A 57,577-nucleotide genomic window follows, 5' to 3' on the forward strand; every position below is an offset into this window, starting at 1 on the left:
CTTTTTATAAAAAATTAAAAGAAGATAAAAAAGTCTAAAAATTTCAAAAAAATCCTCTCTTTTTTAGGGAGGATTTTTATTTAAAATCTAAAAATTTCAAAAAATTTCAAAATTTATCAAAATTAAACTACTTATAAGATTATTGACAAAAAAATCACTCTTTTTTTTACTATAACTTTTTAATGTGCAAAAATGGCATATTTTTAAAATTATGATAGCTTGGGAATAGTAAAAAATCATAAAAAAAAGTAAATAAAAAGTAACCAAAAATATGTCAGGAAAGTTACACTTTTAAAGTGTTTCTTTTATTAACACTTCTACTTTCATAACCCGATAAAGCTTATGTTTGACAATGCTAAACTAAGTTATCTTTAAAGAATCTATACTTACAATTAGGTAAATAAAAATTTACCAAAAGAAAAAAGATAATTTAAAAAATGGTAAAAAATATGACTAATATTGTCCTATTTAAAAGTCATGAAAAATTTACTTTTTTATTTTGGCAAGGAAAAAAGATGAAAGAACAAGAAGTTAATAAAGCAAGAGCAGTTTACTACAAAATATTTAGTAGCTTTTTTGTTTATCTTACAGATCAAAGTAAATATTTTCAATTATTGAGTTTACTTGATATTGTAAAAAATAATCCTTTAGATAGTTCATCTGCACAAGCTTTTTTAAATCTTAGTAATAAGCTTCAAAAAGATTCAAATGTGGCTTTATTACAAGAGTATGATGATATTTTTCATAATCCAGAAACAAAACAAGTAAGAACTACGGCATCTTATTATGATGAGCAAGTAGAAAGTGGTAAAAAAAGAGTTCAAATGATTGACTTTTTAGCAAAAACAAAAATTAGAAGAGATGAAAAAAAATATTCAGAATATGAAGATAATATTGGTTTTATTTTTGCTGTTTTATCAGAATTAGCTCATTTAGTAAGTGAAGGTCAAGAGAAGTACAAAACAGTTCAACACTGTATGTTTGCTGATATTTTAAATGAGTTTGTAGATGAGTTTTCAAAAGAAGTATATGAGCATGAAAAAGCGGATATATTTAAAGATGTGATTGTTGCATTACTATCTTTTATGGAGTTTGAAAGATTATATTTACAAGTTTCAAGAGCAAAACCAAAACAGATTGTAAAAGAGCAAGCTTCTTGTGAAGAACCTATTTCTAAAGAAGAGATGGAAAGAAGAGCAAGAAATAAAGCTGCAAAAGCGGCAGGAGCAAAAAAACAAGATAATGATGTTTTTGTTACTTATGATGTAGAAAGTGACATTTAATTAAAAATTTTAAGAGGCCAAGAAAGAGTAATAAATTTACTTTTTCTTGGTCTCTTAGAGACTGAAAAAACAATAAGGATCAACTATGCAAGACGATAGAAGACAGTTTGTCAAAAAAAGTGCAATGGTTGTTGGTGCAAGTGTAGCTGTTGGTGCTACTACACTAGCTGCAAGTGGAAAAAGCTATGAAGCGGATTCTAATGGTGTTACTGTAGGAAAATCTCCTAAAAAAGAGATTTTATACAAAAAATCAAAAGCTTGGGAAGAGTATTACAAACAAGCTAAATAAATAAAAAGGTGTTAGTATGTCAAATAGTACATATGATGCATTAAAAGCTAAAGTAGGTAGAAGATCATTTATTAAAATGGCTGCTGTTGCTACGGCTTCTAGTGCTGTAAGCGCTTTTGCAAGCAATGATGGTGTTACTAGAGAAGCTACTGCTGAAGAGGTAAAAAATCCTTTTCCAGGTTCTAAAAAAGTAAAAACTATCTGTACTGCATGTTCTGTTGGATGTGGTGTTATTGCAGAAGTTCAAAATGGCGTTTGGGTAAGACAAGAAGTTGCACAAGATCACCCTGTATCATTAGGTGGTCATTGTTGTAAAGGTGCTGATATGATTGATATGGTTAGGTCTGAAGTTAGACTTAAACATCCAATGGTAAAAGAAAAAGGACAATGGAAAAGACTTTCTTGGGATGAAGCATATGATAGAATCGCTAAGAAAATGAAGGACTTAAGAGAAAAAGAAAGCCCTGATTCAACAATGTTCTTAGGATCAGCAAAAATGAGTACGGAGCAAGCTTATTATTTTAGAAAGTTTGCAGCAATGTATGGGACTAATAATATAGATCACCAAGCTAGAATCTGACATAGTGCAACAGTTGCCGGTGTGGCAAATACATGGGGTTATGGCGCTATGACTAACTCTTTAGGTGATATACAAAATGCTAAAGCTATAATTATTTTTGGTGCTAATCCAGCGGTTAATCACCCAGTAGGATTTGGACACTTTCTTAAAGCAAAAGAGAGAAATAATGCACAAATGATTGTAGTGGATCCTGTATACACTAAAACTGCAGCAAAAGCTGATTATTTCTGTCAAATTAGACCAGGTACTGATATTCCTTTTATGTATGGAATGTTGAATATTATTTTTAAAAATGGTTGGGCTAATGAAAGTTTCATAAAAGATAGAGTTTATGGAATGGAATTAATTAAAGAAGAAGCTAAAAAATGGACTCCTGAAAAAGTTGCTGATGTAACTGGTGTTCCTGCTGATAAATTAATTCAAATTACAACTGTTTATGCAAAAAATTCTCCAGGTACATTAATCTGGGCTATGGGTCTAACTCAACACACAATTGGTTCTTCTAATACAAGAATGGCTCCAATTTTACAACTTGCTCTTGGAAACATGGGTAAAGCTGGTGGAGGAACAAACATTTTAAGAGGGCACGATAATGTTCAAGGTGCTACTGATATGTGTTGTTTATCACATACACTTCCAGGTTATTATGGATTAGGTGATGGTTCATGGAAATATTTTGCACAACAATGGAAAGTTGACTATGGTTGGTTAACTAGACAATTTCAATCTCCTGAATGGATGAATAAAAATGGATTTACACTTGCTAGATGGTGGGCTGGTGTATTAGATGGTAAAAATGGAAATGATAAATCACATAATGGTAAAACAAGTTTAAAAGCTCTTTTTGTAATGGGTAATGGTATTACATCTGTTGCTCAACAAGCAAAAATTAAAGAAGGTTTAGACAATTTAGAACTATTAGTTTTAGCTGATCCATTTGTAAATGAAGCAGCAGTATTAACTGATAAACAAGATGATGTTTTCTTATTACCAGCAGCAACACAGTTTGAAACAAGTGGTTCTGTTACTGCAACTAATAGATCTGTACAATGGAGAACTCAAGTTGTTGAGCCATTATTTGAGTCAAAACCTGACCAAGAAATTCTATTTGAATTTGCAAAAAGATTAGGTTTTTACGATGAATATACAGCTGCTATGAAAGATAGTAGTGGTAAATTTACTTGGCCAGAAGATGCAACAAGAGAGATTGCAAGAACATTAAAAACTATTGGTTTAACAGGTTGGACTCCTGAAAGAATCAAAAAGCATACAAAAAATTGGCATATGTTTGACCAAGTATCGCTTAGAGGTTATGGAGAAATGAAAGGTGAATATTATGGTTTACCTTGGCCTTGTTGGACAGAGAATCATGGTGGAAGTCCACTACTGTATAACACTAATTTAAGTGTAAAAGACGGTGGTATGGGATTTAGAAATAGATTTGGACTTGAACATGATGGTGTTTCTCAATTAGCAGGAAAAGGAAGTGCTCCTAAAAACTCAAAAGTTGATGGTGGATATCCTGAAATTACAAGAGATAACATTGAAGAAGTGTTAAATATCAAATTGACTGCTGATGAAAAGAAAAGAATTGGTAAAAACTGGAAAGTTGATACATCTAATATTATTGCAGAAAAATGTATGGAAGCAGGAATTGCACCATACGGAAATGCAAGAGCAAGAGCTAGAGTATGGACATTCCCAGATGAAATACCAATGCATAGAGAGCCTTTACACTCTCCAAGACAAGATTTAGTTAAAAAATATCCAGCATATGCGGATAAAGCTAATCATTATAGAGTTGATACACAATACATCTCTAAACAGTCAGAACAAAATTGGTCTAAAGACTTCCCTATTAACTTAGTAACAGGAAGACTTGTAAATATGAATGGTGCTGGTATGGAAAATAGAGCATCTAAATATCTTGCTGCGTTAAGTCCAGAAATGTTCTGTGATATTAACCCAGAGTTAGCAGGTCAACTAGGTATTAGAGATGGAGATATGATCTGGATTCATGCTCCTGAAGGAACGAAGATTAAAGTTAAAGCTAAATACTCTTTTGCTGTTAGTCCAGATAGAGTATTTTTACCTTTCCACTTCGCAGGACACTTCCAAGGTGAAGACATTAGTCATAAGTATCCACAAGGAACAAAACCTTATGCTATTGGTGAAAGTGCAAATACTGTTACTAACTATGGTTATGACATTATTACACAAATTCCAGAGACAAAAGGCGGATTATGCCGAATAGAAAGAGCGTAGGAGTTTAGGTTATGAGTGAAATGTCAAGATTAAAATTCTATTGCGATGAGGGTAGATGTATTGAGTGTGACGGTTGTTCAATTGCTTGTGCCGAAGCTCATGAGTTACCAGCAGGAATCAATAGAAGAAAAGTAATAACATTAAATGAAGGTAAAGAGGGATTAGAATACTCTTTATCAATAGCTTGTATGCATTGTACAGATGCACCTTGTGAGCAAGTATGTCCAGTTGATTGTTTCTATATCAGAGAAGATGGAATAGTTCTTCATGATAAAGAGAAATGTATAGGTTGTGCTTATTGTTTATATGCTTGCCCATTTGGTGCTCCACAATTTCCAAGAGATGGAGCATTTGGTACAAAAGGTGCTATGGATAAATGTACAATGTGTGCTGGTGGTCCATTAGAGACAAATAGTGAAGAAGAGAGACACATCTATGGTCAAAATAGAATCTCTGAAGGAAAAGTTCCTGTATGTGCAGCTATGTGTTCTACAAAAGCACTATTAGTTGGTGATGCACAAGAAGTTAGTGCAATTTACAGAGAAAGAGTTCTAGCAAGAGGTCATGGTGTTCAAACTGCACCTATGACTTGGAGTAGAGCATACGGAGCAAAATAAGGCATATGATGAAACGAAATATATTAATCATCTTTTTAGCTTTAACTACAGCAGCATTTGCTGCTGATAGTGCTATTTATGGTGAAGAGTTAGTTACAAATATTTTAGGTTATGATAAAGAGGGCTCTTTACACTTAGGTCAGTGGTTTACAATACTTCAAGGTAAATATTTTTCAATTGCATTTTTAGCTATATTATTTGGAGTACCTGCTGTATTTGCACTACACTATTTTATAATAGGACCAAAAGTATTTTCTCATGATAGAAAAAAAATTCATGTATTTAATTTATTTCATAGATTTATTCACTGGTTAGCGGGATTCTCATTTTTAGTATTGATTCCAACTGGATTTATTATGATTTTTGGTTCATTTTTTGGTGGAGGAACTTTTGTAGAGGTTAGTAAAGAGTTACATGCAATCTCAACAGTATTTTTTGCAATAGCAGTAGTTCCAATGACATTAATGTGGATTAAAGAGATGCTTCCTACAATGGATGATGTAAAATGGATGATGATTCTTGGTGGATATTTAAGTAAAGTAAAAAGACCAATTCCAGCAGGAAAATTTAATGCTGGACAAAAAATGTGGTTTTGGGTTTGTACTTTTGGTGGAATTGTTATGATTCTAACAGGTGCAGCTATGTATTTCCAAGATTTTGAATTGGCAATTATTAAGTCAATGGGACTATCTCAAATTGACTTTTTAAGATTAAGTGCCATTGTACATAATATATTAGGTATGGCAGTTGCAGCACTATTCTTTACACATGTTTATATGTCAATGTTTGCCATTAAAGGTGCAATACATTCGATGATTACAGGAGATAAAGAAGAAGAAGAAGTTGAAATTCTTCACAGCTCTTATTATAAAGAATTAAAAGAAAATAATAAAATATAAAGAAAAAACTGGTAAGATTAGACTCTTACTAGTTTTTTAAAAATTTTGAAATATGCCCTTTAACCATATTTAAAAAGAGTGGAAAAGAATGGATAATAACCAGAAGTATTTAAAGAGTGTAATAATAGATAAAGTTTCGGGAAATGAGGCCGTAGAATTTGATGATGTAACAATTGAAGAGTCAAGATTGAATCTTTACTTAAATGGTGAAAAAGCAATCTCTATGATGTGCATACCTATTGATCAAGATGCACATGCAGTAGGCTTTTTAATGAGTGAAAATGTTATATCAAGTATTGATGATGTTGAAGAGTTAACTGTAAGTGAGGATGGGTTAACTGTTGACATTAAAGCAAAAATCAATGAAGGTTCATTGGAAAATTTATATACAGAAAAAACTCTTGTAAGTGGCTGTGGTGGAGGAGTGACTGGAAATGTTGAAGGAAGTGTAGAAATACCTTTTAATCAAATTTCTTTTCAAGTGAAACCAGAAGTTATCTCAAGAGAAGTTAAAAAATTTTACGAAGAGAGCGAACTTTATAAATTAACAGGATGTGTACATAAAGCGATGATATATCTGCTTGATGGAACAACAGTAACTTCTGAAGATATTGGAAGACACAATGCAATTGATAAAGTTGTAGGTAAGTGTAAACTTAAAGGTTTAGATACAACAAAATCAGTTCTATTTGTAAGTGGAAGATTATCTTCTGAGATGGTTACAAAAGCAGTAATGCATAAAGTCCCTATTGTAGTTTCAAGAACAGCACCAACTTATCTTGGCGTACAAACTGCACATAAACATGGGGTTACATTAATTGGATTTGCTAGAGGCAAAAGAATGAATTTATACACACATCAAGGAAGAATAGATGTCTAGTATTGACGATAATATGGACATAAAACTTGATAATATACAAAAAGAGTTAATCTTAACAAATTTAGATGAAGACGGGAAACTGTCTTGTCTAAAAGCATTTAAAGTTGCTAGACTAATAGGTAAAAAACCTAAAGAAATGTCTGCAATTACTAAAAGTTTAGGCATCAAAATCACAAATTGTGAATTAGGTGTTTTTGGAAAACTAAAGTTTCATGATCCCCATATAGAAGTTTATAATAGATTAAAAAAGAATTATATGGGACATAAAGAGTTAGAGTGCAAAGTTTTATGGGATGAAGCTCAAAAATCTACATTAAGAACAGTTGGTTCAACTGTTAAAAACTCTGATATTGAAGTAACTCATTGCCAATTAGGCTGTTTTAGAGAGAAAAAGGGTCGTAAAAAATGAAAGTAAAAGTAAAAGTTTGGATAGAAGATGATGAAGAGAATCTAATTTTTGGAAGTGGTAAGACAGAAGTTTTAGAAAATATAGATACTACTGGTTCAATTGCAGAAGCAGCAAAAAAAGTAGGTATGAACTATAAAAAGGCTTGGACACATATCAAAATTTTAGAAAAACATATTGAAGAAGATTTGGTTCTTAGATTCAAAGGTAGAGGTGAAAATAGTGGCACAACACTTACTCCAAAAGCAAGAGAAGTTATTCAAACATATAAAATACTAGAACACGATATAAAGAAATATTCAGAGCAAAGATTTCAAGAACTATTCCATAAAGATGGGAAAGAAATACTTAGTCCAAAGGAGGATAAATAGTGTATAAATTAAATTTTTTATTGTATCCAAATGTGCAAAATTATCATATTACAAAAGATGACTCCCTTAATGTTTTAAGCAATAATGACACCTTTTATAGTTTAAAAAAAGAGTTTTTATTAAAATATAATTTTAATGATTTAAAAACAATAGATTTTTCAAAAGCAGGAGTTTTAGGCTTGTTTTTGGATTTGAAAGGAAAAATTGCTGTAAGTAAAGGAGAATCAGAAGCGATTATACAAGCAGCACAAGAGTATGAAAAGTTAGGTTTAGAAATAACTTGGCTTGAATTAAAAAAAGATGGAAGTGTTGATTTAAGTATTTTAGAACATAGAAAGCTTGATTATATATTTATCTCTTCTTATGTTATGGATACTTTTGTTAAAACAGAATTAAAAAATATAAAAAAGTTAAATAGTGCAAAAATTATTTCAAATTGTAGTGCTAATTTTGATGAAGTTTGTGATATTGCAATTTTTGATTGTTATAAACTTTGTGGATATACAAGTAGTGCTATAGTTTTATATAATGATGAGTTTGAAGAACAAAATATAGCAAATATAGACTCAATTGCAGTAAAACTCACATTACAAGCTTTAAAAGAGCAAAAATTTAATACAACTAATAAAGAGATTTTTATAAAAGAGTTACAAGAAGTTTTTAAAGATGATTTATATTTTTTTGTAGATTATAAAACAACTTTAGATTACTCTTTACACTTTGGATTAAAAGGTATTAAAGCAAGAGAACTTATAAGAACACTATCTTTATCAAATGTACTTATTACAAATGGTGAGGGCTGTTCTTTAGGTCTTTCTAAACCTTCAAGAATTATTCAAAGTATGGGTTATGATGAATTAACTAGTAGAAATGCAATCTCTTTATCATTTATTGAAGAGTATTCAAAAGAGGATATTCAAAAACTATCAAAACTTTTTTATAAGAAATATCGACAAATAAAGGTTTTAAATGAGCAATAAATTAACATATTTAGATTTTAATGAAGCAGTAAATAAAAGCTTGGAACTTGTTACTTCAACTACATTAACACAAATGGTTCCTTTATTAGAATCTTTAGGAAAAGTTGTTGCACAAGATATTATCTGTCAGAAAAATTTACCTTCATTTAACAATTCAGCAATGGATGGCTTTGCTTTTAAGTATGAAGATGCTGGAAAAACATTAAATATTAAAAGAGTAATTTATGCTGGAGATAAAGATGAAAAAGTTCAAGCAGATTTAAAAGAGGGTGAATGTTATAAGATTATGACAGGAGCACAAGTTCCAAGTGATGTTGATACAATTGTTCCAATTGAGAATTGTAAAGATGTTACAAAAGATTTAGTAACTTTACCAACTCAGATAAAAAAAGGAAGCAATTTACGATTAAAAGGTGAAGAACAAACAAAAGGTAATATTTTATTTAAAAAAGGTGAAGTAATTGACTCTTCACATATTACTTTGTTAGCTTCTCAAGGGATTGTAATGGTTGAAGTTTTTAAAGATATTTCAATTGCTGTTTTATCAACAGGAGATGAATTAAAAGAGCCATGGCAAACATCTAGTGAAGACGAGATTTATAATTGTAACTCATATGCGTTGATTTCACTTCTAAAAGAAAAAGGTTTTACTGCTACATATAGTGGTGTAATTCCAGATAACCTACAAAGTTCAAAAGAGTTTATTTCTAATTTAAAAAGTTATGATGTTGTTATAACAACAGGAGGTATCTCTATGGGAGATGCTGATTTTGTTGCTCAAGCTTTTTTAGAAAATGGATTACAAACAGCATTTCATGGAGTGAATGTAAAACCAGGAAGACCAATAATGATGGGGAAAATGGGTAAAACTACTGTAATGTCACTTCCTGGGAATCCCTTGACTGCAATGGTAAATATGCATCTTTTTGCAATACCTGTATTAAAAAAGCTTCAGGGGTGTCAAAACTTTTATCATGACATAATAAAAGCAACAAATAAAAAAGAGTTCAAAACTAAGCAAGGAAGAGTAAATGTAGTACTTGGACTTTGTGAAAATGGAGGTTTTAAGGTAACAAGAGATAATAAATATGGTTCGGGGATGATTACAGCTTTATATGAAAGTAATGCATTATTAGTAACAAATAAACAGACTGATTGTATAAAATGTAATCAAGAGGTTGGTGTTATTAAATTTAATAACAAACTATTAAATAAACAAATAGATATTTTTAATTAAACAATTTAATTTTTTATAAAAAGGGAAAACAATGAAATTCAATAAATTAACAATGCTTTTAGCATCAGTTTCAATGGTTGTATCAACAAACTTAATGGCAAAAGATTTAATGATGGCTACAACAACAAGTACAGATAATACTGGATTATTAGACTATTTAGCACCAAAGTTTCAAAAAGAGACTGGTACTACTTTAAAATGGGTTGCAACAGGAACTGGTAAAGCTTTAAAAATGGGGAAAAATTGTGATGTAGATATTCTTTTTGTTCATGCACCAGCAAGTGAAAAAAAATTCGTAAATAGTGGATATGGAGTTAATAGAAAACAAGTTATGTATAATGACTTTGTAATTATTGGTCCAAAATCTGACCCTGCACATGTTGATGGTATGACTCCAAGTAAAGCTTTAGCAAAAATTAAAGAAGCGAATGCAAACTTCTTTAGTAGAGGGGATAATTCAGGAACTAATAAAAAAGAGATTAGTTTATGGAAAAAAGCTTTATCAAAGGCTCCTGAAAAAGCATCATGGTATGTTCAAACAGGTCAAGGTATGTTAAGAACTATTAACATGGCTGCTGAAAAAGATGGATATACAATGACAGATAGAGGAACTTGGATTAAATACCAATCTCAAAAAGCTGATAAAAATAGTATGAAAATTGTTGTTGAAGGTGATAAATCGTTATTTAATCAATATAGTGTAATTACAATTAATAAACAAAAATGCTCTAATGTAAAACCTGAATTAGCAAAACAGTTTACAAACTGGATTATTAAAGATGAAACACAAAAATTTATTGCAGATTTTAGATTATTAGGAAAATCTTTATTTATTCCTAATGCAGATAAATAGTAAGTTTTTACAAGGTAAGAGTATAGGATGAATCTTTTTACTGATGGCTTTAATGAAGCTTTGAAGTTACTTGCATCAGGAAATGATAGTGTATATTCTGCAATTGCAGTAACAGTTACAGTATCTTCTTGGTCACTACTTATAAGCTTAATTATTGGCCTTCCTTTAGGGTTTTTGCTAGGGTATTATAATTTCCCTGGCAAACCAGCTGTAAGAACAGTTGTAGATACACTTTTAGCACTTCCCACAGTTGTTATAGGATTAATAGCTTATACAATGCTTTCAAGAAGTGGTGTGTTTGGTGAATTTGGCTTATTGTTTAGTCAAAAAGCGATTATAATTGGTCAAATTGTCTTAGGTCTTCCTATAATCATTGCCTTAACGGCAACTCAAGTAGAAGCAATTGATAAAAGATTATATACCTCTTTAAAAGGTTTAGGTGCAAATTCAAAACAGATTTTAATAGCAACATTAATAGAAGCAAGATTTGGTCTTATGACAGCTGCTATGACAGCTTATGGAAGAATTGTAACTGAAATTGGTATTTCTATGATGGTTGGTGGTAATATTAAATATCATACAAGAACTATTACAACTGCTATTGCACTTGAAACTGGAAAAGGTGAGTTTATTACAGGTATTGCTCTTGGATTAGTTCTTTTTTGTGTTGCACTAATGGTTAATATTGCTTTATCTATGCTAAAAAGGAAATGGACACAGTGAATCCTTTATATGAATTAAGAAATATAGAACACTTTCATGATGAAAAAAAAGTGTTGGACATAGATAAATTAATATTAGAACAGAGTCAAATCACAGGTGTGTTTGGACCAAATGGTAGTGGTAAATCTACTCTTTTTTCTCTTTTGTCTTTTGTCAATAAAGCTACTATTGGAACAATTTTATTTAATGGAATAGATAGTAAAAAACTTGAACAAAAAATAAAAAGAGATATTGTAATTCTTCCTCAAAATCCATATCTTTTAAAACGTAGTGTTTTTGAAAATATAGCATATGGATTAAGATTAAGAAATGATACAAAAGATTTAAGACAAAGAGTTGAAACTACATTAAAACAAGTTGGTCTTGAAAGCTCTTTTAAAAATAGGAAATGGAGTCAATTATCAGGTGGAGAAGCTCAAAGAGTAGCATTAGCTGCAAGATTAATATTAAAGCCAAAAGTTTTAATATTAGATGAACCTACTTCAGGAGTTGATACAAACTCTGCTCAATTAATAAAAGAGGCTATATTTTTAGCAAAACAAAAATGGGATACAACTTTATTTATTTCAAGTCATGACCATAATTGGTTAAATCATACTTGTGATAAAAAAGTTGCACTTTTTCAAGGTAAGTTAGTTGAAAATGGAAGTATAAATTTACTTTTTGCTCCTTGGAAAAAAGATATAAATGGAAACTTAGTAAAAGAGTTTTTATGTGGACAAAAATTAGTATTTGAAGATAGTTTATATAAAAAAAGAGACTCTATTGTAATGTTAAACTCAGAAGATATTTATTTGAATAAAAAGAGTCAAAATAGTATTAAAGCTGTAATTACTTCAATACACAAACCAACTTGTGATGAGCAAATGCAAGTTGAGTTTATAATAGGCGGTATTACTTTAAATAGTAAACTTCCAAAAGAAGAAATAGAAAAGAAAAATTTACTTCCAGGAAGTGAAGTAGATGTAACAATTGATACAAGTAAAGCTTGTTGGATTTAAAAATAAAAGGAAAAATATGAAGAAAATTTTATTATCAGCAGTACTAGCTACTGCAATGGCAGCAACATCAGCAATGGCAAAAGAGAAAATTATAGTATTTCATGCAGGAAGCTTATCAGTTCCTTTTTCTCAAATTGAAAAAGCATTTGAAACAAAATATCCACAATATGACGTTCAAAGAGAAGCTAGTGGAAGTAGAGCAGCAGCTAGAAAAATATCAGAAATTGGTAGAGCAGCTGATGTTATGGCAAGTGCTGATTATAAAGTAATTGATAATTTATTGATTCCAAATCACGCAAAATTTAATGCACAATTTGCAACAAATGAGATGGCAATTGCATATACTGCAAACTCAAAATACGCAAATGAAATTAATTCAAAAAATTGGCCAGAGATTTTTTTAAGAGATGGTGTAAAAGTAGGTCACTCAAATCCAAATATGGACCCTTGTGGATATAGAAGTATTTTAGTTACTAAATTAGCTGAAGATTTTTATAAAATTCCTGATTTTTATAATAAATTATTAGGTTATGGAAAATCATATAAAGTTGGGGAAGAGAATAAGAAAAAAGTAATTGTTAGACCAAAAGAGACTGACCTTTTAGGTTTAATTGAAGCTAATGCATATGATTATTTATATATTTATAAATCAGTTGCTAAGCAACATGGATTAAAATATATTACTTTACCTAAAGAGGTTTCTTTAAAAGATAATGAAAATGCAGATTTTTATAAAACTGCAAAATTTGATATTGATGGTAAAAAACCAGGAACATTTATTACTAAAACTGGTGCATCAATGGTATATGGAATTACAGTAGCACAAAATAAAAAATCTCCTGCAAATAAAGAAGGTGCTATTAAATTTGTAAATTTTGTTCTATCAAGTAAAGGACAAGAGATTATGAAGAAAAATGGTCAAGGTGTAATAAACCCACCAAAAATAACTGGCGATGCTTCTATTTTAGGGAACTAATGAGCTATTTGAAATTAGAAAATTTATCAAGTACAATAGATAATTTTGTACTTGATAATGTAAATTTAGAGATTGAAAAAAATGAGTATTTTGTACTTTTAGGGCAAAGTGGAAGTGGTAAAACAAGACTTTTAGAAACAATTGCTGGTTTAAATAGTAGTAGTGGAAAAATAGTATATAAAAATGAAGATATTTCACAACTTCATCCAGAGCAAAGAGATATAGGATTTGTATATCAAGAGTTTGCATTATTTCCTAATTTAAATGTAGAAGAAAATATTAAATTTGCAGCAAAATATAAAAAAATTGATAACCAAAAAGAGTTATTTGATGATTTAGTAGAATTTTTAAAACTTGGTAAACTATTAAAAAGAGAAATTGAAAACTTAAGTGGTGGTGAAAAACAAAGAGTCGCAATTGCAAGAGCACTTTTTTCAAGACCTAAGATTTTACTTTTAGATGAACCTTTAAGTGCAATTGACCCAACTTTTAGAAACTCTATTATGAAAAGTTTAAAAGATATACATAAAAGATATGATTTAACAACTATTCATGTAACACATAACTTTAGAGAGGCTTCATATTTAGCAAATAAAATAGCAATTATTATGAATGGGAAAATTCAGCAAGTAGGTAATAGTGAAACAGTATTGAATCATCCTGAGAATATTGAAGTTGCAAAGTTTTTAGGTTTTAAAAATATCTTTCCTTCTTCTTTACTTGGATTCTCTTCTTCTTCAAAGTTTTTTTCTGTTGACCCAAATGTTATACATGTATCAAATAAAAAAAGACCAAATTGTGATTATACTTTTGAAGCAATATTAGAAGATTGTATGGGAGTAGTTGACCATTATAAACTTTTTGTAAATGTTAAAAATCATCAATTTTTTATAAAAATACTTAAAAGAGAGTACGAAGGATGCTATGCAAATGGTGGTAATAGAGTTTTTATTGGCTTTGATAAAAAAGATATAGGATTTATTTAATGCAAAAAAAATCATTTACAATTTTACTTATTGCACTTGCATTTATAATAGTTTTCTTTTTAAGTGTTCCTATTTTAAAAATGTTTGTGGGTGTTGGAAGTGATAAATTAATTGAAACAATAAAAGATGGAGAAGTTTTAGCTTCTATTTGGCTTACTATGAAAGTTTCAGCTTGGGCAATGATATTTGTTTTAATTACAGGATTGCCACTTGCCTATATTATTGCAAGATATAACTTTCCTGGAAGAAGTTTTATTGAATCTATTATTGATATTCCAGTTATGATTCCTCACACAGCTGCTGGTATTGCTCTTCTTACAACATTTGGGGATACTTTTTTAGGTGATTTTTTTAAATTTTTTGGAATAGAGTTTGTAGGAACTGAGTATGGAATAATGATTGCAATGATGTTTTTATCTGCTCCTTTTTTAATCAATAGTGCAAAAGATGGCTTTAGAAAAGTAGATGTAAAACTTGAAAAAGTAGCAAGAACTTTAGGTGCTAGTCCTATTTCTGTATTTTTTAGAATCACTATTCCAAATGCTAAAAAGGATATTATTAATGGTGCCTTAATGATGTGGAGTAGAGGGCTTGGAGAGTTTGGTGCAGTAGTGATTTTAGTTTATCATCCAATGACAACACCAGTTTTAATTTTTGATAGATTTAATAGTTATGGATTAAGTTTTTCTGCTCCTGTTGCAGCAGTTATTATAGCTTTTTCAGTTGTGGTATTTTTAGCTGTAAGATTTGTTACTTCAAAATTAAAGTAGTTTTAATGTCTAAGATTTTTTCTTTTTGTTTAATTTTTTTAACTGTTTTTTTAACTCATGTTTTTATTATTAGTTATGAGTTTAATAAAGATACAAAAGTAAAAATAAAAAATTTAAGTAAAGACGTTACAAATATAGATTTTGTAAAACTTGAAAAAAAACAAGAGTTTGTATCAAATAAAATTAAACCAATAAAAGAAGAAAAGACACAAAATAGAGTTTTAAAAAAAACAGTTATACCTAAAAAAAATTTAGTCAAAAAAGAGGATATAAAAAAAGAGTTAAAAAAAGAAGAAGTAGTTAAAAATAGTAAAAAATATATAAAAAAACAAGAAGTAAATAGAAGTAAAGATAAACTTCAACAAAAAAGCTTGGTTAAAAAACAAAAAGAGAATAGTTTAGAAAAAAAGCATATAAAACTTTATATCTCTTATGTAAGAAGTGTTGTAGAAAAAAATAAATTTTATCCAAGAATTGCAAAAGCTATGAAGCTAGAAGGTAATTGTTTAATTAAATTGAAAGTTTTAAATAGTGGAAAGATTGAAACAGTTGAGTTTGAAAAACCTACACATTATAAAGTTTTAAATAAATCAACTTTAAAGATTTTTAAGAGTATTGAAAACTTTAAAGCTTTTCCAAAAGAGATTTCAAAAAAGTATTTAACATTAAGAGTACCTATAAGCTATAAGATAAAAGGTTAAAGATGCAGTCAATCTATTTTAAATTATTTTTAATACTTTTATTTACTATTTTTGTATCATTAGCTCTTGGAAAATATCCAATTAGTTTTGAGCAGATGTTAAACTATTTGTATTCACTTCTAATTTCAAATAGTTTAGATGAAAGTTTACAAATGATAGATAATATTATCATGGAAATAAGACTACCTAGAGTTATCGCTGCTATTTTAATTGGAGCATCTTATGCTGTATCTGGAGCTTCCTTTCAAGCTATGTTTATAAATCCTTTAGTCTCTCCTGGAATATTAGGTGTTTTATCTGGTTCTGCTTTTGGAGCAGCTTTAGCAATTGCATTTTTTGATAGTTGGTTTCTTACTCAACTTTTTTCTTTTTCTTTTGGTATTTTAGCTGTGATTTTTGCAATTTTTGTAACTATGATTTATCAAAATAGGGCAAATAATAGTTTAATTTTAATACTTGGTGGAATAATTAGTGGCTCTGCCTTTTCTACTTTATTATCAATTGTAAAGTTTACAGCTGACCCTTATGAAAAACTTCCTTCAATAGTTTATTGGTTGATGGGTAGTCTTTCATATATTGAATTAAATCAAATTATTGTTGTTTTTTTTCCTATGCTTTTTGGGATTTTAACTCTTATTATGGTTTCAAAATATTTAAACATTTTAAGTTTTTCAGAAGAAGAAGCTAAAAGCATGGGGGTAAATACAAAACTAATTAGAACTATTGTTATTATAGTTGCAACATTTATTAGTGCAATAAGTGTTTGTTTAGCTGGTATGATAGGGTGGATTGGTCTTATTATTCCTCATTTTGCAAGACTTCTAGTAGGAGCAAATAATCAAGTATTATTACCTACTTGTGCATTTTTAGGAGCAATTTTTCTACTTATTGTAGATAATTTTTCAAGAATGATTTTAGAATTTGAAGTTCCTATTGGAATATTAACTTCTGTAATTGGAATACCAATATTTATTTTTGTTTTAAAAAGTTCTAAAAAGGCTTTACAATGATTGAAGTTAAGAACTTAAGTTTTAAATATACAGATAAATTGATTTTAGAAAATATTAATTTCAATATAAAAAAAGGTGATATTGTTGCTATTTTAGGAGAAAATGGAAGTGGTAAAAGTACTCTTTTGAAGCTTATTTTATCTTTTTTAAAACCTTTAAAAGGTGAAGTTTTAATTGAAAATAAAAATGTTAATTCATATGATAAAAAAGCCTTAGCAAAAAAAATAGCATATGTACCTCAAAGTAGTAGTTTACCTTTTTCTTATACTGTTTTAGAAGTTGTTTTAATGGCAAGAATCTCTTATCAATCAATATTTTCTACATATTCAGCTAAAGATAAAGAAATAGCTATTGAATCTTTAAAGCAACTAGAAATACAAAACTTAAAACATAGATTTTTTAGTGATTTAAGTGGAGGACAAAAACAGTTAGTTTTAATAGCTAGAGCTTTAGCACAAGAAGCGCAAGTTTTAATAATGGATGAACCAAGTTCTAGTTTAGACTACTCAAATGAATTAATGCTTTTAAATCAAATAAAAAAGCTTGCTAAAAGTGGATTTACTGTTATTCAAACAACACACAATCCAAATCATGCTTTTTTTGTTTCTTCTAAAACTTTACTTCTTAAAGATAAAAAGGTTTTTGCTTTTGGAAATAGTGAAGATATTTTGACTTCAAAAAGTATAAATAGTTTATATAATGTAGAAGTTGAACTTTATGAGAGTAGTGAAAAAATAAAATTTTGTATTCCAAAAATCCATAGGACATAAAATGAAAATATTTTTACTTTTAGTTATTTTTTATTTTTATAGTTTTGCTAATGTTATAAATTGTAGTGATTATAAATTAAAAGTAAAAAATATAATAGGACAATCTCCTCCTGTTAATATATTTTTACACTCTTTATATGAAACAAAATTTCCTAAAAAAATAGATAAAAAGGATAAAAGATTTTCAAAAATTCCAAGTGTTGAAGTTTTAGCTAAAAATGGTGTTGAGCTTGTAGTATTATATAATTCTCAAAATAGTTTTGAAAGTCTAGCAAAAAAATTGAAAAAAATAGATATTGATACTTGCTATTTAAAACTTCACTCTATATATGATTATATAAATGCATATAAAAGTATAGGAAAGATTATAAATAAAGAACAAAGAGCACAAGAGATTTCTACATATATAAAAAAAGAGTTAAATTTTTTAGAAAATATTACAAAAAATATAAAAGATGAAGTAACAATTTATTATGCCAAAACAGATACAGGTTTAGTAAGTAGTTGTAATAAATCAGCACATACAGAAGTATTTGATTTAATTAAAGCAAAAAATGTAGTCAAATGTGGTGATTTAGAGAAAAAAAGAGTTACTTTAAGTTTAGAGAATTTATTACTTTTAAATCCAGAAGTTATAGTAACAGATAATAAGAGATTTTATAAAGATATTTTTATAAATAAAAAATATAGGTTTTTGCAAGCAGTAAAAAATAAAAAAGTCTATCTTGTTCCAAAAAAACCATTAAACTATATAGATAATCCTCCTAGTTTTTTTAAGATTTTAGGAAGTTATTGGCTTGGAAAAAGAGTTTATAAACAAGAGTTTGAAAAAGTAGACTTTAAAAACAAAAAAAAAGCATTTGAAAAAATATTATTAAATAAGGAATAGATTATGAATAGTTTTAAAACATATATTTGTATTGATGATACAGATGAAATAGGTTATGAAAAATCAACTGGTGAAATTGCAGAAGAGATAAAACAGTATATTGAAGATGAGTTTGATATTGCTTGTTCATTAGTGACTAGACATCAGCTTTTTTTACATGAAGATATTCCTTATACTTCCCATAATAGCTCAATGTGTTTTACATGTAATTTAACACAAAATCAAAAAGAGCAAATTAAACAGTATATTATTTCATATTTAAATAAATATAGTGCTCCTACTTCTCAGCCTGGACTTTGTATTGGCTTTGAAAAAGATATTGCAAATAAAGAGGAGCTTATAAATTTTGGTTTAGATGCAAAACAAAAAGTATTAACTAAACAATATGCTTATGAAATGGCACAAAAACAAGGTTTAGATTTAAGTGAGCACAAAAATAAAGGACAAGGTGTAGTTGGAGCTTTAGCTGGTGTTGCTCTTAGAGTTTCAGGCTTTGATGGAAGAGTTAAAGGAAAGTTTGAAACAAATAAAGAGTTTATGAGTGTTGAAGAGTTATTACAATTTGATTTTATTGATGAAGTTAGATTTAAAAATGAAAAATTAGCTTCAAATGATATTATTGTAAAAACTACTCAAGCTTTAAAAACTGTTTTTTTAGAACATAAATCAGTTTTATTAATTCAAAAGTGTGAAGAGGGATATGAAGTTGTTAAAAAAGAGGATTTAAAAAGTTACTAAAGGTTTAAAATGTTTGAAAACATAGATAATAAAAAGATGTTTAAATATGGGAAAGAAGCATATACTAAGGCTATTTTGCAAGCAAAAGATTGTAAAAATTTTATTTTAGATAAAGATGAAGATGAACTTGTTACTTCTACAAATAAAAACTCTTGTTATAACTGTTTATATAGAAGATGGACACAAAAAAGTTTTATGTGTATGGCTAAATAAATAGGAGATTACTCCTATTTATTTTAAAAAGTATATTTTAAAGAAGCATAAAACTCTCTACCTTTTTCTGGATAACCTAAATCATATACATAATTTTTGTCAAATAGATTTTCAACTCCAACTTTAAAGCTTAATGCTTTAGAGTAGATATATTTTGCATTTAGATTTGTTAATGAAATATTTGATGCTTTTACATAATCTTTACTTACTTCATTTTCTAAATAGAAATCTTTTTTATAAGTATAGTTTGCTTCAAGAATAATATTTTTTAGTGGCTTATAATTTGCATAAATATAAAACTGGTGTTTAGGAAGTTTTTCAACTTCATCTTCTGAATCTTTTTTTATATTTGTGTATGTATAGTTTATCCCTGTACTAAACATTGATGTTTGATAATTAATAGATGCTTCAATTCCTTTATATCTTTCATCTGCACTATTTTGTTCTTGTCTTTTCCCATTGTCTAATGTTTTATTTATAATGGCATCTTTAACTTTTGTATAAAACAAAGCGTTATTAAATGTAAAATTATCTATTTCTATTTTATGAGATATTTCATAGTGTGTTGCAATTTCTGGGTCTAACTCAGGATTTGGTATAGCCTTACCTTTTTTGTCAGAATATCTTTCTTTCATAGTAGGTAAATGACTTTTTCTAGCAGCCGTTAAACTAACTTGTTGATTCTTTGTAATATCATAGAAAAAACCAATTTGAGGATTAAATGCACTATTTGATTTTTTTTCAACAGCAGTTGCTGTTGTATCAACTTTTGAAGCTTTTGTATAATCATAGCTAGCTGATGTAATTATTTTTAAGTTTTCAGTTGCAAAGTAAATATCTTCAAAAGCAATAGAGTAAACATGGTCTGCTAAGTCTTCTTGTGTTGTTGTAAGCTTTCCTTTTTTATTGATATTTGTTTCTGTTCCAACATGAGAGTCTTTTTTATAAGAAATTGCAGTTTTTAATATATGATTATCTAAAAGTCCAAAGTTTGTATATTCTAATGATGTTCCTTTTGTATTATCATCTGAATCATAAAAACCTTTTGAAGTGCTATATGTTTTATCTTTATAATAGTCTGTTTTATATTCATAATCATTTCTATAAAGTTTAAATTTAACAGAACTATCAGTGTAATTTTTATTTGCAATAAAATACATTGTTCTAGTGTCCCAAACAGGCCATTTCCAATATTTTTCATTGCTAATTGTTGCATCAAGTGTAGGAGGTTGACCTTTTTGTGAATCCATATATGAGTAACCAAATACATATTCACTTGTATCATCAGGTGTGAATCCTACTTTTGCACTTACAGCTTTTTGTTTAGAATCACTATTTTGTCTTTCAAAATTGTTTACATTTGCATCATTTGATAATGTCCAGTGTTCTCTATCTTCTATTGTTCCATTAATTTGATAATAGTATTTGTCTTTTTTTGAACCAAGATAGATATTATACATATGACTTGATTTTTCCCAATCACTATCTGCATTTATTTGAGTAGTAAAGCTACCTTCAAACTCTTTTGTTGGTTTTTTAGAAACTAAGTTTATTACTCCACCTAAAGTATTAGAACCATATAAAGATGAACTAAAACCTTTTGCAACATCAATTGAGTCTAATTGAGTAGTTAAGATTCTTGAATAGTCAAACTGTCCATCATATGGAACATAAATTGGAATACCATCTAAGAACATTCCTATTCTATTTGAATCAAAGCCTCTAATATTTACAGATTTTTCAACTCTTCCACCTCTATTTACTAAAGTAATACCTGTGGTCTTATCTAATACCTCAGTAATATCTTTAGAAGCACTATTTTCTAAAGTTTGTGAATTGATTTTATTTGTGTCATATTTTACACCATTGTTATCTTGTATTGAGATTTCTCCAAGTGTAAAGCTACTTTGAGCAAGTAATACACTTGAGGCAATACATGATAATACAAATAATTTTTTCATGTTTTTCCTTTGTAGATTTAAATAAAAATTGTTTCTTAAAATATGCTTTTTTTGCATATTTTTAATAGAAAAAGTATATATAATATAGATTTTTATATATTAAGAAACTATTTTAAGTAAAAGGAATTTTACTTTTATAATTTTTTAATGGTGCTTAATAGTTTTAAAATTAAGTTATATTTTAGTTTGTAGATATTTTTGATACAATTTTTTATGCAAAAAAGTAAAATATACCTATTACCTGGACTAATGTGTGATAAAAGAGTTTTTAAAAATATTTATAAATCTTTAAAAGATGAGTATGAGTTGGTTTATTTAGATATTCCTTTAAAAAGTAGTTTTAAAAAGATGTGTGAATCTTTATACTTTAAAGAAGATAAAATAAATCTTTTAGGATTTTCTATGGGAGGATATTTAGCTACTTATTATGCATTACAAAATCCAAAGAGAATAGATAATATACTTATTGTTTCTTCTTCATGTTGTAGTTTATCAATTAATGAAATTGAATTTAGACAAAAAGCAATATCTTTTGTAAAAGAGTTTGGATTTAAGCCATTAAGTTCAAAAAAAGCAAAATCTTTGATTGAAAATAGTGATGATGAAGAGTTAATTAAACTGATTCAAAATATGTATAATAGTATGAATGAAAAATATTTTTTAACCCAAATGCAAGCTAGTCTATACAGAAATGATTTAAGCAATGAGATTATAAATTCAAACTTACACTTTAATTTTTCATATAGTAAAAATGATAAATTGTTAAACCATGATTGGTTTGAAAAATTAAAAAGTGTAAGTAATTGTAGTTTTAATACTTTAAACAGCTCGTCTCATATGTTAACTTTAGAGAAAAGTAAATTTATAGTTGATGAGATTAGAAGAGTTTTTTAAGCTATTCGAAGTTTTCTAATTCATATAATTTATGAATTATATATTTATTTTTATCAATTTTTTCAATGATTTTTTTCTTTTTTAAATCATTTATTATTGTAGATACTGTTTGTCTTTTTGAACCAATAAAACTAGAAAGAGTTTTAATAGATAGATTTAAATCTAAAACATATTTTCCATCTCTTTTTTGGTCTTGTGTTGTAGCAATTTCAATTAAAAATGAAGATATTTTTTTCTTACAACTTTTAAAAACAAGATTTTTTATAATATTTCTTTCTAATTCTGCTCTATGCTTTAATGAACGAATCACAGAAGTAGAAAACTCTTTATTTGCAAATAGATTTGCAAACTTATCTGCATCAATTAAATAAACTTCACTATCTTCTAAAAATTCAATTGCGCATGATGTTTCAGGTATTATAATATTATTTGCTTTTAAAAAATAAAGAACAAACTCTTCCCCATCTTCATAAATCATTGCTTTTGCTTTTCCACTTTTAAATACATAAAGTGTTAAAGAACCATCTTCATATTCAAGATTACCTTTTTTGAACTTTTTTATCTTCAAAGATGAAAAATCTTCTTTTGATAAAATCTTAGATAAGTCAATCGAGTCAATTCTTAATCTATTAGATTCCACTTTTTTCCCTTCCCTTTATAGAATTAAAAACTAAATTTAAGCTCTAATAGCAAAATATTAACGATTTTATACTTTTATTATACTAAATGAAAAGAATTAATAAAAAAATATTCAAAAAATTAAATTATTTTTCAATAATAAAAAAATAAATAAAATTATAAAAATAGCAAAAAAAAAGATATTTTTGTCACATTGCTGACATATAATAATGTGCCTATTTAGAATATTATCTATTTGCAGAGCTCTTTGGAAGAAAATAATTTACGGCTTTTTTTGTGAAAAAACTTTTTTGTCATATCTATGACAGTTAAAACATTATTTTTTTATTATGATTCTCTTGTTTATTAATTTTTTATTAATAAAATTAATTAGTTAATAATTTAAAGTATACAAAGGGGAAAGTTATGAAAAAAGTTCAAAATACTTGTCCTTATTGTGGAACTGGTTGTAATCTTGATTTACATGTAAAAGGTAATAAAATCAAAAAAGCAACACCTACAAAAGGACATCATGTTAATGATGGGGAACTTTGTCTAAAAGGTCTTTATGGTTGGGAGTATGTACACTCACCTAGAAGACTTACAAGACCATTGATTAGAAAAAAAGATGGTGTATTTTCAAAAGAGGGGAAACTAGAAGAAGTAAGTTTTAAAGAAGCATATGAATTTGTTGCTTCAAGAATGAAATCAGCTATTGAAAAATATGGTCCAGATAGTATGATGGGATTTTCATCTGCTAGATGCTCAAATGAAGATAACTACACTTTTCAAAAACTATTTAGAATCTTAGGAACAAACAACATAGATCATTGTGCTAGACTTTGACATGGTCCAACAGTAGTCGGTCTGACTAAAACACTTGGAAATGGAACAATGACAAATGACTTAGTAGAATTCTCTACACATAGTGACGTATTAGTTTTAATAGGAACAAATACAAGTGAGTGCCACCCAATTATTGCAATGCAAATGTTAAGAGGGATTGAAAGAGGCGCAAAAATGATTGTAATTGACCCTAAAAAAACAGATATGGCAAAAAAAGCTGACATATTTATTCAAACTCCAGTGGGATATAATATTCCATTCTTAAATGCTATGATTAATTGTATTATTGAAGAAGAACTATATGATAAAGAGTTTGTTAAAAACCATTCTCATGGTTTTGAATATGTAAAAGAAGCAGTTAAAGAGTTTACTGCAAAAAGAGTTGAAGAAGAGACTGGAATCTCTGAAGAACTAGTAAAACAAGCAGCTAGAACATATGCAAAAGCTAATGCAGCAGCAATTTGCTACACAATGGGAATGACTCAGTTTATTGATGGAACATCAAATATATTCTCACTTTCAAATCTTGCAATCTTAACAGGAAATCTTGGTAAAAAAGGCGCGGGTGTTAATCCTTTAAGAGGACAAAATAATGTTCAAGGTTCGTGTGATATGGGGGCTCTTCCAAATGTAGTTCCAAATGGACCTGTAACAAGTAAAGAAGTAAGAGATCATATTAAAGATGTTTGGGGATATGAAATAAGCGATAAAGTTGGTTATCCATTGACAGTTGCACCTGAAAAAATAGAAGAAGAGAAATTAAAATTATTATATGTTTTTGGGGAAAATCCTGTAATGAGTGACCCATGGACAGAACACTTTATTCATGCTGTTGAGCATTTAGAAACTTTTATTGTTCAAGATATCTTTTTAACTGAAACTGCTCAAAAAGCAGATGTTGTTTTACCTGCTGCTTCATGGGCTGAAAAAGATGGAACTTTTTTAAATACTTCAAGAAGAGTACAGTTAATTAGAAAAGCAGTTGATGCACCTAATAATTTGGAGCCAGATTGGAAAGTTGTTGCAAATATTGCAAAAGAGCTTAATCTTAAAGGTTTTGATTATACAAGTGCTGAAGATATTTGGAATGAAGTAAGAGAAGTAAATCCAAGATTCTTTGGTGGAATCAGTTATGAAAGAATAGATAAAAACGATGGAATTAGCTGGCCTTGTCCTAACTTAGAACATCCTGGTACACCTGTATTATATGAAGGAAATAAATCAATGCTTCCTGATGGTAAATTTAAATTAGTACCAGTAATTTATGCACAAGATAAAGAGAAAAGAGCAGAGTTAGAAAAAGAGTTTATAGAAAAAACTAATATGCCAGAAGACTATCCAATTGGTTCTGGAGCATTAAGCGAAAAAGTAAATGAGTTATATCCTTGTTTATTTACAACAGGAAGAAAAGTATTCCATTATCATACAGGAACTATGACAAGAGAGTGTAAACCTTTAGAGCTTGGTTCAGATATTATGGGAGCAACTATTGAGGTAAGCGAAGATATTGCAAGAGAAAGAGATTTGGATGAAGGTTGTTATGCCGTAGTTGAGAATAAAAGAGGAAAAATTGCTGCAAGAGTAAATATAAATAGAGATTTACGACATGGAACAATTTTTACAACATTTCACTACGCAGAAGCAGATGGAAATGTACTTGCAAATGCAGAGGAAAAAGACCCATTATCTGGAATGAATCCTTTAAAAATGACAATTGCAAATATTAAAAAAATATCAGAAAAAGAGTTTATAGAAGTACGTAATCAAACAGATATACAAATGCACCCTTCAGAATTATATCGTGCAGTAAGGAGACAATAATGAGCTTACCACTTAAAAATAAATATGTAATAGCAGATCCAAACGTATGTATTGGTTGTGCAACTTGTATGGCAGCATGTTATGAGTCTGCTTATGATAGAGGTAAATTAGCGGTTCCAAGACTAATTGTAACAAGAACAAAAAGTGGAACAATGCCAAATCAGTGTAGACAGTGTGATGATGCTCCTTGTGCAAATGTTTGTCCTGTTGGTGCTTTAGAGTTTGAAAAAGATTGTATTGCTTTACATGAAGAGATTTGTATCGGTTGTAAAATGTGTACCGTTGCTTGTCCTTTTGGAGCAATTAGACCAGAAGCAGAGTTAATGCCTTCAGTTGATTATACAATGGAGCCTAAATATAACTTAACAATACAATCTGAGATAGGTGTAAAATCAATAGCAGTTAAGTGTGACTTATGTGCAGGAAGAGAAGATGGACCTTCTTGTGTAGAAGTTTGTCCTACAAATGCCTTGTCTTTTCAAAATAGTTTACATAATAACTTTATAGAAGAGAAAGCGCAAAAAACTGTTGAGTCTTTTACTAAAGAAAAATTGAAATATATATAAAGGATACCTAATGACACAAGTATATTTTTTGTATCTTATAGGTTGTATCATATCTTTACTATTATATAAACAAAACAAACTTGCAGCAAAAGTAGGGTTTACAATCTCTGCTATTGCTTCAGCTTATGCAGTGTTTTATTTTTTAGTAAATTTAGAACAAACAGTTAGTATTAATATGTTTGAAAGCTTACTTTACAGTCCTAAATTGGTTTTAAATCCATTAGGAAACTTTTTCTCATTTGTTGTAAGTTTAGTATCACTTGCTTCATCTATTTATGCTATTCAATACTCTTTAGAGTATGAGAAAAAAGGAAGTTTAGCTGTAATGGCAGGATTATTTAATGCATTTGTATTATCAATGTTATTACTTGTTGCCTCTTCAGATGTATTTTGGTTCATTATCTTCTGGGAGTGTATGACAGTAATTTCAGCTTATTTAATCTGTTTTAATGATTCAAAAAGTTCATTAAAAGCAATTATGATTTATTTAGGAATTGCACACTTAGGAGCTATGTGTATTACAGCAGCATTTTTATTAATGTCTGCACAAACAGGTTCATTAGAGTTTAGTTCTTATGCAAATATTAAACTTTCACCTGTAATGGCAAGTATTATTTTCTTATTAGCTTTTATAGGTTTTGGTTCAAAAGCTGGAATGTTTCCTATGCATGTTTGGTTACCAAAAGCGCACCCAGCAGCACCAACAAATGTATCTGCACTAATGAGTGGAGTTATGATTAAAGTTGCACTTTTTGGGATAATAAAATTTTGTTTATGGTTACCTGTAATGCAATGGTGGGGATTACTAATTATTATTGTTGGTGCATTATCTGCACTACTTGGAGTACTTTATGCACTTGTTCAACATGATTATAAAGCACTATTAGCATATCACTCAGTTGAAAATATTGGGATTATTCTTTTAGGTTTAGGAACTGGTGTTTATGCAATTGCAGCGGATATGCCAACACTTGCAGCTATTGGTTTTCTTGCTGGATTATTCCATATTTTAAATCACGCGACATTTAAAGGATTACTATTCTTAGGTGCAGGTAGCGTTTTATATACAACACATACTAAAGAGATGGATAATTTAGGTGGATTAGCAAGAAAAATGCCTTTAACTGCCTTTGCTTTTTTAATTGGTTCTTTAGCAATTACTGCAATTCCTCCTTTAAATGGATTTGTTAGTGAATGGGTTACTTATCAAGGAATGTTCCAAGGTGCACTTTCAGAGTTTGCAAGTAGTAGAGTTGTTTTTTGTATAGCAATTGTTGCCTTAGCTTTAACAGGTGCTTTAGCAGTTATGTGTTTTGTAAAAGCATATAGTGTTATTTTTGGAGGAACGCCAAGGGATGAAAAACTATTTAATAATGCAAGAGAAGTTCCTTTAACTATGGTAATTGGGATGTTTATTCTTGTAGCAGGATGTATAGCATTTGGACTTGGTGCAAATGTTGTAGTTAAAGATATTATGCTTGTTGTTTCATCTTTTTCAGGTAATTATGATGCTGTAAATTCAACAGTAATTAATTCACCTATTGGTTCAACAGTATCTCCTTTATTAATAGCAGCTGTTTTAGTTGTAACTGTATTAATTCCAGTTGTGATTTTAAAAGTAGCAAAAGCTAATAGAAAAGAACCAAGACAGACTGATCCATGGGCTTGTGGTTTTAAATATAGTAGTAGAATGCAAATGACAGCTTCTCCTTTTACAGGAGATTTAAGAAGACTAGTTAATTGGTTATATAGAAGTGAAACAAAAGTTAAAGACCAAGGATATTTTGCACCAGTTGTTTATGAAACACATGCTAAAGATGTATGGTGGAGTATCTTATATGAACCAGTTATCAAGCTTACAGTTAATACTGCAAAAGTAGTATCAAAAATGCAAAATGGAAATGTAAATATGTATTCATTATATATATTAATCGCATTATGTCTTTTTGTTGGAATTAGTTACTTAATTTAAAGGAGTAGATTATGGACAGTATATTATTTATGATTTTACAAGTTGTTTCAATTGTTCTTATAGCTCCTTTATTTGACGGAATGGCAAGAAAGCTAAGAGCTAAATTACAATCAAGAGAAGGTGCACCTGATGTGTTTCAAACTTATAGAGATATTAAAAAACTTTTAAAAAGAAGTAGAACAGCACCATCATGCGCACACTGGGTTTTTAAAGTAGGGCCTTTTGCTCTTTTTGCAGCAGGAGCAGCACTACTTGCAACAATACCTGTTACATATAGTACAAATAGTTTTGCTGGAGCCTATTCAGATATATTAGTATTTATCTATTTAGGAGCACTTTTAAGATTTGCATTTGGTGCAACATCAATTGATTCTGGAAATCCATTTGCAGGTGTAGGTGGAGGAAGAGAACAAATTTTAGGGATTTTTGTTGAACCTGTGATGATGATAAGTTTATTAGTAGTGATTTTATTAGCAGGAACTACAAATTTAGTTGAAATTCAACACTTAGTAAGAAGTGGAGAAGTTGGTTACCACACACCAGCTTTTGCAATTGCTTCAATATCATTTTTATGGGTAGTTTATGTGGAAACTGGAAGAAAACCATATGATGTTGCAGAAGCAGAGCAAGAGTTACAAGAGGGTGTTTTAGGAGAGTATTCAGGCTCAGATTTTTCAATAGCACATGCTGCTTTAATATTAAAACAAGTTGCAATTATTGGATTGTTTTTAAGTATATTCGAACCATGGAATTTTGAAAATCCATTTTTAGCATTAATTGTTTTTATCTTAAAAGTTGGAATTTTTTATGTTGCTGCTGTATTTATTGATAACTTTGGACCTAGATTTAAAGTATTAACAAGTCTTAAAAATAGTGCAATACCTCCATTAGTTATCTCTATTGTAGCACTTATTTTATATGTAGTAGGAGTATAAAATGATTGATTTATTAAGTATATTATCAATATTTTTAATTATTAGTTCACTTAGTGTTTTTGGGATAAGAAACTATAAACTTGCTACATATGCGTACTCATTTCAGACGTTTATTCTAGTAATGATATTTCTTTTTCTTTATAAAACGTATTCAGCAGATGAGTTAGGTGGTTGGGCGATTATTGCCTTTTTTACAAAAGTTCTTTTTGTTCCAGCTATCTTATTAAGACTTATTAAAAAATTAAATGTTGAACATGAAGATGAACCCGTACTTGGATTTTATGTAAGTCCAATAGTTGCTATTGCATTCTCTTTAGCTATTGCAATGGCTTTATATCCAATATATTTAAAATTTTCATTAATTAAAGAGCATATTCCTTTAATTGCATCAATTACAATCTTTATGATTGGAATTTTTGGATTTGTTTTAAGAAACTCAGCAATTAAACAAATACTTGCTTATTGTACTTTTGAAAATGGAATTCACTTATCTTTAGCATTGATGGCTTATAACTCGCCTGAAATTGTTGAGTTAGGTATTTTAACTGATGCTTTATTTGCTGTAATAATTACATCTATTTTTGCGACTAGATTTTTTAAATATTTTGGCTCTTTAGATGTATCAAAAGCAACAGAGTTGAAAGGATAAGAGATGGACATTCAACAATTATTATATTTATTAATGGTTCTTCCAGTTATTGCATCAGTAATAATTTGGTTTTTACCAACAAATTATAAAGCATTAAGTAGCTTTCATATACTTGGCTCTATTGTAACTAGTATCGTAGGTTTATTAGCCGTATCAAAAGTAATTGATGGACAAACATATTTTATATTTGATGAGATGTTTTTCTTAGACTCTTTAGGGGCAGTTTTTGTTTCATTAATCTCTGTTACTGGACTTTTAGTAAATCTTTATTCTGTTAAGTATATGCAATGGGAAGTTCAAAAAGGTGAATTAACTGTAAAAGATACAAAACTATTTTTTAGTCTATTTCATTTATTTGTTTTTACAATGACTTTTTCAGTTTTAGCAAATAATATTGCTTTAATGTGGGTAGGTATTGAAGCTACTACATTATCTTCTGTGTTTATGGTTGCAATTCATAAGAGTAAAAAATCAACTGAAACAGGATGGAAATATATCATTATTTGTAGTATTGGTTTAGCATTTGCTTTATATGCAACAGTATTACTTTATAGTGCAGGTTTTAATATTATAAATGATAGTCATAGTTCAATGTTATGGACTACACTAATGGCTCATTCAAAAGAGATTGACCCAGATGCATTAAAACTTATTTTTGTATTTGCCTTAATTGGTTTTGGAACAAAAGCAGGTCTTGCTCCAACACATACATGGTTACCTGATGTTCACTCAGAAGGTCCAGCTCCTTCTTCAGCGATGCTTTCAGGAATACTTTTAAAATGTGCGATTTTAGGTCTTATTAGATATTACGCAGTAGTAGGAAACTCTTTAGCAGGTTTTGAATATGTACAATCACTTATGATTATAAGTGGATTAGTAACAATTTTTATTGCATCATTTTTCTTACTTATGCAACATGATGTTAAAAGAATGTTTGCATATCACTCAATTGCACATATGGGAGTTATTGCTTTTGGATTAGGAATTGGTGGAGCAGTAGGATTATTTGCTGCATTATTCCATGCCTTAGCTCACTCAGTTACTAAAGCATTAGCATTTTGTGTTACAGGAAATATGATTCAAATTTATGGAACAAGAGATATGACAAAAATGGGTGGATTGATAAAAATAGCACCAATTACTGCAATTTTATTTGGTATAGCTGTTTGTTCTTTAGTAGGTGTGCCAGGTTTTGCTATTTTTGTAAGTGAATTTTTGATGATTAAACAATCAATTGTAAATGGACTAAACTTAGAAGTTACACTATTTATTATAGGTCTAATTATAATTTTTATTGCTGACTTTTCACACTTTAATCTTGCGACATTTGGAAAAAGTAACTCAAAAGTTTTAACAAATGAGTTACCTTTAAGCGCAAACCTACCACTAATTGGACTTGCTTCATTGATTATAATTTTTGGGGTATTTACTATAAAACCTTGGTTTGCACTATTACACAATGCAGTAAATATTATTATGGGAATATAAGGAGATAGTTATGAAAGTAGGTCAAGAATTAATTGATAAAGTAAAAGAAAAAATTGCAATACAAGAGGTTTATAGACAGCCAGAAGATCAAATAACAATTACAGTAGATAGAAATGATCTTCCTGAAGCAGTAAGAATTTTATATTATGATTTAGGTGGTTGGTTATCAACAATGATTCCAAATGATGAAAGACAAATAAATGGTAATTATGCTTTATATTATGTACTTTCTATGGAAGGTAATAAGATGTTTGAAGGGGATGAGTTACCACAAGAACAAAAGTGTTGGATTACTGTAAAAACTTATCTTCCTGCATCTGATTTAACTTTTCCTTCTGTTACATTAAAAGTTCCAGCTGCTGTTTGGTATGAAAGAGAAGCTTATGATATGTTTGGTTTAACAGCAGTTGGTTTACCAGATCCAAGAAGATTAATGGTATCAGATGATTGGCCAGAAGGATTATTTCCATTAAGAAAAGATTCAATGGATTATAGACATAGACCAGACCCAGTTGATCATAAAGATGAGCCAGATTATGAGTTTATGAAACCTCAAGGTGCAGGGGTTTTAGATGTACCTTTAGGGCCTTTACATATTACTAGTGATGAACCAGGACACTTTAGATTATATTGTGATGGTGATACTATTATTGATGCAGATTATAGACTTTTTTACCAACACAGAGGTATGGAAAAACTTGCAGAAAATAGAATGAACTATGACCAAATGGGATATTTAGCAGAAAGAGTTTGTGGAATTTGTGGATATGCCCACGCCATTGCTTGTATAGAGTCTGCTGAAAAAGCAATAGGACTTGAAATACCTTTAAGAGCTCAAGCTATGAGAGTTATTTGTTTAGAGATTGAAAGACTTCACTCTCATTTATTAAATATCGGTCTTGCTTGTGAAGTAACTGGAAATATGAATGCTTTTATGCATATTTTTAGAATTAGAGAATTTTCTATGGAGTTAGCCCAATTAGTAACAGGTGGAAGAAAAACATACGGAAATGTTGTTATGGGTGGACTTAGAAGAGATATGACTGGTGATGAGATTAAAAAAAGTTTAGAACTTTTAAAAACTATCGAAAAACAGCTTCAAGAAGTTTGGGATGCTGTAATGGATGATAAACATCAAGTTGCTAGATGGAAAGGTGTAGGTATTTTAGATAAACAAGTAGCAAGAGATTTCTCTCCTGTTGGTCCAAATGTAAGAGGAAGTGGATTTAAAAGAGATTCAAGATATGACCATCCATATGACTTCTTAGATAAATTAGATTTTAATATTCCAACAGAAGATGGTTGTGATGTATTTGCAAGGGAAACTGTAAGATATAAAGAGCTATTAGAATCAATCTCTATTATTAGACAATGTTTTGAGATGATGCCAGGAGGACAAACTATTATTACTCCTCAAACAATGATTAAACCAGAAGCTTATGCTTTAGGAAATGATGAAGCACCAAGAGGTGAAAATATTCACTGGATAATGCATGGTAATGCTCAAAAAGTTTATAGATGGAGATGTAGAGCAGCTACTTATAATAACTGGCCATCTTTAAGATTTCAGTTTAGAGGAAATACTATTGCAGATGCAGCCTTGATTGTTTGTTCATTAGACCCTTGTTTCTCTTGTACAGAAAGAGTAACAGTTGTTGATGTTAATAGTAAAAAAACAAAAATATTAACACATAAAGACTTGAAAAGATATTCACAATCTTTAAAAAGTCATCCATTGAAAAATATGTAGGAGTAAGAGATGAAACTACTAGATATGACAAAAAAGTATGGAAGTGCAACACATAAATACCCTTTAGAACCTTATGAAGTAAATGAAGGTTTTAGAGGGAAACCTTCTTATACATATGAAAATTGTATAGGTTGTACAGCTTGTGGAGTTGCTTGTCCATCAAATGCAATAAATGTGAAATTAAATGAAGAAAATACAAAACTTGTTTGGGAGTTTAATGCTGCAAGATGTATCTTTTGTGGAAGATGCGATGAGGTATGCCCAACAAGTGCTATTGTACTTTCAAAAGAGTTTGAATTAGCAGTTAAGTTTGATAAAAAGAATCTTTTAGAAAGAGGGGAACTTGATGTTCAATATTGTGAAGTTTGCAATAAACCTTTTACAACAAAGAAACTAATTGCTTATAACATAAATAGATTGCAAAAAGCTGGATGGGATAAAAAAAGTTTAGATAAAAAAGTTAAATATATAAGAACTTGCACTGATTGTAAAAGAAATCATGAAGTTGAAAATTTAACAAGTAATTTTAAAAGGGGTACAAAATGAATAAAACATATGTAGTACCAGAAGATATAAAAGAGGCTAATAATCTTGAGGCAAAATTAGAACACTTAAAAAATATTAAACAAAGTTTTAATGTTTATAGAGTCGATTGTGGTTCTTGTAACGGTTGTGAAATTGAGATTTTTGCAGCTATTACACCTATGTGGGATCCAGAAAGATTAGGTTTTAAGCTTGTTGCAAGTCCAAGACATGCAGATATTTTAATATGTTCAGGTCCAGTTACTAGACAGATGTATTATCCTTTATTAAGAGCATATGAAGCAACACCAGATCCAAAAGTTGTAGTGGCAATTGGTGCTTGTGGTTCAAGTGGAGGTATTTTCCATGATGCATATAGTGTTTGGGGTGGAATTGATAAGGTTATTCCTGTGGATGTATATATTCCAGGATGTCCTCCACACCCTGCAACTATTGTTCATGGTTTAGCATCGGCTCTTGGAATTTTAGAACAAAAACTTGAGTATAAAGAGCATAAAGATGGCTCAGTTGAATCTCCTTTATTAGAAGAGTCTTTAATGGGAAATATACTTTTTGAAAGGGATGTTTTAGCAGAGTCTAAAAGATTAATGAGTTACTACTTTGGTAGAAAACTTTATGATAAGTATATGAATGCTTTAAAAAAAGTAAAAGATATTAAAAATATTCAAGAAGTAAAAAAAGTAATTGAGATTTACAGTGCTGAAGAGGAAGATGCAAGATATGAAGAGTGTATGAGAAGACTTCATAATAGTGTTTACTTAAAGTATATGAAACAGTTTACAATCATCAATGATGGGGATAAATTTAAAATTTAAAGAAGTTAAAATGATAGAAATATGTAAATTAACTAAAAGAAGAGTAGATCCTACATCACCTGATTTACCTGAAAAATATAAACAAGTGAAAATCTTTTCAATGGCTGTTGGTCATGGTGTGGGAACTGTAGATTTTATGGAGTGCATAAAAAAAATGCCAGAAGATGAGTATTTGCAAATTGTTAATAATTGTGATGAGTATGCTCAGTTTAAATTAGGAAACCTTACAAAATATTTTGAAATAGAGGTTTTCCCAGAGCATGCAAAACTTTTAGTACCGCAAATGCCAGATTGTTACTTAAAAACACTTTTTTCTTCACTAGATGAAGGATTTATTGTAATAAGGAAAAGCATATGAAAAAAGCAATTTTAACAATAGGAAATACATTAAGAGGCGATGATGGAGTTACTGCTTATTTAGGAAGTTTAATTGAAAAAGAAGACTCTTTAGATTGGCAGATATTTTATGGGGAAGATACTCCAGAGAGCCAATTTCATAAAATAAGAGAGTATGCACCTGATTTAATAATTGTAGCTGATGCTATGACAGGAATGAAAATAGGAAGTGTTGAAGTTATGGATTTGAGTGATGATAGGGATTATATGTACTCTACTCATAACTTACCAGCACCAATATTAATTAGTTATTTAAAAGGATTTTGTAAAAGAGTTCTTTTTTTAGGATTAACAGTTGATATTGAGAATGTATTAGATGTAAATGAAGAAGTTTCAGATGAAGCTAAACAAACAGCAAAAAGTGCTTTTGAAAAAGTAAAAGAAATAGATTCAATTTTTGATGATAATAATTAAGGGAAGGAAGAGTTATGTTATCACCAGCAGATACGGCACAGTCATTAGTAAAAGGTTTAGAGCATAAGGTAAAAATGCCAATAGTAAGTATTATTTTCTTATCTATTATGGCAGGAGGATCAATTGCAATGGGTGATATTTTTTGGGCCCATTCTACAGTAGGAGTAGCAGAAGCAAGTGCTCCAGGAATTGCAAACTTCTTAGGAGGTCTTGCCTTTTCTGTGGGGCTTATGATGGTAGTGTTTTTTGGTGGACATCTATTTACTAGTTCATTAATGACAGGAGTTTCAACAATCGAACATAAATTATCATTTTCTAAAATGATATTTTATTGGGTTATTGTATGGATTTTTAACTTTGTTGGGGCATTTGTAGTTGCTTATATGTATTACAAAACACAGTTGCCTTTAAAATATGATGGAGCAATTTTACATCACTTTTTACATCTAGGAGTTGTAAAAAGTAATCTATCTTTTGAAGCAGCATTTATTAGAGGAATCTTTTGTAACGTATTTGTTTGTATGGCAGTATGGGCAGCAACAGGAGCATCTGATGCAGCTGGTAAAGTTTTATCAATCGCATTTATTATTGCAGCATTTGTTGGTTCAGGTTATGAACACGTTGTTGCAAATATGTTTATTTTTAGTGAAGCACTTTTTGCAAAAGCGCATTATCTTAATGAAGCAGGAGGTACAATTCAAGCATTAGCAGAGCATTCACATATAGCAGTAGATAAATTAGAACAATTAACTATGTTTAAAATTGTTCCAAATAATCTATTACCTGTAACTTTAGGAAATATAGTTGGAGGTTTATTTTTTGTTGGAGTGATTGGTTTTATGTCGCATAAAACTGATATGAAAAAATAGAAGGAATAAAATAAAATGAAAAAAACAAACGTAATTTGTCCCTATTGTGGGACGGGTTGCGGAGTTAGTTTAACTTCGCATGAGAATAGAATAGTAAAAGCAAGAGGTATTAAAGACCATCCAGTAAATGAAGGTCATTTATGTTTAAAAGGTATTTATGGTTGGGATTATGTAAGTTCAAAAGAGAGATTAACAAAACCTTTAATTAGAAAAAAAGATGGAGTATTCTCAAAAGATGGAGAGTTTGTAGAGTCTTCTTGGGATGAGGCACTTGATTTAGTTGTTTCTAAAATGAAAGAGATTAAACAAAAATTTGGTCCAGATGCAATTGCAGGAAATTTTTCAGCAAGATGTACTTTAGAAGAGAATTATGTGGCTCAAAAATTTATGAGAGCAATCATAGGTACAAACAATATTGATCACTGCGCGAGAGTTTGACATGCACCAACAGTAGCCGGTCTGGCTAAAACAATTGGTAATGGTACAGCTACAAACAGTTTCACAGAGATTGGAGAACATTCAAATTGTGTATTAATGATTGGTTCAAATCCAGAAAATGGACATCCAATTGCAGCAATGCATATACAAAGAGCAATATCAAGAGGTGCAAAATTAATAGTAATTGACCCAATTAAAACTGAATTTGCACAAAAAGCGGATGTATTTATTCAGCTTCCTCCGGAGTATAATATTCCGGTTATAAATATGCTAATTTTGCATATTATTGAAAATAATTTATATGATAAAGAGTTTGTTGAAAAATATACTCATGGCTTTGAATACTTAAAAGAAGCAGTAAAAGAATACACTTCTGAAAAAGTATCAAAAATGACAGGAGTTGATGAAGAGTTATTAATTAAAGCAGCAGAAATTTATGCTACATCAAAACCTGCAGCTATTACTCATGGTATGGGTGTAACACACTTTAATCATGGAGTAGGTAATGTTTGTGATATTTCTAATTTGATGTTAATTACAGGAAATATTGGAGAGTTAGGAGCAGGAGATTTACCTCTTAGAGGTCAACAAAATGTTCAAGGTGCTTGTGATATGGGAATTTTACCAAATATATTTCCAAATCTTAAACTTGTAACTAGCAAGGAAGCTAGAGAGTTTTTTGAAGAACTTTGGGATTGTAAACAAGAACTTAGTTCAAAAATAGGTATTCATAAAACAGAAGTTCCAGATGCAATTTTAGATGGAAGAGTTAAGCTTTTTTATACAATTGGTGAAAATCCAGTTATTTCAGAGCCTAATACTAACCACTTTTTAAAAGGAATTTCAAAACTTGATTTTTATGTAGTTCAAGATATATTTTTAACAGAAACAGCACTTAAAGCAGATGTTGTTTTACCTGCTGTTAGTGTTGCAGAAAAACAAGGATGTTATTTAAATGCTGAAAGAAGAGTTCAATTAAATGAAAAAACATTAGAACCAAAAGGAGATGTTAAACAAGATTGGGAAATTACTTGTGAACTTGCAAAAAGATTTGATGCAAAAGATTTTAATTATACAACACCTGAAGAAATTTGGAATGAAGTAAGAGTTGCAGACCCAATAAGATTTAAAGGTATTACTTATAAAAGATTAAGAGAAATAAATGGTATTGCATGGCCTTGTCCTAGTGAAGATCATCCTGGAACACCAAGTTTGTATATGGATAAAAAGTTTTTTACAAAAGATAAAAAAGCTAATTTAGTACCAGTTATTTTCATTGATGATAAAAATGATACACAAAAAGCACAAGAGCAACTTCGTAAAAAGTTAAATTTACCTGAAGGTTATCCTTGTATGGTAGGTTCTGTGGATGAAAAAACAGATGAGAAATTTCCTATTTCACTTCTTACTACAAGAAAAGTATATCAATATACTGTTGGAACAATGACTAGAAAGTCAAGAATTATAGAAGAGGGTGGAGATGCCCATGGGCCAACAGCTGAAATAAATCCAGCTCTTGCAAAAAGATACAATCTTAAAAATAAAGATTTTATAAAAGTAGAGAGTAGATATGGATATATTGCAGTTTTAGTAGAGATTACTCAAACAGTACCTGATAATGTAATGCAAATGACTTTTCACTATTGGGAAGGTTTATGTAATGAATTAACAAGTTCTGGGTGGGATTATACAACTAAAACACCTACATATAAAGCTGCTGTAAGAATGGAAAAAATTTCTCAAGAAGAGTATAGCCAGATTATGGAGATTAAAAAACTTAAGTTTAAAACATCTAAAATTATTTATGATGATTATCATCATTAAACAAAAAAGAGGACTTCCTCTTTTTTGAAAAAAGTTCAAATTTAGTAAATAAATCTTATAATAATTTATAAGCTTCTAGTATAGAAGAGAAAGCTACAAGAAAGCTTTTTTCAAACAAAACTTATGAAAAAAGGCAAACTATTATGCAACAAGATACAAAAGATAAAACAGTATTTTTAAAATCAGATAAAATTGGTGAAGGTGAACTTGGTTCTATGTTAATAAGAGGCTTTTTAAAAGCAATGGTAGAGCAAGAGAAGTTACCAAGTAAAATAATTTGTGTAAATAGTGCAGTTTTATTAACTACAACAAATGATGAAAATGATGATGCACTAATTGCTTTAAAAGATTTACAGTCAAAAGGAGTAGAGATTTTTTCTTGTGGAACTTGTCTTGACTTTTATGAAAAAAGAGATGACTTAAAAGTTGGAGTTGCAGGAAATGCAATGGATACAATACAAACACTTCTAAACACTAATACAGTAACTTTATAGTAATCTTTCACATTTAACCTAAGAAACTATTTTCTTAGGTTTTATTCACAAATAATTCACTTTTATTTTGTATATTTTTTAAAAGGTATATTATGATTAATATTAAAAATTTCACTGATTTTAATTCTAAAGAGTTGTTTTTTAGATTCCCTTTAGTTTTTTTATTTATGTTTTCTTGTTTTATTCTTGCAATATTTGAAATTAATGAAATATTTTTTTTAGAGAAAAGTTTTCAAGGTAAACTTTTTTTAAGTAGTTTTAGTTTAATTGGATTTTGTTTGGGAATATATCTGTTTTTTCAAAGAAAACAGCTTGATAAAATAAAAAAAGTTCTTTTTTTCTTTGTTGCATTTTTAACCACTTATTTAGGTATTTTTTTATACGAAGACTCAGTTTTATATCTTATTTTTGCAGCTTTTTTAACTATAACTTTTTCAAACTTTTTAGCTGTTAAAAGTTCAAATCAATCAATACTATCTTTTAATATGAAAATGAATTATAGTTTGGCTTTTGCTTTTTTTAGTTCTCTTATTTTAGCTTTGGGAATAAAGATGATTTTTTTGACATTAAATTACTTATTTTCCATAACTTTTTTTGATAAGTTTATTGATGAAATGATGGTTTTTATAAGTATAATAGTCTTTCCTACTCTATTTTTAGCCAACATTCCTAAAAATATAGACCCCTTTATTCAAACTTTAGAGTTAAAAAAAGCAGTAGAACTTTTAATAAAAAATATTTTAACACCATTAATTTTAATATATACAGTTATTTTATATGCATATTTTATAAAAATTATTATACTTCAAGAGTTACCTCAAGGTGATTTATCTTGGATAATTTGTACTTTTTTAAGTTTAGTTATTTTAGTTAAAGCCTTTTTAAAGTCCATTAGTAAACAAACAGTTTTTACGAATATTATTGATAAATATTTTGTATATATAATGATTTTACCTATTATATTTTTAGATATTGCAATATATGCAAGGGTTAGTGAATATGGAGTTACACAATTAAGATATTGCTTGATACTTTTATCTATTTGGTTTACTTTTTTAATTGTTTTAGAGTTAGTTCAAAAGCAGTTTTGTATCAAAAGTAGTTTAATTTCAATGTTTCTTCTTCTTTTAGTTGCTTCAATTACTCCTTTAAGCTCTTCAAATATTTCACTTAATTCACAATTTAATAGATTTAAAACATTTATTTTGCAGTATGAAAATCAAGAATTAAAAAAACAGTTTGATTTAAAAGAGTTAAAATTAGAAAAAAAAGTTGAATTAACTTCAATTATTAACTATTTATCAAGAAGCAAAAAAGGAATGAAACTCTTAAATAACTATTTTAATAAGGAGTTTAAAACTAAATCTGAAATATTTAAATTTATAAATATGAAAGAGAGTTATTCCTCTTTTTCAAATCTAAGAAGTAAATATATTCAAGGCTTTGAGCTTTATAATATCTCTTATGATTCAAAAGGTTATACAAATGTCTTACCTTTAATGATTAGCGAACAAGATGAGAAAAAAGAGTATATTGTAAATAATAGCAAACTAAAAGCAGTATTAAAAGACTCTGTTTTAAACTTAGAACTTAATAATAGTAGTGTAAGTTTTGATTTAAAAGATATTGTAAATAAGTGGTCTAAAAAAGGTATAAAAAGAATAGATAGTTCAAACTATAAAGAGGCAGTTTTTATAAAAGAAAATAACAATATAAGCTATAAGTTAAATCTTCAATTTTTAGATATTAATACAAAAGAACAGACTTTTAAAGTCTCATATATAAATGCTATTTTGATGATAAAAAAGTAAGATGAAAAAGTTTTTATTTATTTTTCTTTTATATAGTTTAAATTGTTTTGCAACAAGCTCTTTTAATGAAGAAGTTGTTAAAAAACAAATAGCAAAGATGTTAATAGTTGGTTTTGATAAAACATCAATAGATAATTTTTCTCAAATAGCAAAAGATATAAAAAAGTATGAATTAGCAGGAGTTATTTTATTTGATAAAAATTTAGAAGATAAAACAAAACCTAAAAATATCAAATCTTTTGCTCAAGTAAAACAGTTAACCAAAGATTTACAAAGTTTAGTGCCTTATAAACTTTTAATTGCCATTGACCAAGAGGGTGGTAAAGTTCAAAGATTAAAAAAAATATATGGTTTTAAAGAGACAAAAAGTGCAAAAGAAGTTGCTAAATTACCTATAAATAAAGTGAACGAAGAGTATAAAAACTTAGCTTTACAATTAAGTGATTTGGGAATAAATTTAAATTTTGCACCTGTTGTTGATTTGGCAATAAATCCAAATAATGAAGTTATTACTAAATTAGATAGAGCATACTCAAAAGATGCTAATGAGACTGTAAAGTATGCAAAATTATTAATTAAAGAACAAAGAAAAAAACATATTATAAGTGTTTTAAAACACTTTCCAGGTCATGGTTCATCTTTAAAAGATTCCCATAAAGGGTTTGTAGATATTTCAAATACTTGGAGTAAATATGAATTAAAACCATATGAAAAATTAATAAAACAGTGCAAAATAGATATGATTATGACAGCTCATGTTTTTAACAAAAACTTAGATGAAAATTATCCTGCAACTTTATCTTATAATGTAAATACAAAATTGTTAAGAGAAAAGTTAGGTTTTAAAGGAGTAATAATAAGTGATGATTTGCAAATGAAAGCTATATCTAAACATTATAGTTTAAATAAAACTGTAAGTTTAGCTATAAATTCAGGGGTTAATATACTTTTATTTGGAAATCAATTAGCTAAATATAAAACTAGTGATATTATTAATACTATTTATGAAGAGCTTTTAAAAGGTAATATCTCTTATGAAAGAATTTTAGTTTCAAATAGATTGATTAAATCAATAAGTAAATAAGAGAAATCTCTTATTTACTTATCTATTTTGGTTCATTCCTTGACCCATTCCTCTACCTTGACCTTGACCCATACCTCTGCCTTGACCTTTGTTCATGCCTTTGTTATTCATTCTATTTGACATTCTATTTATTTGAAAATCTTGTAATTCTTGTTTTGTTAGATTTCCATCTGCGTTTTTGTCAATTTCCTCAAAACTTGGTGCATTTTGAGCATTTCTCATTGGCATATTTTGATTTGCTTTTTGTGTCATTCTTTCAGCTCTTACATCATAAAACTCTTTTGATGTTATTTTACCATCTGAGTTTGTATCATATGAGTTAAAAGGAATTGGTCCTCTATTTGTTAGATTTTGGGCACCTAGTAGCGTACATGTAGCTACAACAAGTGTAGCAATTTTTAAAGTTTTCATCGCTTTTCCTTTTTTTAATCTTATTGAAATTATAACATTGCAATTTTAATGAATATTTAATATTTAAGTCATATATAAGTAAATAGGAGTTTGATATAAGTTGCTAGTATATACTTTTTTCTTATGTTTTATATTTAAAAAAGAAAAAGTATTACTGATTATTACAGTATTAATAGAGTCCTCAAATAGCTTGTTTTCTAGTCTTTTCATCCCTTCAAAATATAAATAACATACTAATGTAGCATCTTTTATATTCTCTTTTAAAAAATCTTTTTTATAAAAATGAAGATTTTTTAATCTTAATAGTTTTTTTAAGATTATAGAGATTAACCAAGGAAAAAATGATAATTCATACCCAATTATTTTTCTATTTGGAAAGTTAACAGCTAAATATATTGAAAGAGTACCAAATCCAGAACCTAAGTCTATTATAGTATTTGAGTTATTTAATTGTTTTAAATATTCTAATATAATTTTTTGTGATGCTTTTGAACTTGGCATTGGTGAGATACCAATCTTTAATGAAGCAATTACAATAAAGCAAACAATAATAAGTAAAAAAGTTAATAAATAAAATTCAAACATCATAAAGATATTTTATAAGAAGCAAACTTAAATGTTTACTTCTTATAATTGTTTATATACTTCATACCCTGCAAGTGCAGAGCCAATTGCTCCAGCTAGTTGTGGATATTTAGAAGCAATTACTTCTTTATCTAGTTTTTTAGATACTAAATAAAGTAAAAAAGGGTTTAATGCTCCACCACCAGAAAAGATTATTTTATCACTTTTTATAGCGAATTTTCTAGCCATTGAAGCTAACCTTGAAGCGATTGATTCATGTACTGCATAACATATATTTGAAGCACTCTCTTTTTTTGCAATTAAAGAGATTACTTCAGATTCTGCAAATACTGCACACATACTTGAAATACTTAATTCTTTTGTTGCTTCAAATCCAATTTTTGAAAACTCCTCAAGTTTTAAACCCATTCTATTAGAAGCAATTTCTAAAAATTTTCCTGTACCTGCTGCACATTTATCATTCATTTTAAAATCAATAAAACCACCTGATAAATCAAGTTTTATAACTTTACTATCTTGCCCACCTAAATCAATAACCATATCAGCATCATTTTGAAAATAGTAAGCTGCTTTTGCATGGGCTTTAATTTCACTAATAACTGGACATGAAAAAATCTCTTCAATCATATGTCTTCCATATCCAGTAGATACAAGCATTTCTACTTTTTTATCCTGTAAATACTCTTTGACTATTTCATCTTGATTTACAATTGTTGGTATAATTTTTGTATCAATAATATTTTGACTATCGTCAAGACCACATATTTTTGTATATGTGGAGCCTATATCTACTCCCCAATACATTTAATCATTTTTCTTTTTGAATGAAGCAGCTTTTTGTTTAAAGTTGATACTTTCTAAAAATGCTTCAACTCTTGTTTTTATTTGACCTGCATCTTCAGGTGAATAATCTGATTCAATTACTAAACAAGGTATTCCTTCTTTTTCAAGTGCTTGAGTAACTAAATGTGCTTCAACATTGTAAGTATGACAAAATGATAAAGTATAATAAATAACTCCATTAGCTTGTCTATCTTTATACATTTTTAATATTTTATCAATTCTTGGTGCGTTTGGCGTAAAACATGCACAATCAACTGAACTATACTTATCTAATAATTTTTGCATTAATTCATCTTCAGTTTTAACATCATCTAAATCAACATTGTCTTTGTAATATCTATGCCCAATACATGACTCTTCATTAATTATTGCACCACCACTTGTTTCAACTGCAGTGTGAAGTTTCCAGTTTGGAGGAGCAAAAGGAGTTCCTAAAACCATAAGTCTTGGTGTATCTTTTTCAAATACACTAATTTTTTCTTCAACTCTTTTTTCTAATTCATCACAAAGTTCATTTACTTTTTGTGTATATCTAACTGGGTCATCTAAAAATCCCATTTGAGTAACAAATAAACCATCTTTTCCACTAATTGGTACAACATCTTTATTCATACTTCTTAATCTATCAAGTCTTTGTAAAGCTTCTCTTTTTGCATTAACAATTTTCACTCCTTCTTTCATCTGTTCTAAAGATAACTCTTCTTGAGTGATTGTTTGAATATGTTCTTTAAACTCAAAAAGCTCTTCTTTCCAAAGTTTTAAATCCTTTTCTCTTTTCATATGAGGAATATTCATAACTTTAACAGGGTGATGTTTATTTAAAATTTCCCAAGTTTTTTTCTTTGCCTCACATGTTGTTTCTCCATAAATAAAATCTGAAGATTGAGTATATGCACATGTTTTTTGAAGTTTAAATCCATGTGCAGATTTAATTAAAGGACAGATATTTCTAGGAAGTTCTGTTTCTGCATCTGCAATAGTAGCTGGACTTCCTCCACAAAGACCAAAACATGCTCCTCCAGCTCCTACAATAATCTCTTCTGGAACAAATATACAAAATGCACCAATAGCTGGTTTTTTCTTTTTTCTAAGTTCATTTATTTCTGCTATTCTTTGACCTTGCATTTCACTCATAAACCAATCAAAATATTTCATAGCTTCTGGTCTATTCTTTTGAGTCATAAATTGTGCTTTATAAGACTCTAAACCCATTTCCATCATTTTTGCGTGTCTATCAACATCTACTCCAATATCTTTTAGTAGACTTCTATGTTCTTGTACACCCATTTTTTATTACCTTTTGAATTGTTGCTGTTAAAAGTAGAATTTTTACATGTAGAATAAAGCTTAAGTATTTTTGTAGTGCTTAATCATGTATGTCTATAACCATAGACCTAATATACAGCTTTCCTTAAAATTATAATATAATTATCTTAATAAAGTAATTAATAAAGTTTATAAAAAAGCAATATCTGGCTTGATTATTTTTTAATTGTTTGATAATATTTTTCAAAGGACAAAGATGAGTTATAAAAATAAAAAATTATGTAAAATAAGAACAATTACGACATTTTTATCTTTGACAAAAGATAAAACAAAGTGGGAAGAAAAAATAAAAAATGCTTGTTGTTTTTGTGATGAATTAAGTACAAAATTTAATAATATAGATTATGAAGTACAATCAGTAAGAGTTGTAACAAATGCTTTTGAAGAGTATTTAAATATTAGTAGTATTGCTACTGCAAAAAAAGATTTAGCTTATATCTCTTCACTTTTAAATAAATACTCAAATGAAAACTTAAGAATAAGATTTGCAATTGGTGAAGCAAAAACAAAAGAACAAATTGAAATGTTACCTAAGTTAATAGCTTCATATGGTGATTTGTGCAATGCATGTGTAAATATAAAAAAAGATGAATTTGATATTTTAGATGATGAAACTATTTTACAATGTGCTAAAGCTGTTAAAGATATATCTAAAATTACGCCAAGAGGAGAGGGAAATTTCAATTTTACAGTAAATTTTAATTGTAAGCCATTTATTCCTTATTTTCCTGCTTCTTATCACCAAAGTTCATTAGAAGATTCATATGTAATAGGTCTTGAAACACCAGATTTATTAGTGGATGTTTTAAAATCAAATAAAAATAAATATAAAACACATAAAGATAAATTTAAAGGCAATTATGAAGCACTAAGTAAAGCACTTCAATATCATGTAGATAATATACTTACTATAATAAATAGTTTTGAAAATAGTGATTTTAAATTTGTAGGAATAGATAGCTCAGCAGCACCTTCTAAAAATTGCTCTTCAATGGCAACTGTTTATGAACTATTAGGGCTTGAGTACTTTGGTGCAGCAGGAAGTATTGAAGTATCTTCTTTTCTTACAAAAGTTTTTAAAAGTATAAAAAATGTACCTTTAGTGGGATTCTCTGGATTAATGCTTGCAGTAATAGAGGATTTAGGTTTAGCAGCAGGTACTAAAAATGAAAATTATGATATAAGAACTTTACTTATGAATAGTGCAGTTTGTGGAATAGGTCTTGATACTGTTCCTATTGAAGGAGATACTTCTATTGAAAAAATAGCATCAATTATGAAAGATACAGGAACAATGGCTTTTAGATTAAATAAACCATTGACTGTAAGACTTTTTCCTTATCCTAATTTAAAACAAAAAGATATTACTTCATATGAAAGTGAAGATTTATGTAATTGTGCTGTATTAAAAATCTTGTAGAATTAAGAAATTTCTCTTAATTCTCTTGTAGATAAAACTTGTGCTCTTTATTATTTTTGCAAATTACATACTGTTCATTTAGCTTTTTTATTACTTTTAATTCCCCTTGACATTTAGGACAATTACCTTTTAATTTTGTAATATATAAATCTCCAGCACTTGAACACTCTATATTATAACTACCTATATATAAGATTCTTTTTTGAATTAAAATTAGTATAAAAAATATTAAAATTAAAGGAATAATACCTAAAATCAAAGGAGTATAAGTTTTAATCTCATAATATAAAGCTACAAAATATATTAAAAAAGCTACAAGAATTAAGACTACTCTTGTTACTTTTAATTGTTTTCCAAAAACTTTTATTGGTTTTTCTATCTCTCTTGTTAATTTTACTTTCTCATTTTTTTTCATATATCTCTCTTTTTTTATTTTTATAATGATACAAAATTAGTTTTTAACTATTTATTATCTCCACAGATACTACACAAAGATTTGCTAGAATATATAAAATTTATATGGAGTTTTGTATGCAAAATAAGAAGATTGTATTTATTACAATAGTTAGTATATTAGTTGTGTTTATAGTAGGAGCATATATTTATAAACAACAAGAGTCTAAACAATATAATCAAATGGTTCAAGAAAAAGCAAAAAGCTTACAAAAAGAGCATTCAGTAGTAATTGGTAAAAGCGATGCAAAAGTTCAGCTTGTAGAGTTCTTTGACCCAGCTTGTGGTACTTGTGCTCAATTTCATCCTTATGTAAAAAAGATAATGAAAGATAATGATGGTGAAATAAAATTAGTTTTAAGATATGCACCTTTTCATGAAAATTCTGATTTTGCAGTAAGAGTTTTAGAAGCTTCAAGAAATCAAGATAAGTTTATGAATACTTTAGAGTTTATGTTTGCAACTCAACAATATTGGATAGAGCATCATGTTGTAAAACCAAAAATGTTATGGAGAATTTTACCAAAAGCTGGACTTGATATGGAAAAACTTTCAGCTGATATTGAAAAAGATGCTCAAAAAGTATCACAAATTATAAAAGAAGATTTAAGTGATGCTAAAGATTTAGGAGCTACAAAGACACCATCATATTTTGTAAATGGTAAACCTTTACAGACTTTTGGTCTTCAAAATTTAATTGATTTAATTAACTCTGAACTTTAAATAATTTGTAGTATAAAAAAGAGATTATTTCTCTTTTTTATATAGCTTTTTTTTGATTTTTAAAACTAAAGCAGTAACTACAATAAATAATAAGATTATCCATACATATCTAGTGTCAAAAGCCAATAAAAACTCAATAATTTCATTTAAAAAAAGTCCCCAAAGTGTTATTGCAATAGTAGTTGCTATAAATACAATTAACATAATTGTATAGTGTTTTAAGCCAATTAAATAACCAATAATTGCTCCAACTATTGGTCCTGTCATCCAAAAAGGTATAAAAACAAAAATAAAAAGTCCAACTTTCCCATATTTTTCAAATTTTTCTTGATGCTGTTTTTTCTTTTCTTGAACTTGAGTAAAAAAATCTTCTAATGGTTTTATTTTTAGTATTCCTTTGAAACTAAAAATAAACAAAGGGTATAAGCTTGTAACTAAAATAAGTTCTGTTACTATATTTACTCCAATTACAGTTAGATGCGATAGTTGCGAAGCATAACCTAATGATAAGGAAGGAACTCTCCCTACAAATAAGTTAGAAACAACTAATGCAGTAATTTTATTTGCTGATTTTGCATCAAAAATATATGTGATTAATATAGAAATAATAAGTAATGTTGTTAGAAAAAGACTAAAGATAAAGATATTTCCCTCTTTGCCTTTAAAAATAATATTATAAACTTTTTTCATTTTTCCTCTTTAAATTTTTATTTTAACACAAAAAAGAGAAATCTTTCATTTTGCAAGAAAATTAAAATTATGAATTATTTTTTTGTATAATTTTACAAAGGAGTTAAAATGAGAGTTTGTGGTATTGAGTTAAAAGCAAACAACACAATATTAACAGTAGTTGATAATAAAGAGTTTTTGAATTTAAAAATAAAAAAGATTACTTTAGAAGATGATGAGTGTCAAGATAGTATCAAAGAGTATTTTTCTAAAATAGAAGAGTTTCTTAAAGTAAATTGTATTGATAAGCTTATCTTAAAAAAAAGAGCGAAAAAAGGAAATTTTGCAGGTGGAGCAGTAACTTTTAAAATGGAAGCACTTATACAATTAAATAGTATTTGTAAAGTAAAGTTAATCTCTTCTCAATCATTAAGCTCTTTTGAAAAAAGAAATGAGATAGTTTTTCCTAAAGAGCTTAAAAAATATCAAGAGCAGAGTTATTTATGTGCTTTAAATGATTAAACTCTATTTGTATTTTTTATGTGATTTGTTATTATATATCCGTGATTTAGTGCTAAAGCAATAGAACCTCCTACATTGCTTCTTGCAATATCACCTGCTAAATAGATTCCATCTTGATTGTTTCTTAAATTTTCATCAACAACAGCGGAGTTATTTTCATCTAAAATCACAGAACATCTTTTTAGAAAATCTGTGGGATTAAAACCTCCTAATGCATAAACTATTCTATCAAATAATTCAGTTTGTCCATTTGAAAAGTGTACTTCAATTTTTCCTTGATTATCTTCAAGTTTTTTAATATCTAAACTTAGTCTTAAATCAATAATTCCTTTTTCTACATAGTCAAATAAATAGTGTAAGTTTGTAGGATTTACTCTTGAAAAACTCTCTTTTCTATAAGCTAAAGTTACTCTATTTTGATTAGCTGTATAATAAGCAAATTCAACAGCACTATCTCCTCCTCCTACAATTAGTAGTTTTTCATTTTGTGAACATTGACTAATATTGAAATTTATTTTTTGTTTTAAAGTTGGTGGAATTTTATATGATGGTTTATTGGGTTTTCCCATAGTTCCTATACTTATTACAATATTTTTTGCATAAAAACAGTTCTCTTTTGTAGTTGTTATTTTAAAAAGTTTATCTTCTTGTTTTTCTATACTATATACTTCTTCATTGAAGTATGCCTTTATATCTTCGTTTTTAACTAAAGTATCAAATAGATTTAAAGTATTCTCTTTTGTTCCATCTGTAAAGTGTATATTTCCTCTTAATTCTACTTTAATACCTTTCCAATCTTTATCAACTCTTTTATTATCTTTAAAATATTTTCTAATAGTATCAGAGTGGTTTTGACTTTTTTCAAAGACCACTACATTTTTTAGACCTAATAATACAGCTTCTACTGAACTTGCTATTCCTCCAGGGCCTGCGCCAACTATTGCAATGTCAAAAATCTTATGCATACTTTAGTCCTTCATGTTAAGATAAAGCATAGGTGCTTAAAATAATTATAGCATTAATTAATAAAATTACTATTTACTCCTTATTCTTTTTTAAACTGTATATTTTATATATATTATGTAAAAAAAATATGTATATATTTTGGTACAATATATATTAAAGGAAAGGGAAAAATGCAAAGTATATTATTTACACTATTTTTAAGTATTGCAATCTCTACAATTTTTAATATAGTACTTAAAAAATTTGGTATCTCACATATTATAGGATATATTCTTACTGGTACACTTATAAGTTACATTTTTAATTTTAGTAGTATAGATATTCACTCTTTAGAGTTAATTGCAGAGTTTGGAATTGTTTTTTTAATGTTTACTATTGGTTTAGAAATGAGTATAGAAAGAATCAAAAAAATGAAAGAGATTCTTTTATTAAATGGTTTTTTACAAGTAAGTTTTAGTGCTATTTTGATTTTTCTATTTTCTCATTTTATTATAGGAATACAAATAGTACCCTCTGTAATAATTGCTCTTGCTTTTTCATTATCTTCTACTGCAATAGTATTAAGTTATTTAAAGCATTCAAAAGATATTTATACTCCATATGGAGAGAAGTCTACTGCAATTTTGATTTTCCAAGATTTAGCAGTAATTCCTATTTTATTATTAATCTCTTTTTTAGCAAATGACTCTTTAAGTGTTTCACAAATAATTGTAAATACTCTTTTTTCTGCATTTATTGTAATTTTATTTCTATTTACAGTAGGAAAAAAGATAATGAACTGGCTTCTTAGATTCTCTTCAAATACTCAATTAGAAGAGTTGTTTTTAGGTTCAGTTTTTTCAATAGTAATGGGTGCATCTATTTTAGCCCACGAAATGGGCTTTACATACTCTTTAGGAGCATTTATAGCTGGTATGATTATTGCTGAAACAAAATATAGAATTAAAGTAGAATCAGATATCGCTTCATATAAAGATTTCTTATTAGGGGCATTTTTCTTTAGTGTTGGAACAAAAATAGATATACTATATTTTTTCAATAATATTCATTATATATTTATGATTTTTGTAGCAATAGTTTTAGTTAAAGCTTTTGTTATTTATTTTATTATTAGACGAAAATCTACTAAAAGTACTGCTGTAAAAGCTGCTTTATCATTATGTCAAGTAGGAGAGTTCTCTTTTGCTATTTTTGCTTTAGCTTCAAATGATGGTTTACTTTCAAACGAGTTATCAAGTTTTCTTATTTTGGTTACAGTTTTATCTATGATATTAACTCCTTTTATAATAAGTAATATTTATAAAATTGCATCATATTTTGAAGTTGAGTTTTATGAATCTGATAAAATTACACCTATTAAAGCCTCAAATCATGTTATTGTTTGTGGTTTTTCTACTTTAGGAAGAATTGTTGCTAGGACACTTTATCAAAATAATAAAAAATTCGTAATTATTTCAGATGATTTAAGACACGTATTACTTGCAAGAAAATTAGGTTATATGGCATATTTTGGACACTTAGATAAAAAGCCAGTATTAGAGTCTTTAAAAGTTGAACAATCTTCAAGTATAATTATTACTTTATCTAATACAAAAAGAAAAAGATTGATTTGTGAAGCAATATTAGCATTTTATAGTGATGCAAATATAACACTAAAAATTAATTCAACGGAAGAAAGAAGAGATTTAAAAGATTTAAATATCAAAAACTTCGTTCATGCCCATAAAGAAGTAGCTAAACTTTTAATCAATAAATCTATCTAATTTTTATAACAGATTTATGTAAACCGTGTATAATTGCTAAAATGTCATTTAAAGGTTACTAATTTTATGAGAAAAAAGTTTACTTTTCAGTATTTGCTTATAGGTGTAGTTTTAACTATTTTAGTTACTACTTTAAGTCTTTATAATTTAAGAAATACAAATTTAAAGTCTTCTATTCAAAATGCACAAGTTATTGCAAATGTAGTAAAAAGTGGTCTTACTTCTCATATGATTAACGGAAACATGAACCAAGTTGATACTTTTATTAACTCAGTAGCAAGTATGAAAAATATTGAAGAGCTTTGGTTAATTAGAAGTGATTTAGTAAAAAAACAGTTTGGAAAAGAAGAGCTTAGAAAACCAAAAGATGAAATTGATGTAAAAGCTATAAAAACGGGCGAGTTACAGTATGAACTAAATGAGAGTTTTACTAAAACAAGTATGAGAGTTACTGTTCCTTATACTTCAATTTTAGAAAATGGAATTGACTGTAATAAATGTCATAATGTTGAATATGGAGATACTTTAGGTGCAGTTTCATTAAAGATGGATATAAGTGATATTAAGCAAGTTGGTTTAGAAATAACTTATCTTACTCCAGTGCTTATTTTAATCTCTATATTTATTATAATTGTTCTTGCTAGAAAAAATAGTGAACACTATATTTTAGTACTTGATAAGCTTGCAAAAAATATAAAGCTTGCTATTGCAGGAAGATTTAAAGAAGTACCCCATGAATCTTCAAAAAATAATGAAATGGATGCGTTAATTGATGATTATAATAAATTAATGTCAACTTTTAGAGATACTTCTTTAGATATTGAAAGAAGACTTCAAGGGTTTATTGGACAAAAAGCAAACTCTTCACATATTAATCCTTTAGAGAAATCAAAAGATATTATTAAAAACCTTTCAAATTTATATCAGTTTAAAAAAGAGATAGAATTAGATAATACAAAAAATGAAATTTATGAAAGACTTGCACAAGTTTTTAAAAATCAGTTTGGTATTAAAAATTTTGCTTTTTTTGAGATTGATTATAGTAAAAATAAGATGAGTATTGAAAAGACTGTTGGAAATAGTCTTTACTGCAAACATAACATATCTGAAGAACCAGAGCTTTGTAGATGTGCAAGAACAAAAAATGATGTAGTATCAGTAGATTATCATGATAGTTGTCCATATTTTCAAAAAGATGATAAGTTTCATTACTGTTTAAATGTAGAAATTAGCAAAAATGTATATTTGATTATAAATTTTATTTGTGATTCAAAAATTCAATTAGAAGAGTTAAAAGATAAAATCTCTTTTGTAAAAAGTTATATAAATGAAGCAGCCCCTTCAATTGAAGTTAAAATTTCAATGAACGCTTTACAAGAATCAGCTTTTGAAGATGGATTAACAGGTTTATATAATAGAAAGTTTTTAGATGAACATACTAAAAAACTTGTTCCTCAAACAAGAAGAGAAAATCTAAATATAGGTGTACTTTTACTTGATATGGATCATTTTAAAGCAGTAAATGATGAGTATGGACATGATATAGGGGATAAAGTTTTAAAAGAACTAGCTAGAATATTAAATGAATCAGTAAGAGAATCAGACTTAATAATCAGATATGGTGGAGAAGAGTTTATTGTTTTATTAGTCGGAGTAAATAGTGAAGAAGATGCTTTAAATGTTGCTAAAAAAATAGCAAAAAAAGTAAGAGAAAATGAGATAGATGTTTATGCAGGAAATAAACTTAAAAAAACAGTTAGTATTGGTCTTTCAATGTTTCCTCAAGACTCTACTTCTCTTGAAGGTGTAATTAAAAATGCAGATATTGCACTTTATGAAGCAAAAAATAGTGGAAGAGATAAAGTAGTAAGATTTCATGAAAGTCAAATAACTAGTGTAGATTTATTTTAGGTTTTATCATAAGCTTGTAAGTTTACAAAGTTGTAAACCTACAAGCTTTTATACTCTATTTTAAAAGTTCATTAAATTTTGCTAACCATTGTGGGTGAGCAGGCCATGCAGCTGCTGTAACTAGATTTTTATCTACTAGTGCATCTTCAAAACCTATATCTTTCCATGTTCCACCATTTAAGTTTAAATCAGGAGCACAAGCTGGATAACAAGAACAAGTTTTCCCTTCAACAATATTTGCTGCTACTAAAACTTGAATACCATGACAAATTGATGCAATAGGTTTATTTTGAGAATTGAAATTTTTTACTATTTCAAGTACTCTTTGATTTAATCTAATATATTCAGGAGCTCTTCCTCCTGGAACAACTAAAGCATCATAACTATTTTCATCTACTTCATCAAAAGTTGCATTTAATGTAAAGTTATGTCCTGGTTTTTCTGTATATGTTTGGTCACCTTCAAAATCATGGATTGCAGTCTTTATTTGTTCGCCTGCTTTTTTATCAGGGCAAACTACATCTACTTTATGTCCTAACATAAGTAAACATTGAAAAGGTACCATAAGCTCATAATCTTCTACAAAATCTCCTGCTAAAACTAAAATTTTCTTTGACATAATTTTCTCCTTTTATTTGATTAGAAAATAGTATAAAAAAGAGTATTTAATATTAAAACTCTATTTTATAACTCTTACTTCTTTTATAAATTTATCCATTCCATAAGCATCTGAAATGATAAAAACTATCTCATTTTCGCTTATGATTGCTTTCCCTTTTGCAAGCTCCACTCTATCCTCAGCATTATAATAATCTCTCTCAATATATTGAATAGTATAGATTTCATTCTCTTTAATTTCCATATTCTTCAATTCAGCTTGAGTGTGTGGTATAAACTCCATAATTCTCCTTTTACCATAATGACAAATTATGGTAAAATAATGTTTATAGTCTTCTTATAAAAGTACTATAATTTTACTATTAGGAGAAGTATGGATATATTTTACTTAAAAGGTGAACTTAAAAACTATTTTTTTATTTTATTTGGTTCTATTATTTTAGCTTTAGGTGTTGTTTGGTTTTTTATACCAAATGAGATTATTACAGGCGGTACAGCAGGTTTAGCACTTCTTTTACATTATGTAAGTTCATATAGTGTAGGTTTTTGGATGGTTGCTGTAAATCTTCCTTTATTAATTTTTGGAATAAAATTTTTAGGTAAAGCTTTTGCTATTAAAACTATTTTTACCATAATTTTAATATCTGTATTAATTGATATTTTTTCACAAGTTTTTAAATTACAAGCAATAGTTTATGATACCATCCTAGCTTCAATTTTTGGAGGAATATTAATTGGTATAGGTTTAGCTTTTGTTATAAGAGCAAACTCATCAGCTGGAGGTTCAACTATTGTTGCAAGAGTAGTATCTTTAAAAACTGAAATTAAACCTGGGCAAGTTATTTTTATTATTGACTTTTTTATCATACTTTCATCTTTATTTGTTTTTGATGATACTGCAAAAGTATTATGGAGTGTTGTAAGTATATATATTACTGCAATTACAATTGATAAAATTCTAACTGGAAATCTAAATAAAAAAGTAGTTCATTTAGTAACTAATGAAGTTGAAAAAATGAGTGATTTGATAAAAGAGCAAATAGGTCCTTATGGGACAATAATTAGTGGAACAGGCTTATACAATGAAGATAAAAAAATGATTTTAATTGTAATAGAAGTAACAAAATTACAACTATTAAGACAATTAGTACAAGATATTGACCCTGAAGCTTTTTTGATTATTAGTGAAGCAAATGAAATGCTTGGAAGAGGGCATTGACCTTAAAGTTTAAAACTTTAAGGTTGCTACTACTTGAGCATGGTCTGATTGTAAAATAGAACCATCTTTGTTTTTCAATAAATGTTCATTAAATAACTTATACTCTAAAACATCTATTTTTTTTGAAACAAAAATATAATCAATAATATTTCCTATTGCTTTAAAGTATGAAGTTGGCTCTTTTTTATTTTTTTTGTTTAAAGCTTTTTCATATGAGTCAAATAAATAGTACTCTTTTTTATTCTCTATTTCTTTGAAAACTTTAAAATTTTCTACATCAAAAAGAGATTTATTTGTTAATATATCTACAATTAAAGAGTTTTGTCTATCATTTAAATCTCCTAAAGCAATAATAAAATCATTTTCATTTAAGTTTTTAATAATATCAAATGCAAGATGATATGCCTCAGCAACTCTTTGCTTTAGTGCTTTTGCGTTAAGATTATTAATAGCATAGATTGATTTTTCAAGTTTTAAGTTTATATTTGTTGTCTTTTCAAATTTATATTCATACTCATTTAATCTATTTGATTTAAGATGAAATACATAAGTTAATAACTCTTTATTTTTAATTTTTATTTTTGCTTTTATTGGAAGTCGTGAAAAATAGAAAGACTCTTTTATATCAAGTAATTTTAAAACACTTTCATTTATTTGTAAACTGCTAATTTGTGTTATTTCATATTTTGATGCAAGTGCAACAGTTGTAGTAATAAAAACTTTGCTATTATTTTTATCTTTTTTAGCAAAATCTACTATTTTAAAATATTTAAAACCTACTTGTTTTGTCAACTCTTCTAAGGCCTCATGGGAAAATACCTCTTGAAAAGCAACTATGTCACAATCCATTTTAAGTAACTGTTTTTTGATAAATTCTGTTTTTTCTTCCCACTGTTCTTTTGTAAATCTATCTTTTTTAATATACCAAGAAAAAGGAGGTTGTACAAATTGGAAAAGATTAAATGTTCCTACTTTTATATTCATAATGAAATTTTACTATATTAACTTTAAACTAAAAAATCTTAGTTATACTTCATTCTTAAAAGGAGATGTTATGGATACTATTACATTAGATTATATTGATGTTTTTGATGATAATAAACAAAAGAAGTTGTGTTTTTCAAAAGATTTGTTACAAGAAAATATAAATATCTCTTCTTTATTTGTTTTAAGAGTTGATGGAGAGTCTATGCAACCTGTTATAAATCATAAGGCTTTAGTTGTTGCTGATTTATCTCAAAAGGATATAATCAATAATAAGATTTATATACTCTATTATGAAAATAGATTATGGGTAAAAAAAGCAGTTATAAAAGATAACAAAACAGTCTTTGAATCAATAAATGATGACTATAAACATCTTGTTTATGATATTAGTGATGTTCATGTAGTAGCAAAGGTTTTATTAACCTTTACTAAATTTTAGTTTTTTTCATCTGCTTCTTTTAATAAAGTTATAGCATCAATGAACTTTTGCTTCTCTTCTTCACTCATATCTTCAATTTGATTTATTTGCTCTTTTATCTCTTCATTTGGTAACTCTTTTAACATAGGAATTACCATTTTCATAAATTCATTAATTTCATTTTCTGTCATAATTAGCCTTTTTTCATATTATATTTAAAAATAGTAAAGTTTACTATACTAAATTTGTAAGAATATCAAAACATAATATAACTTGATTTTCATTGATATTAATAACTTTAGAGTAAGTTCTACACATATTACCTGTTGCTTTTGATATATATTTTTGACTTAAGAACTCTTTTGTTTTAGACTCTTTAGTCATATAGTAATACTCTTTTAGATTGTGATTGTCATTGTGTTTTGAGGCTTGATAAAATCTATTATGAATATTAGCAATTAAAGTATCATTTATTTGATTACCAGATGTAAAGTCAATTAGATAAATAGCTTCAATATTACTATTTTCTTTAAGGACAAGTTGAAGTTTTTCAAAACAAAACTCTTGTTCTTGAGAGATTAGTTTTACAGCATCTTTGGTAAGATGTTGCATCTTTTTTAAAATTGATTGTTTTGTTTTTATATGTTTTTTTATTACATTTTTGTATTCAATACCAATTTTATTTATTTTACCAAAAAGTTTATTTTCGCAAATTTTATATAGATTTTCAATTGGTTTTTCAAAATAAAACCCTTGATAAATATCAATATGAGTTTTCATACATAATAAAATCTCTTCTTTTGTTTCAACTCCTTCTGCTAGTGTTAAAGCACCTATTTTATTTGAAATATCTACTATTGATTTTAATATTGATGTATTAATATAGTTATTTTGTATATTTGAGATTAAACTTCTATCTATTTTTACTATATCTGGTTTAATTATTGCTAATCTATCAAAACTTGAATATCCTGTCCCAAAATCATCAATTGCAATAATAAAGCCTAAATTTTTATATTTTTGACAAAAAATATTTAATGCATTTATATCACAAATAGTATCTTCTTTTATCTCTAAAACAATATTATTCTTATTTATATTTAAAGTTTCAACTTCTT

The 57,577-nt window shown here is 28.0% G+C and carries 60 protein-coding genes; 46 read left to right on the forward strand and 14 right to left on the reverse strand.

From position 1 onward, the window contains the following. The first annotated feature begins 515 nt into the window (after nucleotides 1-515). The 22 genes from CP960_RS03930 (at nucleotide 516) to CP960_RS04040 (ending at nucleotide 19,437) form a co-directional block, all read left to right on the forward strand. Nucleotides 516-1,283, forward strand: a complete 768-nt coding sequence (locus tag CP960_RS03930) for a TorD/DmsD family molecular chaperone (RefSeq protein WP_101183942.1) — start codon at nucleotides 516-518, stop codon at nucleotides 1,281-1,283. 85 nt (nucleotides 1,284-1,368) lie between these two features. Continuing rightward, the gene (locus CP960_RS03935) at nucleotides 1,369-1,572 is read left to right on the forward strand and encodes a Tat pathway signal protein (RefSeq protein ID WP_101183944.1); all 204 of its coding nucleotides are present in this window, start codon (nucleotides 1,369-1,371) and stop codon (nucleotides 1,570-1,572) included. A gap of 16 nt (nucleotides 1,573-1,588) precedes the next feature. Further along, nucleotides 1,589-4,417 (forward strand): formate dehydrogenase subunit alpha, encoded by a 2,829-nt coding sequence (locus CP960_RS03945; protein WP_228152007.1) that lies wholly within the window; start codon nucleotides 1,589-1,591, stop codon nucleotides 4,415-4,417. A gap of 11 nt (nucleotides 4,418-4,428) precedes the next feature. Then, complete coding sequence (gene fdh3B / locus CP960_RS03950; protein WP_101183950.1) at nucleotides 4,429-5,034, forward strand: formate dehydrogenase FDH3 subunit beta; 606 nt, start codon at nucleotides 4,429-4,431, stop codon at nucleotides 5,032-5,034. Nucleotides 5,035-5,039: 5 nt separating this feature from the next. After that, nucleotides 5,040-5,933, forward strand: coding sequence for a formate dehydrogenase subunit gamma (locus tag CP960_RS03955; protein WP_191321654.1), 894 nt, complete (start codon nucleotides 5,040-5,042; stop codon nucleotides 5,931-5,933). Nucleotides 5,934-6,021: 88 nt separating this feature from the next. Beyond that, nucleotides 6,022-6,813: a formate dehydrogenase accessory sulfurtransferase FdhD gene (gene fdhD, locus CP960_RS03960; RefSeq protein ID WP_101183954.1), complete on the forward strand. Its 792-nt coding sequence runs from the start codon at nucleotides 6,022-6,024 to the stop codon at nucleotides 6,811-6,813. Further along, entirely contained in the window at nucleotides 6,806-7,222 is a 417-nt protein-coding gene (locus CP960_RS03965) for a ModE family transcriptional regulator (protein ID WP_101183957.1), read from the forward strand. Before fdhD ends, CP960_RS03965 begins: the two co-directional genes overlap by 8 nt. After that, nucleotides 7,219-7,590, forward strand: coding sequence for a winged helix-turn-helix domain-containing protein (locus tag CP960_RS03970; protein WP_101183959.1), 372 nt, complete (start codon nucleotides 7,219-7,221; stop codon nucleotides 7,588-7,590). Before CP960_RS03965 ends, CP960_RS03970 begins: the two co-directional genes overlap by 4 nt. Further along, the gene (locus CP960_RS03975) at nucleotides 7,590-8,570 is read left to right on the forward strand and encodes a cysteine desulfurase (RefSeq protein WP_101183962.1); all 981 of its coding nucleotides are present in this window, start codon (nucleotides 7,590-7,592) and stop codon (nucleotides 8,568-8,570) included. Before CP960_RS03970 ends, CP960_RS03975 begins: the two co-directional genes overlap by 1 nt. Beyond that, complete coding sequence (locus tag CP960_RS03980) at nucleotides 8,560-9,807, forward strand: molybdopterin molybdotransferase MoeA (RefSeq protein ID WP_101183964.1); 1,248 nt, start codon at nucleotides 8,560-8,562, stop codon at nucleotides 9,805-9,807. Before CP960_RS03975 ends, CP960_RS03980 begins: the two co-directional genes overlap by 11 nt. A gap of 31 nt (nucleotides 9,808-9,838) precedes the next feature. Further along, a complete protein-coding gene (locus tag CP960_RS03985) occupies nucleotides 9,839-10,660 on the forward strand; it encodes an ABC transporter substrate-binding protein (RefSeq protein ID WP_101183966.1) in 822 nt (273 codons plus the stop codon). A gap of 27 nt (nucleotides 10,661-10,687) precedes the next feature. Further along, nucleotides 10,688-11,383 (forward strand): ABC transporter permease, encoded by a 696-nt coding sequence (locus tag CP960_RS03990; RefSeq protein ID WP_101183968.1) that lies wholly within the window; start codon nucleotides 10,688-10,690, stop codon nucleotides 11,381-11,383. Next, the gene (locus CP960_RS03995) at nucleotides 11,371-12,384 is read left to right on the forward strand and encodes an energy-coupling factor ABC transporter ATP-binding protein (protein ID WP_101183970.1); all 1,014 of its coding nucleotides are present in this window, start codon (nucleotides 11,371-11,373) and stop codon (nucleotides 12,382-12,384) included. The genes CP960_RS03990 and CP960_RS03995 overlap by 13 nt, the downstream gene beginning before the upstream one ends. A gap of 16 nt (nucleotides 12,385-12,400) precedes the next feature. Then, nucleotides 12,401-13,360, forward strand: a complete 960-nt coding sequence (wtpA, locus tag CP960_RS04000) for a tungstate ABC transporter substrate-binding protein WtpA (protein ID WP_101183972.1) — start codon at nucleotides 12,401-12,403, stop codon at nucleotides 13,358-13,360. Beyond that, entirely contained in the window at nucleotides 13,360-14,346 is a 987-nt protein-coding gene (locus tag CP960_RS04005; RefSeq protein ID WP_101183974.1) for an ABC transporter ATP-binding protein, read from the forward strand. The genes wtpA and CP960_RS04005 overlap by 1 nt, the downstream gene beginning before the upstream one ends. Then, a complete protein-coding gene (locus CP960_RS04010) occupies nucleotides 14,346-15,116 on the forward strand; it encodes an ABC transporter permease (RefSeq protein WP_101183976.1) in 771 nt (256 codons plus the stop codon). Before CP960_RS04005 ends, CP960_RS04010 begins: the two co-directional genes overlap by 1 nt. A gap of 5 nt (nucleotides 15,117-15,121) precedes the next feature. Beyond that, entirely contained in the window at nucleotides 15,122-15,817 is a 696-nt protein-coding gene (locus CP960_RS04015; RefSeq protein WP_101183978.1) for a TonB family protein, read from the forward strand. A gap of 2 nt (nucleotides 15,818-15,819) precedes the next feature. After that, the gene (locus CP960_RS04020) at nucleotides 15,820-16,827 is read left to right on the forward strand and encodes a FecCD family ABC transporter permease (protein WP_101183980.1); all 1,008 of its coding nucleotides are present in this window, start codon (nucleotides 15,820-15,822) and stop codon (nucleotides 16,825-16,827) included. Then, nucleotides 16,824-17,597, forward strand: coding sequence for an ABC transporter ATP-binding protein (locus tag CP960_RS04025; RefSeq protein WP_101183982.1), 774 nt, complete (start codon nucleotides 16,824-16,826; stop codon nucleotides 17,595-17,597). Before CP960_RS04020 ends, CP960_RS04025 begins: the two co-directional genes overlap by 4 nt. Nucleotide 17,598: 1 nt before the next feature. Continuing rightward, nucleotides 17,599-18,486 (forward strand): ABC transporter substrate-binding protein, encoded by an 888-nt coding sequence (locus CP960_RS04030; RefSeq protein ID WP_101183984.1) that lies wholly within the window; start codon nucleotides 17,599-17,601, stop codon nucleotides 18,484-18,486. Nucleotides 18,487-18,489: 3 nt separating this feature from the next. Continuing rightward, nucleotides 18,490-19,224, forward strand: a complete 735-nt coding sequence (locus tag CP960_RS04035) for a hypothetical protein (RefSeq protein ID WP_101183986.1) — start codon at nucleotides 18,490-18,492, stop codon at nucleotides 19,222-19,224. A gap of 9 nt (nucleotides 19,225-19,233) precedes the next feature. Continuing rightward, nucleotides 19,234-19,437 carry a molybdopterin biosynthesis protein MoeB gene (locus CP960_RS04040; protein ID WP_101183988.1) on the forward strand — a complete coding sequence of 68 codons (204 nt, stop codon included), beginning with the start codon at nucleotides 19,234-19,236 and terminating at the stop codon, nucleotides 19,435-19,437. A gap of 23 nt (nucleotides 19,438-19,460) precedes the next feature. Here CP960_RS04040 and CP960_RS04045 read toward each other — a convergent pair whose 3' ends face one another. Beyond that, nucleotides 19,461-21,398: a TonB-dependent receptor plug domain-containing protein gene (locus CP960_RS04045; RefSeq protein WP_162919067.1), complete on the reverse strand. Its 1,938-nt coding sequence runs from the start codon at nucleotides 21,396-21,398 to the stop codon at nucleotides 19,461-19,463. Nucleotides 21,399-21,611: 213 nt separating this feature from the next. On the opposite strand from CP960_RS04045, the gene CP960_RS04050 reads away from it, so the two are divergent. Continuing rightward, a complete protein-coding gene (locus CP960_RS04050) occupies nucleotides 21,612-22,292 on the forward strand; it encodes an alpha/beta hydrolase (protein ID WP_133121135.1) in 681 nt (226 codons plus the stop codon). A 1-nt stretch (nucleotide 22,293) separates the two neighbouring features. Here CP960_RS04050 and CP960_RS04055 read toward each other — a convergent pair whose 3' ends face one another. Further along, nucleotides 22,294-22,932, reverse strand: a complete 639-nt coding sequence (locus CP960_RS04055) for a Crp/Fnr family transcriptional regulator (protein WP_101183993.1) — start codon at nucleotides 22,930-22,932, stop codon at nucleotides 22,294-22,296. Between the two features lie 404 nt (nucleotides 22,933-23,336). On the opposite strand from CP960_RS04055, the gene CP960_RS14080 reads away from it, so the two are divergent. The 16 genes from CP960_RS14080 (at nucleotide 23,337) to CP960_RS04145 (ending at nucleotide 41,625) form a co-directional block, all read left to right on the forward strand. After that, on the forward strand, nucleotides 23,337-25,577 hold the full coding sequence (locus tag CP960_RS14080) for a molybdopterin oxidoreductase family protein (RefSeq protein ID WP_337442091.1): 2,241 nt from the start codon (nucleotides 23,337-23,339) through the stop codon (nucleotides 25,575-25,577). Next, the gene (locus CP960_RS04070; protein ID WP_101183999.1) at nucleotides 25,577-26,143 is read left to right on the forward strand and encodes a 4Fe-4S dicluster domain-containing protein; all 567 of its coding nucleotides are present in this window, start codon (nucleotides 25,577-25,579) and stop codon (nucleotides 26,141-26,143) included. The genes CP960_RS14080 and CP960_RS04070 overlap by 1 nt, the downstream gene beginning before the upstream one ends. A gap of 10 nt (nucleotides 26,144-26,153) precedes the next feature. Further along, a complete protein-coding gene (locus tag CP960_RS04075; protein ID WP_101184001.1) occupies nucleotides 26,154-28,115 on the forward strand; it encodes a proton-conducting transporter transmembrane domain-containing protein in 1,962 nt (653 codons plus the stop codon). Nucleotides 28,116-28,126: 11 nt separating this feature from the next. Further along, a complete protein-coding gene (locus tag CP960_RS04080; protein WP_101184003.1) occupies nucleotides 28,127-29,050 on the forward strand; it encodes a respiratory chain complex I subunit 1 family protein in 924 nt (307 codons plus the stop codon). Between the two features lies 1 nt (nucleotide 29,051). Further along, complete coding sequence (gene hyfE, locus CP960_RS04085; protein WP_101184004.1) at nucleotides 29,052-29,699, forward strand: hydrogenase 4 membrane subunit; 648 nt, start codon at nucleotides 29,052-29,054, stop codon at nucleotides 29,697-29,699. 3 nt (nucleotides 29,700-29,702) lie between these two features. Continuing rightward, complete coding sequence (locus CP960_RS04090) at nucleotides 29,703-31,187, forward strand: hydrogenase 4 subunit F (protein ID WP_101184005.1); 1,485 nt, start codon at nucleotides 29,703-29,705, stop codon at nucleotides 31,185-31,187. A gap of 10 nt (nucleotides 31,188-31,197) precedes the next feature. Then, entirely contained in the window at nucleotides 31,198-32,937 is a 1,740-nt protein-coding gene (locus CP960_RS04095) for a hydrogenase large subunit (protein WP_101184006.1), read from the forward strand. A 9-nt stretch (nucleotides 32,938-32,946) separates the two neighbouring features. Further along, nucleotides 32,947-33,483 (forward strand): formate hydrogenlyase complex iron-sulfur subunit, encoded by a 537-nt coding sequence (locus tag CP960_RS04100; protein WP_101184007.1) that lies wholly within the window; start codon nucleotides 32,947-32,949, stop codon nucleotides 33,481-33,483. Further along, a complete protein-coding gene (locus CP960_RS04105) occupies nucleotides 33,480-34,295 on the forward strand; it encodes an NADH-quinone oxidoreductase subunit B family protein (RefSeq protein ID WP_101184008.1) in 816 nt (271 codons plus the stop codon). The genes CP960_RS04100 and CP960_RS04105 overlap by 4 nt, the downstream gene beginning before the upstream one ends. Before the next feature lie 10 nt (nucleotides 34,296-34,305). Continuing rightward, a complete protein-coding gene (locus tag CP960_RS04110; RefSeq protein WP_101184056.1) occupies nucleotides 34,306-34,653 on the forward strand; it encodes a formate hydrogenlyase maturation HycH family protein in 348 nt (115 codons plus the stop codon). Next, nucleotides 34,650-35,105, forward strand: a complete 456-nt coding sequence (locus CP960_RS04115; RefSeq protein WP_101184009.1) for a hydrogenase 3 maturation endopeptidase HyCI — start codon at nucleotides 34,650-34,652, stop codon at nucleotides 35,103-35,105. The genes CP960_RS04110 and CP960_RS04115 overlap by 4 nt, the downstream gene beginning before the upstream one ends. Nucleotides 35,106-35,119: 14 nt before the next feature. Next, nucleotides 35,120-35,974 carry a formate/nitrite transporter family protein gene (locus tag CP960_RS04120; protein ID WP_101184010.1) on the forward strand — a complete coding sequence of 285 codons (855 nt, stop codon included), beginning with the start codon at nucleotides 35,120-35,122 and terminating at the stop codon, nucleotides 35,972-35,974. Nucleotides 35,975-35,989: 15 nt separating this feature from the next. After that, complete coding sequence (locus CP960_RS13975) at nucleotides 35,990-38,236, forward strand: molybdopterin oxidoreductase family protein (protein ID WP_409454878.1); 2,247 nt, start codon at nucleotides 35,990-35,992, stop codon at nucleotides 38,234-38,236. Nucleotides 38,237-38,316: 80 nt separating this feature from the next. Beyond that, entirely contained in the window at nucleotides 38,317-38,730 is a 414-nt protein-coding gene (yedF, locus tag CP960_RS04135) for a sulfurtransferase-like selenium metabolism protein YedF (protein ID WP_101184014.1), read from the forward strand. 92 nt (nucleotides 38,731-38,822) lie between these two features. Further along, the gene (locus tag CP960_RS04140; RefSeq protein ID WP_101184016.1) at nucleotides 38,823-40,541 is read left to right on the forward strand and encodes a DUF4153 domain-containing protein; all 1,719 of its coding nucleotides are present in this window, start codon (nucleotides 38,823-38,825) and stop codon (nucleotides 40,539-40,541) included. A 1-nt stretch (nucleotide 40,542) separates the two neighbouring features. Beyond that, nucleotides 40,543-41,625, forward strand: a complete 1,083-nt coding sequence (locus CP960_RS04145; protein WP_101184018.1) for a glycoside hydrolase family 3 N-terminal domain-containing protein — start codon at nucleotides 40,543-40,545, stop codon at nucleotides 41,623-41,625. Nucleotides 41,626-41,643: 18 nt separating this feature from the next. Here CP960_RS04145 and CP960_RS04150 read toward each other — a convergent pair whose 3' ends face one another. The 4 genes from CP960_RS04150 to CP960_RS04165 form a co-directional block, all read right to left on the reverse strand. Further along, nucleotides 41,644-42,036 (reverse strand): EF-hand domain-containing protein, encoded by a 393-nt coding sequence (locus CP960_RS04150; RefSeq protein WP_101184019.1) that lies wholly within the window; start codon nucleotides 42,034-42,036, stop codon nucleotides 41,644-41,646. 63 nt (nucleotides 42,037-42,099) lie between these two features. Next, entirely contained in the window at nucleotides 42,100-42,624 is a 525-nt protein-coding gene (locus CP960_RS04155; RefSeq protein WP_101184021.1) for a methyltransferase, read from the reverse strand. 39 nt (nucleotides 42,625-42,663) lie between these two features. After that, nucleotides 42,664-43,425, reverse strand: a complete 762-nt coding sequence (locus tag CP960_RS04160; protein WP_101184023.1) for an acyl-CoA dehydratase activase — start codon at nucleotides 43,423-43,425, stop codon at nucleotides 42,664-42,666. Continuing rightward, nucleotides 43,426-44,751: a double-cubane-cluster-containing anaerobic reductase gene (locus tag CP960_RS04165; protein WP_101184025.1), complete on the reverse strand. Its 1,326-nt coding sequence runs from the start codon at nucleotides 44,749-44,751 to the stop codon at nucleotides 43,426-43,428. It lies immediately after the preceding gene. A gap of 235 nt (nucleotides 44,752-44,986) precedes the next feature. Here CP960_RS04165 and CP960_RS04170 point away from each other — a divergent pair, with 235 nt between their 5' ends. Next, complete coding sequence (locus CP960_RS04170) at nucleotides 44,987-46,210, forward strand: DUF711 family protein (protein WP_101184027.1); 1,224 nt, start codon at nucleotides 44,987-44,989, stop codon at nucleotides 46,208-46,210. A gap of 16 nt (nucleotides 46,211-46,226) precedes the next feature. Here the strand turns inward: CP960_RS04170 and CP960_RS04175 are convergent, their stop codons facing one another. After that, complete coding sequence (locus CP960_RS04175) at nucleotides 46,227-46,625, reverse strand: hypothetical protein (RefSeq protein ID WP_101184029.1); 399 nt, start codon at nucleotides 46,623-46,625, stop codon at nucleotides 46,227-46,229. A gap of 116 nt (nucleotides 46,626-46,741) precedes the next feature. Here CP960_RS04175 and CP960_RS04180 point away from each other — a divergent pair, with 116 nt between their 5' ends. After that, the gene (locus CP960_RS04180; protein ID WP_162919068.1) at nucleotides 46,742-47,386 is read left to right on the forward strand and encodes a DsbA family protein; all 645 of its coding nucleotides are present in this window, start codon (nucleotides 46,742-46,744) and stop codon (nucleotides 47,384-47,386) included. A gap of 24 nt (nucleotides 47,387-47,410) precedes the next feature. On the opposite strand, the gene CP960_RS04185 is transcribed toward CP960_RS04180, so the two are convergent. Continuing rightward, a complete protein-coding gene (locus tag CP960_RS04185) occupies nucleotides 47,411-48,076 on the reverse strand; it encodes a small multi-drug export protein (RefSeq protein ID WP_101184033.1) in 666 nt (221 codons plus the stop codon). A gap of 108 nt (nucleotides 48,077-48,184) precedes the next feature. On the opposite strand from CP960_RS04185, the gene CP960_RS04190 reads away from it, so the two are divergent. Continuing rightward, entirely contained in the window at nucleotides 48,185-48,577 is a 393-nt protein-coding gene (locus CP960_RS04190; protein WP_101184035.1) for a DUF3010 family protein, read from the forward strand. On the opposite strand, the gene CP960_RS04195 is transcribed toward CP960_RS04190, so the two are convergent. Further along, nucleotides 48,574-49,542, reverse strand: coding sequence for an NAD(P)-binding domain-containing protein (locus CP960_RS04195; RefSeq protein WP_101184037.1), 969 nt, complete (start codon nucleotides 49,540-49,542; stop codon nucleotides 48,574-48,576). The two genes, CP960_RS04190 and CP960_RS04195, sit on opposite strands and share 4 nt — an antisense overlap. Nucleotides 49,543-49,713: 171 nt before the next feature. On the opposite strand from CP960_RS04195, the gene CP960_RS04200 reads away from it, so the two are divergent. Together CP960_RS04200 and CP960_RS04205 are read left to right on the forward strand one after the other, a co-directional pair. Beyond that, a complete protein-coding gene (locus CP960_RS04200) occupies nucleotides 49,714-51,306 on the forward strand; it encodes a cation:proton antiporter domain-containing protein (protein WP_101184039.1) in 1,593 nt (530 codons plus the stop codon). Nucleotides 51,307-51,372: 66 nt separating this feature from the next. Beyond that, nucleotides 51,373-53,217 carry a GGDEF domain-containing protein gene (locus CP960_RS04205; RefSeq protein ID WP_101184041.1) on the forward strand — a complete coding sequence of 615 codons (1,845 nt, stop codon included), beginning with the start codon at nucleotides 51,373-51,375 and terminating at the stop codon, nucleotides 53,215-53,217. A 55-nt stretch (nucleotides 53,218-53,272) separates the two neighbouring features. Here the strand turns inward: CP960_RS04205 and CP960_RS04210 are convergent, their stop codons facing one another. After that, entirely contained in the window at nucleotides 53,273-53,836 is a 564-nt protein-coding gene (locus CP960_RS04210; protein ID WP_191321655.1) for a DJ-1/PfpI family protein, read from the reverse strand. Nucleotides 53,837-53,896: 60 nt separating this feature from the next. After that, entirely contained in the window at nucleotides 53,897-54,118 is a 222-nt protein-coding gene (locus CP960_RS04215; protein WP_101184045.1) for a hypothetical protein, read from the reverse strand. A gap of 90 nt (nucleotides 54,119-54,208) precedes the next feature. On the opposite strand from CP960_RS04215, the gene CP960_RS04220 reads away from it, so the two are divergent. Continuing rightward, on the forward strand, nucleotides 54,209-55,054 hold the full coding sequence (locus CP960_RS04220) for a YitT family protein (RefSeq protein ID WP_101184047.1): 846 nt from the start codon (nucleotides 54,209-54,211) through the stop codon (nucleotides 55,052-55,054). A gap of 9 nt (nucleotides 55,055-55,063) precedes the next feature. Here the strand turns inward: CP960_RS04220 and CP960_RS04225 are convergent, their stop codons facing one another. Next, nucleotides 55,064-56,038 (reverse strand): endonuclease/exonuclease/phosphatase family protein, encoded by a 975-nt coding sequence (locus CP960_RS04225; RefSeq protein WP_101184049.1) that lies wholly within the window; start codon nucleotides 56,036-56,038, stop codon nucleotides 55,064-55,066. Between the two features lie 70 nt (nucleotides 56,039-56,108). On the opposite strand from CP960_RS04225, the gene CP960_RS04230 reads away from it, so the two are divergent. Continuing rightward, entirely contained in the window at nucleotides 56,109-56,480 is a 372-nt protein-coding gene (locus tag CP960_RS04230; RefSeq protein WP_101184051.1) for a S24 family peptidase, read from the forward strand. Here CP960_RS04230 and CP960_RS13710 read toward each other — a convergent pair. Further along, a complete protein-coding gene (locus CP960_RS13710) occupies nucleotides 56,477-56,650 on the reverse strand; it encodes a hypothetical protein (protein WP_162919069.1) in 174 nt (57 codons plus the stop codon). The genes CP960_RS04230 and CP960_RS13710 overlap by 4 nt on opposite strands. 43 nt (nucleotides 56,651-56,693) lie before the next feature. Beyond that, the coding region (locus CP960_RS04235) for an EAL domain-containing protein (RefSeq protein ID WP_101184053.1) at nucleotides 56,694-57,577 on the reverse strand (884 nt) is incomplete at its 5' end.

The organism is Malaciobacter halophilus (assembly GCF_002837275.1).
Lineage (GTDB): Bacteria > Campylobacterota > Campylobacteria > Campylobacterales > Arcobacteraceae > Malaciobacter > Malaciobacter halophilus.

Coding starts and splice junctions, on each gene's coding strand:
- CP960_RS04080 (WP_101184003.1), top strand. CDS start 28,127: ATGGACAGTATATTATTTATGATTTTACAAGTTGTTTCAATTGTTCTT.
- CP960_RS04170 (WP_101184027.1), top strand. CDS start 44,987: ATGAGTTATAAAAATAAAAAATTATGTAAAATAAGAACAATTACGACA.
- CP960_RS03965 (WP_101183957.1), top strand. CDS start 6,806: ATGTCTAGTATTGACGATAATATGGACATAAAACTTGATAATATACAA.
- CP960_RS04195 (WP_101184037.1), bottom strand. CDS start 49,542: ATGCATAAGATTTTTGACATTGCAATAGTTGGCGCAGGCCCTGGAGGA.
- CP960_RS04010 (WP_101183976.1), top strand. CDS start 14,346: ATGCAAAAAAAATCATTTACAATTTTACTTATTGCACTTGCATTTATA.
- CP960_RS04045 (WP_162919067.1), bottom strand. CDS start 21,398: ATGAAAAAATTATTTGTATTATCATGTATTGCCTCAAGTGTATTACTT.
- CP960_RS03990 (WP_101183968.1), top strand. CDS start 10,688: ATGAATCTTTTTACTGATGGCTTTAATGAAGCTTTGAAGTTACTTGCA.
- CP960_RS04150 (WP_101184019.1), bottom strand. CDS start 42,036: ATGAAAACTTTAAAAATTGCTACACTTGTTGTAGCTACATGTACGCTA.
- CP960_RS04215 (WP_101184045.1), bottom strand. CDS start 54,118: ATGGAGTTTATACCACACACTCAAGCTGAATTGAAGAATATGGAAATT.
- CP960_RS04190 (WP_101184035.1), top strand. CDS start 48,185: ATGAGAGTTTGTGGTATTGAGTTAAAAGCAAACAACACAATATTAACA.
- CP960_RS03995 (WP_101183970.1), top strand. CDS start 11,371: ATGGACACAGTGAATCCTTTATATGAATTAAGAAATATAGAACACTTT.
- CP960_RS04110 (WP_101184056.1), top strand. CDS start 34,306: ATGATAGAAATATGTAAATTAACTAAAAGAAGAGTAGATCCTACATCA.
- fdh3B (WP_101183950.1), top strand. CDS start 4,429: ATGAGTGAAATGTCAAGATTAAAATTCTATTGCGATGAGGGTAGATGT.
- CP960_RS04030 (WP_101183984.1), top strand. CDS start 17,599: ATGAAAATATTTTTACTTTTAGTTATTTTTTATTTTTATAGTTTTGCT.
- CP960_RS03985 (WP_101183966.1), top strand. CDS start 9,839: ATGAAATTCAATAAATTAACAATGCTTTTAGCATCAGTTTCAATGGTT.
- CP960_RS04090 (WP_101184005.1), top strand. CDS start 29,703: ATGGACATTCAACAATTATTATATTTATTAATGGTTCTTCCAGTTATT.
- CP960_RS03980 (WP_101183964.1), top strand. CDS start 8,560: ATGAGCAATAAATTAACATATTTAGATTTTAATGAAGCAGTAAATAAA.
- CP960_RS04220 (WP_101184047.1), top strand. CDS start 54,209: ATGGATATATTTTACTTAAAAGGTGAACTTAAAAACTATTTTTTTATT.
- CP960_RS04145 (WP_101184018.1), top strand. CDS start 40,543: ATGAAAAAGTTTTTATTTATTTTTCTTTTATATAGTTTAAATTGTTTT.
- CP960_RS04115 (WP_101184009.1), top strand. CDS start 34,650: ATGAAAAAAGCAATTTTAACAATAGGAAATACATTAAGAGGCGATGAT.
- CP960_RS04225 (WP_101184049.1), bottom strand. CDS start 56,038: ATGAATATAAAAGTAGGAACATTTAATCTTTTCCAATTTGTACAACCT.
- CP960_RS04015 (WP_101183978.1), top strand. CDS start 15,122: ATGTCTAAGATTTTTTCTTTTTGTTTAATTTTTTTAACTGTTTTTTTA.
- CP960_RS04230 (WP_101184051.1), top strand. CDS start 56,109: ATGGATACTATTACATTAGATTATATTGATGTTTTTGATGATAATAAA.
- CP960_RS04005 (WP_101183974.1), top strand. CDS start 13,360: ATGAGCTATTTGAAATTAGAAAATTTATCAAGTACAATAGATAATTTT.
- CP960_RS03955 (WP_191321654.1), top strand. CDS start 5,040: ATGATGAAACGAAATATATTAATCATCTTTTTAGCTTTAACTACAGCA.
- CP960_RS04040 (WP_101183988.1), top strand. CDS start 19,234: ATGTTTGAAAACATAGATAATAAAAAGATGTTTAAATATGGGAAAGAA.
- CP960_RS13710 (WP_162919069.1), bottom strand. CDS start 56,650: ATGACAGAAAATGAAATTAATGAATTTATGAAAATGGTAATTCCTATG.
- CP960_RS04185 (WP_101184033.1), bottom strand. CDS start 48,076: ATGAAAAAAGTTTATAATATTATTTTTAAAGGCAAAGAGGGAAATATC.
- CP960_RS04200 (WP_101184039.1), top strand. CDS start 49,714: ATGCAAAGTATATTATTTACACTATTTTTAAGTATTGCAATCTCTACA.
- fdhD (WP_101183954.1), top strand. CDS start 6,022: ATGGATAATAACCAGAAGTATTTAAAGAGTGTAATAATAGATAAAGTT.
- CP960_RS04175 (WP_101184029.1), bottom strand. CDS start 46,625: ATGAAAAAAAATGAGAAAGTAAAATTAACAAGAGAGATAGAAAAACCA.
- CP960_RS04100 (WP_101184007.1), top strand. CDS start 32,947: ATGAAACTACTAGATATGACAAAAAAGTATGGAAGTGCAACACATAAA.
- CP960_RS04210 (WP_191321655.1), bottom strand. CDS start 53,836: ATGTCAAAGAAAATTTTAGTTTTAGCAGGAGATTTTGTAGAAGATTAT.
- wtpA (WP_101183972.1), top strand. CDS start 12,401: ATGAAGAAAATTTTATTATCAGCAGTACTAGCTACTGCAATGGCAGCA.
- CP960_RS04095 (WP_101184006.1), top strand. CDS start 31,198: ATGAAAGTAGGTCAAGAATTAATTGATAAAGTAAAAGAAAAAATTGCA.
- CP960_RS04205 (WP_101184041.1), top strand. CDS start 51,373: ATGAGAAAAAAGTTTACTTTTCAGTATTTGCTTATAGGTGTAGTTTTA.
- CP960_RS04180 (WP_162919068.1), top strand. CDS start 46,742: ATGCAAAATAAGAAGATTGTATTTATTACAATAGTTAGTATATTAGTT.
- CP960_RS04140 (WP_101184016.1), top strand. CDS start 38,823: ATGATTAATATTAAAAATTTCACTGATTTTAATTCTAAAGAGTTGTTT.
- CP960_RS04025 (WP_101183982.1), top strand. CDS start 16,824: ATGATTGAAGTTAAGAACTTAAGTTTTAAATATACAGATAAATTGATT.
- CP960_RS04075 (WP_101184001.1), top strand. CDS start 26,154: ATGACACAAGTATATTTTTTGTATCTTATAGGTTGTATCATATCTTTA.
- CP960_RS03930 (WP_101183942.1), top strand. CDS start 516: ATGAAAGAACAAGAAGTTAATAAAGCAAGAGCAGTTTACTACAAAATA.
- CP960_RS04105 (WP_101184008.1), top strand. CDS start 33,480: ATGAATAAAACATATGTAGTACCAGAAGATATAAAAGAGGCTAATAAT.
- CP960_RS04050 (WP_133121135.1), top strand. CDS start 21,612: ATGCAAAAAAGTAAAATATACCTATTACCTGGACTAATGTGTGATAAA.
- CP960_RS04165 (WP_101184025.1), bottom strand. CDS start 44,751: ATGGGTGTACAAGAACATAGAAGTCTACTAAAAGATATTGGAGTAGAT.
- CP960_RS04120 (WP_101184010.1), top strand. CDS start 35,120: ATGTTATCACCAGCAGATACGGCACAGTCATTAGTAAAAGGTTTAGAG.
- CP960_RS04160 (WP_101184023.1), bottom strand. CDS start 43,425: ATGTATTGGGGAGTAGATATAGGCTCCACATATACAAAAATATGTGGT.
- CP960_RS03935 (WP_101183944.1), top strand. CDS start 1,369: ATGCAAGACGATAGAAGACAGTTTGTCAAAAAAAGTGCAATGGTTGTT.
- CP960_RS04035 (WP_101183986.1), top strand. CDS start 18,490: ATGAATAGTTTTAAAACATATATTTGTATTGATGATACAGATGAAATA.
- CP960_RS03970 (WP_101183959.1), top strand. CDS start 7,219: ATGAAAGTAAAAGTAAAAGTTTGGATAGAAGATGATGAAGAGAATCTA.
- CP960_RS04155 (WP_101184021.1), bottom strand. CDS start 42,624: ATGATGTTTGAATTTTATTTATTAACTTTTTTACTTATTATTGTTTGC.
- hyfE (WP_101184004.1), top strand. CDS start 29,052: ATGATTGATTTATTAAGTATATTATCAATATTTTTAATTATTAGTTCA.
- CP960_RS04020 (WP_101183980.1), top strand. CDS start 15,820: ATGCAGTCAATCTATTTTAAATTATTTTTAATACTTTTATTTACTATT.
- CP960_RS04070 (WP_101183999.1), top strand. CDS start 25,577: ATGAGCTTACCACTTAAAAATAAATATGTAATAGCAGATCCAAACGTA.